Source organism: Secundilactobacillus yichangensis (genome assembly GCF_016861565.1).
Taxonomy (GTDB): domain Bacteria; phylum Bacillota; class Bacilli; order Lactobacillales; family Lactobacillaceae; genus Secundilactobacillus; species Secundilactobacillus yichangensis.
Window position 1 is genome coordinate 1 of sequence record NZ_BOLK01000002.1, and the last position, 57,671, is coordinate 57,671.

At 45.7% G+C, this 57,671-nt stretch carries 51 protein-coding genes and 1 pseudogene (1 of these 52 running past the window's edge); 17 read left to right on the plus strand and 35 right to left on the minus strand.

The features are described 5' to 3' along the window. On the minus strand, positions 1–975 hold a 975-nt coding region (locus JUE95_RS01765; protein WP_235995137.1), incomplete at its 3' end, for an RNA-guided endonuclease InsQ/TnpB family protein. A 403-nt stretch (positions 976–1,378) separates the two neighbouring features. Here JUE95_RS01765 and JUE95_RS01770 point away from each other — a divergent pair. Next, entirely contained in the window at positions 1,379–5,530 is a 4,152-nt protein-coding gene (locus JUE95_RS01770) for a DUF5776 domain-containing protein (RefSeq protein ID WP_203648761.1), read from the plus strand. Between the two features lie 93 nt (positions 5,531–5,623). On the opposite strand, the gene JUE95_RS01775 is transcribed toward JUE95_RS01770, so the two are convergent. From JUE95_RS01775 to JUE95_RS01825, 11 genes are all read right to left on the minus strand, one after another. Beyond that, complete coding sequence (locus tag JUE95_RS01775) at positions 5,624–6,250, minus strand: GNAT family N-acetyltransferase (protein ID WP_203648762.1); 627 nt, start codon at positions 6,248–6,250, stop codon at positions 5,624–5,626. A gap of 20 nt (positions 6,251–6,270) precedes the next feature. Continuing rightward, entirely contained in the window at positions 6,271–7,524 is a 1,254-nt protein-coding gene (gene dltD, locus JUE95_RS01780) for a D-alanyl-lipoteichoic acid biosynthesis protein DltD (RefSeq protein ID WP_203648763.1), read from the minus strand. Then, positions 7,521–7,754, minus strand: a complete 234-nt coding sequence (gene dltC, locus JUE95_RS01785) for a D-alanine--poly(phosphoribitol) ligase subunit DltC (RefSeq protein WP_203648765.1) — start codon at positions 7,752–7,754, stop codon at positions 7,521–7,523. Before dltC ends, dltD begins: the two co-directional genes overlap by 4 nt. 15 nt (positions 7,755–7,769) lie before the next feature. Next, entirely contained in the window at positions 7,770–8,984 is a 1,215-nt protein-coding gene (dltB, locus tag JUE95_RS01790; RefSeq protein ID WP_203648767.1) for a D-alanyl-lipoteichoic acid biosynthesis protein DltB, read from the minus strand. Further along, positions 8,977–10,473, minus strand: a complete 1,497-nt coding sequence (dltA, locus tag JUE95_RS01795) for a D-alanine--poly(phosphoribitol) ligase subunit DltA (protein ID WP_203648768.1) — start codon at positions 10,471–10,473, stop codon at positions 8,977–8,979. Before dltA ends, dltB begins: the two co-directional genes overlap by 8 nt. A gap of 17 nt (positions 10,474–10,490) precedes the next feature. Next, positions 10,491–10,673 (minus strand): teichoic acid D-Ala incorporation-associated protein DltX, encoded by a 183-nt coding sequence (locus tag JUE95_RS01800; RefSeq protein WP_203648769.1) that lies wholly within the window; start codon positions 10,671–10,673, stop codon positions 10,491–10,493. A gap of 99 nt (positions 10,674–10,772) precedes the next feature. Continuing rightward, complete coding sequence (locus tag JUE95_RS01805) at positions 10,773–12,173, minus strand: HAMP domain-containing sensor histidine kinase (RefSeq protein ID WP_203648770.1); 1,401 nt, start codon at positions 12,171–12,173, stop codon at positions 10,773–10,775. Continuing rightward, entirely contained in the window at positions 12,163–12,861 is a 699-nt protein-coding gene (locus JUE95_RS01810; RefSeq protein WP_203648771.1) for a response regulator transcription factor, read from the minus strand. The genes JUE95_RS01805 and JUE95_RS01810 overlap by 11 nt, the downstream gene beginning before the upstream one ends. A 33-nt stretch (positions 12,862–12,894) precedes the next feature. Next, on the minus strand, positions 12,895–14,700 hold the full coding sequence (locus JUE95_RS01815) for an ABC transporter ATP-binding protein (RefSeq protein ID WP_203648772.1): 1,806 nt from the start codon (positions 14,698–14,700) through the stop codon (positions 12,895–12,897). After that, positions 14,700–16,433, minus strand: a complete 1,734-nt coding sequence (locus JUE95_RS01820; protein WP_203648773.1) for an ABC transporter ATP-binding protein — start codon at positions 16,431–16,433, stop codon at positions 14,700–14,702. Before JUE95_RS01820 ends, JUE95_RS01815 begins: the two co-directional genes overlap by 1 nt. Positions 16,434–16,463: 30 nt before the next feature. Continuing rightward, entirely contained in the window at positions 16,464–16,916 is a 453-nt protein-coding gene (locus JUE95_RS01825; protein WP_203648774.1) for a MarR family winged helix-turn-helix transcriptional regulator, read from the minus strand. A gap of 140 nt (positions 16,917–17,056) precedes the next feature. On the opposite strand from JUE95_RS01825, the gene JUE95_RS01830 reads away from it, so the two are divergent. Then, positions 17,057–18,112 (plus strand): AI-2E family transporter, encoded by a 1,056-nt coding sequence (locus JUE95_RS01830; protein ID WP_203648776.1) that lies wholly within the window; start codon positions 17,057–17,059, stop codon positions 18,110–18,112. A 121-nt stretch (positions 18,113–18,233) separates the two neighbouring features. On the opposite strand, the gene JUE95_RS01835 is transcribed toward JUE95_RS01830, so the two are convergent. The 6 genes from JUE95_RS01835 to JUE95_RS01860 are packed head-to-tail and all read right to left on the minus strand — an operon-like array spanning position 18,234 to position 21,793. Beyond that, a complete protein-coding gene (locus JUE95_RS01835) occupies positions 18,234–18,566 on the minus strand; it encodes a metal-sulfur cluster assembly factor (RefSeq protein ID WP_203648778.1) in 333 nt (110 codons plus the stop codon). Between the two features lie 17 nt (positions 18,567–18,583). Further along, positions 18,584–18,883, minus strand: a complete 300-nt coding sequence (locus JUE95_RS01840; protein ID WP_168924189.1) for a cupin domain-containing protein — start codon at positions 18,881–18,883, stop codon at positions 18,584–18,586. Between the two features lie 27 nt (positions 18,884–18,910). After that, positions 18,911–20,104: a nitrate/nitrite transporter gene (locus tag JUE95_RS01845; protein ID WP_203648780.1), complete on the minus strand. Its 1,194-nt coding sequence runs from the start codon at positions 20,102–20,104 to the stop codon at positions 18,911–18,913. A 4-nt stretch (positions 20,105–20,108) separates the two neighbouring features. Beyond that, on the minus strand, positions 20,109–21,107 hold the full coding sequence (gene moaA, locus JUE95_RS01850) for a GTP 3',8-cyclase MoaA (protein WP_203648782.1): 999 nt from the start codon (positions 21,105–21,107) through the stop codon (positions 20,109–20,111). A 36-nt stretch (positions 21,108–21,143) separates the two neighbouring features. Next, entirely contained in the window at positions 21,144–21,389 is a 246-nt protein-coding gene (locus tag JUE95_RS01855; RefSeq protein ID WP_203648783.1) for a MoaD/ThiS family protein, read from the minus strand. A gap of 2 nt (positions 21,390–21,391) precedes the next feature. After that, on the minus strand, positions 21,392–21,793 hold the full coding sequence (locus JUE95_RS01860; protein WP_203648784.1) for a molybdenum cofactor biosynthesis protein MoaE: 402 nt from the start codon (positions 21,791–21,793) through the stop codon (positions 21,392–21,394). Between the two features lie 180 nt (positions 21,794–21,973). Here JUE95_RS01860 and JUE95_RS01865 point away from each other — a divergent pair, with 180 nt between their 5' ends. Both JUE95_RS01865 and JUE95_RS01870 read left to right on the plus strand, forming a co-directional pair. Next, positions 21,974–22,990 (plus strand): FecCD family ABC transporter permease, encoded by a 1,017-nt coding sequence (locus JUE95_RS01865; RefSeq protein WP_203649125.1) that lies wholly within the window; start codon positions 21,974–21,976, stop codon positions 22,988–22,990. Continuing rightward, the gene (locus tag JUE95_RS01870; protein WP_203648785.1) at positions 22,987–23,760 is read left to right on the plus strand and encodes an ABC transporter ATP-binding protein; all 774 of its coding nucleotides are present in this window, start codon (positions 22,987–22,989) and stop codon (positions 23,758–23,760) included. The genes JUE95_RS01865 and JUE95_RS01870 overlap by 4 nt, the downstream gene beginning before the upstream one ends. 54 nt (positions 23,761–23,814) lie before the next feature. On the opposite strand, the gene JUE95_RS01875 is transcribed toward JUE95_RS01870, so the two are convergent. The 5 genes from JUE95_RS01875 to JUE95_RS01895 form a co-directional block, all read right to left on the minus strand. Then, on the minus strand, positions 23,815–24,882 hold the full coding sequence (locus JUE95_RS01875; protein WP_203648786.1) for a lactonase family protein: 1,068 nt from the start codon (positions 24,880–24,882) through the stop codon (positions 23,815–23,817). 30 nt (positions 24,883–24,912) lie between these two features. Then, positions 24,913–26,361: a sodium:solute symporter family protein gene (locus JUE95_RS01880; protein ID WP_203648787.1), complete on the minus strand. Its 1,449-nt coding sequence runs from the start codon at positions 26,359–26,361 to the stop codon at positions 24,913–24,915. A 100-nt stretch (positions 26,362–26,461) separates the two neighbouring features. After that, entirely contained in the window at positions 26,462–27,622 is a 1,161-nt protein-coding gene (locus JUE95_RS01885; RefSeq protein ID WP_203648789.1) for an isocitrate/isopropylmalate family dehydrogenase, read from the minus strand. Further along, on the minus strand, positions 27,615–29,891 hold the full coding sequence (locus tag JUE95_RS01890; RefSeq protein ID WP_203648790.1) for a hydratase: 2,277 nt from the start codon (positions 29,889–29,891) through the stop codon (positions 27,615–27,617). The genes JUE95_RS01885 and JUE95_RS01890 overlap by 8 nt, the downstream gene beginning before the upstream one ends. After that, positions 29,878–31,812 (minus strand): aconitate hydratase, encoded by a 1,935-nt coding sequence (locus JUE95_RS01895; RefSeq protein ID WP_203648791.1) that lies wholly within the window; start codon positions 31,810–31,812, stop codon positions 29,878–29,880. The genes JUE95_RS01890 and JUE95_RS01895 overlap by 14 nt, the downstream gene beginning before the upstream one ends. A 114-nt stretch (positions 31,813–31,926) precedes the next feature. Between JUE95_RS01895 and JUE95_RS01900 the strand changes: the two genes are divergently transcribed. After that, on the plus strand, positions 31,927–32,802 hold the full coding sequence (locus JUE95_RS01900; RefSeq protein WP_203648792.1) for a LysR family transcriptional regulator: 876 nt from the start codon (positions 31,927–31,929) through the stop codon (positions 32,800–32,802). Positions 32,803–33,201: 399 nt separating this feature from the next. On the opposite strand, the gene sufB is transcribed toward JUE95_RS01900, so the two are convergent. Genes sufB through sufC form a run of 5 tightly spaced genes read right to left on the minus strand, consistent with a single transcriptional unit; the run spans position 33,202 to position 38,426 of the window. Beyond that, the gene (gene sufB / locus JUE95_RS01905; protein ID WP_203648793.1) at positions 33,202–34,626 is read right to left on the minus strand and encodes a Fe-S cluster assembly protein SufB; all 1,425 of its coding nucleotides are present in this window, start codon (positions 34,624–34,626) and stop codon (positions 33,202–33,204) included. 3 nt (positions 34,627–34,629) lie between these two features. Then, positions 34,630–35,106 carry a Fe-S cluster assembly sulfur transfer protein SufU gene (sufU, locus tag JUE95_RS01910; RefSeq protein WP_203648794.1) on the minus strand — a complete coding sequence of 159 codons (477 nt, stop codon included), beginning with the start codon at positions 35,104–35,106 and terminating at the stop codon, positions 34,630–34,632. Next, the gene (locus JUE95_RS01915; protein WP_203648795.1) at positions 35,084–36,331 is read right to left on the minus strand and encodes a cysteine desulfurase; all 1,248 of its coding nucleotides are present in this window, start codon (positions 36,329–36,331) and stop codon (positions 35,084–35,086) included. The genes sufU and JUE95_RS01915 overlap by 23 nt, the downstream gene beginning before the upstream one ends. Beyond that, positions 36,312–37,616, minus strand: coding sequence for a Fe-S cluster assembly protein SufD (gene sufD, locus JUE95_RS01920; RefSeq protein WP_203648796.1), 1,305 nt, complete (start codon positions 37,614–37,616; stop codon positions 36,312–36,314). Before sufD ends, JUE95_RS01915 begins: the two co-directional genes overlap by 20 nt. Positions 37,617–37,631: 15 nt before the next feature. Next, positions 37,632–38,426 carry a Fe-S cluster assembly ATPase SufC gene (sufC, locus tag JUE95_RS01925; RefSeq protein ID WP_203648797.1) on the minus strand — a complete coding sequence of 265 codons (795 nt, stop codon included), beginning with the start codon at positions 38,424–38,426 and terminating at the stop codon, positions 37,632–37,634. Between the two features lie 255 nt (positions 38,427–38,681). Here sufC and JUE95_RS01930 point away from each other — a divergent pair, with 255 nt between their 5' ends. The 4 genes from JUE95_RS01930 (at position 38,682) to JUE95_RS01945 (ending at position 42,192) form a co-directional block, all read left to right on the plus strand. Further along, the gene (locus JUE95_RS01930; protein ID WP_203648798.1) at positions 38,682–38,888 is read left to right on the plus strand and encodes a FeoA family protein; all 207 of its coding nucleotides are present in this window, start codon (positions 38,682–38,684) and stop codon (positions 38,886–38,888) included. Next, a complete protein-coding gene (gene feoB / locus JUE95_RS01935; RefSeq protein ID WP_203648799.1) occupies positions 38,885–40,879 on the plus strand; it encodes a ferrous iron transport protein B in 1,995 nt (664 codons plus the stop codon). The genes JUE95_RS01930 and feoB overlap by 4 nt, the downstream gene beginning before the upstream one ends. A 16-nt stretch (positions 40,880–40,895) precedes the next feature. Further along, positions 40,896–41,060, plus strand: coding sequence for a FeoB-associated Cys-rich membrane protein (locus JUE95_RS01940; RefSeq protein ID WP_203648801.1), 165 nt, complete (start codon positions 40,896–40,898; stop codon positions 41,058–41,060). 70 nt (positions 41,061–41,130) lie between these two features. Beyond that, positions 41,131–42,192 (plus strand): ABC transporter substrate-binding protein, encoded by a 1,062-nt coding sequence (locus JUE95_RS01945; protein WP_203648803.1) that lies wholly within the window; start codon positions 41,131–41,133, stop codon positions 42,190–42,192. Positions 42,193–42,273: 81 nt separating this feature from the next. Here the strand turns inward: JUE95_RS01945 and JUE95_RS01950 are convergent, their stop codons facing one another. The 7 genes from JUE95_RS01950 to JUE95_RS01980 form a co-directional block, all read right to left on the minus strand. Next, positions 42,274–42,705 (minus strand): hypothetical protein, encoded by a 432-nt coding sequence (locus JUE95_RS01950; RefSeq protein WP_203648804.1) that lies wholly within the window; start codon positions 42,703–42,705, stop codon positions 42,274–42,276. A gap of 11 nt (positions 42,706–42,716) precedes the next feature. Then, the gene (locus JUE95_RS01955; RefSeq protein ID WP_203648806.1) at positions 42,717–43,682 is read right to left on the minus strand and encodes a hypothetical protein; all 966 of its coding nucleotides are present in this window, start codon (positions 43,680–43,682) and stop codon (positions 42,717–42,719) included. A gap of 216 nt (positions 43,683–43,898) precedes the next feature. Then, entirely contained in the window at positions 43,899–45,653 is a 1,755-nt protein-coding gene (spxB, locus tag JUE95_RS01960; protein WP_203648808.1) for a pyruvate oxidase, read from the minus strand. Positions 45,654–45,920: 267 nt separating this feature from the next. Continuing rightward, positions 45,921–46,610 carry a respiratory nitrate reductase subunit gamma gene (gene narI, locus JUE95_RS01965; RefSeq protein ID WP_203648809.1) on the minus strand — a complete coding sequence of 230 codons (690 nt, stop codon included), beginning with the start codon at positions 46,608–46,610 and terminating at the stop codon, positions 45,921–45,923. Further along, positions 46,607–47,179, minus strand: coding sequence for a nitrate reductase molybdenum cofactor assembly chaperone (gene narJ, locus JUE95_RS01970; RefSeq protein WP_203648810.1), 573 nt, complete (start codon positions 47,177–47,179; stop codon positions 46,607–46,609). The genes narI and narJ overlap by 4 nt, the downstream gene beginning before the upstream one ends. After that, entirely contained in the window at positions 47,172–48,731 is a 1,560-nt protein-coding gene (gene narH / locus JUE95_RS01975) for a nitrate reductase subunit beta (protein ID WP_203648811.1), read from the minus strand. Before narH ends, narJ begins: the two co-directional genes overlap by 8 nt. Beyond that, the gene (locus JUE95_RS01980) at positions 48,721–52,395 is read right to left on the minus strand and encodes a nitrate reductase subunit alpha (RefSeq protein ID WP_203648812.1); all 3,675 of its coding nucleotides are present in this window, start codon (positions 52,393–52,395) and stop codon (positions 48,721–48,723) included. Before JUE95_RS01980 ends, narH begins: the two co-directional genes overlap by 11 nt. A gap of 341 nt (positions 52,396–52,736) precedes the next feature. Between JUE95_RS01980 and JUE95_RS01985 the strand changes: the two genes are divergently transcribed. From JUE95_RS01985 to JUE95_RS02015, 8 genes and pseudogenes are all read left to right on the plus strand, one after another. Next, positions 52,737–53,774 (plus strand): HesA/MoeB/ThiF family protein, encoded by a 1,038-nt coding sequence (locus JUE95_RS01985; protein WP_203648813.1) that lies wholly within the window; start codon positions 52,737–52,739, stop codon positions 53,772–53,774. Further along, complete coding sequence (locus JUE95_RS01990; RefSeq protein ID WP_203648814.1) at positions 53,771–54,238, plus strand: MogA/MoaB family molybdenum cofactor biosynthesis protein; 468 nt, start codon at positions 53,771–53,773, stop codon at positions 54,236–54,238. The genes JUE95_RS01985 and JUE95_RS01990 overlap by 4 nt, the downstream gene beginning before the upstream one ends. An 11-nt stretch (positions 54,239–54,249) precedes the next feature. Further along, positions 54,250–55,470 (plus strand): molybdopterin molybdotransferase MoeA, encoded by a 1,221-nt coding sequence (locus JUE95_RS01995; protein ID WP_203648816.1) that lies wholly within the window; start codon positions 54,250–54,252, stop codon positions 55,468–55,470. Next, positions 55,449–55,784: pseudogene (gene mobB, locus JUE95_RS12725) on the plus strand (molybdopterin-guanine dinucleotide biosynthesis protein B); the annotation flags it as partial. The gene JUE95_RS01995 and the pseudogene mobB, both read left to right, overlap by 22 nt. 147 nt (positions 55,785–55,931) lie before the next feature. Beyond that, positions 55,932–56,411 (plus strand): cyclic pyranopterin monophosphate synthase MoaC, encoded by a 480-nt coding sequence (moaC, locus tag JUE95_RS12730; protein WP_235995146.1) that lies wholly within the window; start codon positions 55,932–55,934, stop codon positions 56,409–56,411. Between the two features lie 16 nt (positions 56,412–56,427). After that, positions 56,428–56,997 carry a molybdenum cofactor guanylyltransferase gene (locus JUE95_RS02005; RefSeq protein ID WP_203648818.1) on the plus strand — a complete coding sequence of 190 codons (570 nt, stop codon included), beginning with the start codon at positions 56,428–56,430 and terminating at the stop codon, positions 56,995–56,997. Next, the gene (locus JUE95_RS02010) at positions 56,987–57,244 is read left to right on the plus strand and encodes a hypothetical protein (RefSeq protein WP_203648819.1); all 258 of its coding nucleotides are present in this window, start codon (positions 56,987–56,989) and stop codon (positions 57,242–57,244) included. The genes JUE95_RS02005 and JUE95_RS02010 overlap by 11 nt, the downstream gene beginning before the upstream one ends. Before the next feature lie 94 nt (positions 57,245–57,338). Beyond that, on the plus strand, positions 57,339–57,671 hold the 5' portion of the coding sequence (locus tag JUE95_RS02015; RefSeq protein ID WP_203648820.1) for a GAF domain-containing protein. 102 nt of this gene lie beyond the right edge of the window; only the first 333 of its 435 coding nucleotides appear in the window; its start codon is at positions 57,339–57,341; its stop codon lies off the right edge, out of view.

Sequence of the window (57,671 nt, forward strand, 5' to 3'; positions counted from 1 at the left end):
GAAACCTTGATAACTGATTACCTTAGCTAAATGCCGATTTTTCATCATACCTTTAACATTCAAATCTTCTATGGCTACCCACTGCGGCTTGGTTCTCACCACAGTGGCAATAATTTTATTTTGATAGTCTGACTGAGTGTTGGTTAATTGTTGATACAAGCGTTGCACTTTCCGCTGAGTTTTGGCTAGGTTTAAATCAGTAGCAGATTTCCCTTCTTTCTGTTTTCTAGCTTCCAGTGCGTGATACTGACGGGACATTTTTCTTTGCAGTCGGCGCAGATGTCTTCTAATGCGTCTTACCCGACTACTTTTATTCTGATTAGGATACAAAATACCATCATTTAAAATGGCAAACTCTTTTAGGCCAAGGTCAATGCCAATCGGATCACCGGTCAGTTCTAACTTTGGTAGTTGAGTCTGTTCCACTAAACAAGTCAAGTAATACCGACCAGCCTTAAATTTGATTCGGCCTTGTTTGATAACGAAGTGTTCTGAGTCTGTAGGAATATAACCAAACTCTTTCAAACGTACCCAGCCAAGTTTTGGTAGTTTGATTCGGTGACGCTGACAAAGAATGATTTGCGTTTTGCTGTTTTTAACAAAGTAGTAACTGCCCTGACCGCGCTTAAACGAACGCCAATGCGGGAAACCGCTCAGTTTCTTAAAGAACCGTTTCACGGCTGCGTCAGCATCAATAAAGGCCTGCTTAACCGATTTGGCATATAAATCTTTGATCCATATGTCATCAGGATTAGCTTCAAAGTACTCATGGTTAAACCACTTACTGAACTCATAAGCGCCCATATAGTGATAACCGCACTCATAACGCTGCCGGTTGATATCCAAAAACAGGTTATAGGCCCAACGACTGCCGCCAATATGACAGTCAATCAGCCAGGCCTGTTTTTCTGTCGGCGTAATTTCGACTTTGCAGGTGAGTAACATCAGTTGTGCCGCCTTATCGAATTTAATCACCAAGGTGAGGTGTCCCTCATATTATACGGGATAAATTTATCCCCAAAAGTCTTTTAATGAAATTCCTATAAATCACTACTTATATGCTATCAGCTAATGTGGAAAATCTAACATTGTTATATCTTTACCAGACTTATCAGAATACGCAATAGTATAGAATCACCACTTTACAAAGACTTGTATCCTTTTACAGCAAAACAGTTACTGTTCACACCTCCTAACATTTCAACGCTTCCATTGTACCAAAAATGTAAACGTTTAACATCCTTTAGTTACGCTATTTTAAACTATGTTGATAGGCCTGTAAGATTGCAAGCCAATTACATGTCATTGTCAAGCTACCGTGCTATTATGTCCATGCATATAGAGATTGTTTGATTCACGAGAGAAAGGGTTGATTCCGATGACAAAATATCGTTTGAAGCATTCATTCAAAAATTTTCCCAGTCATTACTTTTACGTTGTCGCCTTAGTTTCAACGGGCCTCTTTTTTGGTCATAACGTCACCACTGTAAAAGCTGCTTCTCAAACAGCAATACCCACCGCTGGTACTACTAGTACAGCTGATCAACAAACTAACAGCACTGTCTTACGTTCATCTTCAACGGTTGCAGAAAACAATATAAAACAGAAAACTGTTGGTATTGATACGACTGATTCCAGTACGGAAAAATCTGCTGAGCTTGGTCAAACGGAAGAACCGACTACCGTAACCACGATTGAATCATCACCAACAGAATCCAGCGATCTTAACAATCCAAATATAAATGATGATTCTGGCCCATCAACAGGCACTTCAACCGCCGAGGTCACACTCACGCCACCTGACGGAATCATTCCAATAAGTGGCGGCCCCCAGAATCCACCAGATACTGGCTCCACAGCAATCACAACCGGTTCAACAGGAACTTCGCAAACTCCCACAATAACCGTTACTTTGGATCCGCAAAACACGACTCTAGTTACTGCGGACGCCTTGGGAGTTAAGCCCGTCGACAGTATTAAATTAAACGTCCCCGTTCCCACCGATGGTAAAGATGCAATTAAAGCTACCAACAAATATTTTTATAAACTAGGAGATGTTAATTTTCAACTGACTAACTCCCACGGCAGTCTGCGAGATGTCTCGATTACTCCAGGTACCTGGCAAGGCAGTGAATATGCAGCTGCAATTCCCACAAATGCCAAGGGAATTGACCCTAAAACAGGGTACAACTACATTGACGAATGGATGCCTGATCAAAATCTTCAAGATTTACTTTTTTTAGTCAAATATCCGAAAAAATACTCTTCATTTGATGATTTTAGGGATTTATTTTCGAAGTCGAATTTAAGCACATTAACTGATTTCACTGTGACTACTGCTCAACAGCAGACCAGTACAAACAACCTCACGCCCACACCCATTTATTATGCCCTACAGCAGACTCAAACTTTGGAAGGTCTTCAATATGCTAAGAAGTTAAGCACAATTAATTTCACGTTAAATTATAACGTTTCTGAAAAATTATATGGCGGTAATGTGCAAAGTAAATTATGGGACATTAGCGCTCTAGAAAAAATAACCAGTCTAAGAATGGTTCGCTTTTTGTACACCTCTATTCAAGACATTTCTGCATTAAAAACCTATTCGAAATTAACAGACATCGAACTAAGTTTTAATCAAATCAGTGACATCAGTGGCTTTAAAAGTAACTGGACGCATCTCACCAAAGGAAATCCACGTGGAAGTGCACGCTACAGCGGAATCAGCTTACCATTGCTAGTGCTTAAGCCAGGCACAACCAGTGTGGAAGTTAGCTACAACGTCAAGGGTACTGACGGCTCCCTACGCCATATGATTCCATCGGATGGCGCTGATATCAATTCTGACTATCCCGAAACATATGAAGCATTTAAAGCCAGTACAGCTGACGGGGTAAGCGAAGATAACCATACGATTGTCTTCTATAATCTACTGACACCGCCAGATGGTGATGTTGGTTGGCTCTCTGCCGGCCACACCTTTTACATGGATGGTGATGACGGCTCTGCTTTTGACGTTTGGGTATCAATTCCCTACATTATTAGTAACGATTATGGTACGGCAAATGTAAATTACGAGAATTTACTGCCGGATGGTCAGCAGGAAGCAATTGCGACTTCTACTCCTTTAAGCGGCGAAATTAATGCTTCTTATAATATTGCAACCGACCCCAGCACGACCTATCCGCTGGAATGGCTGATGTACAAATACGGTAGCAACTACATCGTCTTAAATGGTACCGGCAACTACTCCGATTACTTAGCAAACAACGGGCTGGCTCAAGCAGTCCCAGTTACCGGAACCTATAGCGCTGAACCCCAAAATTTGACGGTCCTGTTCGCACCTAGCCAGTTAACGGTTCAGCACGGTTATTACCAGTCTGACGGACAGTTCACTTCACTTGCACCAGAAACCCAGGTGGAACAGTCGCTAACCGCCGATTTATCCATTAAAGATCAAGTTACTGACATCCAAAACTTTCATTATATAGGCGCTGAAATTGTGGCAAATGATGGCACCGTGAAAACCATTGATTCAACGACGACAACTTTACCTTATTTATCAACTGATAACATTCTTCGCATCGTCTACGAGCCAAATCAAATTACCATTCCCGTTACTTATATTGATAACCTGAAGAACGTTCTCCGTGCGGCTTCAAACTACATCGGAACAGCTATCGACACGCTTTCATCATCAAGTACGGCCGCACAGTTGCCGATTCCAGACTATACTTTCGACCACTATGAAAAAAGCGACGGGACGCCAATTACCACTGCCGTTTCACTGACGGATCTGCGGGCTGGCTTAAAGCTGATTTATACGGGCAACACACTGCAAATTCCAGTGAATTACATTGATAACTTTGGCAACCCTCTCCAAACTTCGCAAATTCAAGGTGCAATCAATGCACCACTAGCAGACGACTTTACAACTAATCAGCAAATTGATATTCCAGACTATACCTTTGTCAAAATTGAGACAAACGATCACCAGCCGATTCCGGCAAAGGCTACCTATAATACAATTCGAGAAGGTATCCTCGTTGTTTACCAGGGCAATACAATTTCGGTGCCAGTCTATTTTAAAGATACCAATGGTACAAAGATTACGGATAGCGTGACTTTGAGCGCTCCTATCAATACTCAATTTACCCAAGTCACGTTAACTGGCTTGCCCCAGCTCCACTACTATGATTTTGTGGGAGCCCAAGATATGACGGGTAAAGTTCTACCATTGCCGGTGGTCTTAGCAACGATCCGTGATGGCGTTCAGCTGATTTATAGTGAAAAGTACCTTTCTACCACCATCCCCTATATCGATGGTTCTACCGGTCAGCCATTGTTCGGTTCCGCAAACGTTCAAGGTCAAGCTAGCGATAAGGTCACCAATGAGTCGCTCAACATTCCGGAAATACCGGGTTATAACTTCGACCGGTTTAGCGATAATGCCGGTAACCCACTATTGCTACCGATAACCATCGGTGAGATTGCGGACGGCGGCCTGCAAGTGATCTATCGGCCGATTCAAGTTACGGTTCCCGTTTACTACGTTGATACTTACGGTGAAACGATTGCGAATAACCATGAGGTTGCTGGAAATTATCTAGATTCATTTACAGCTGACAGTCTCACCAGCCTTCAGCAAACAATTCCGGGATACACCTTCTCAAGGGTTCAAGCTGCAAGCGGCGCTGCCGTCACATTGCCAAATATACTTGGCCAGCTTCAAAACGGCATTTATCTAGTTTACACGCTGAACAATATCAACATCACCCCACCAGCAACACCGGAAGTGACGCTGCCAGTTGAAAATCCCGGTGATAACAACCACGAGGTCGTTCCCCCGAAAGTAATTTATGCGATGAAACAGTTGAATCTGTACAGTGAAGTTAATTTTACCGCTGACAACATCATCATGACCTACGTAAAGAAACCACGAATCTACCGACCACGCTTTGTGGTAATTGGCACCGCCCGTGACAGTCAAAACCGGCTGCGCTACTTGGTTCGCGACATTAACACGAAAAGCGATACCTTTGGATTGGTCGGCTACGTGACTGCTAATACCGAATTTGTTCGAAGTGCGTACTACCACAGCGTGCCAACAACCATTACAGTCATTAGTCCGAGGGGAATCAACGGCTACGTAGCCGCGGATCTTACAGGTAAATTAACGCATTATCGTCAAGGAACCGTTCTAAAAGTTGCAAGTGTCATTCAGAACCGGACTGCCACCCGATTTGTACTCACCAATGGGCAAATCGTGACAGCTAGCAAACTTTTGGTTAAAATGGGTACCGTTCCACAGCCTAAACGTGCAACTAAAATTAGTGCCATGAACCGTTATAATGACCTCAATTTAACCACCCAGACAGCTCACTTCAAACAATCAGCATCCAAAACGTTTTCTATCTTAAGTTGGGACTACAGCAACGGGAACAACTACCACGTTAAATCACTGAAACGCTATCAGATCAAGGACGGATACATTACCGCTTATAGTAAACTCGTGAAAAGTGAATTTTAAAAATAGGAAGCTGCCACTACTGTTAAAAAGTAATGACAGCTTCCTATTTATATTGATTTCGTTCATACGTGTTAATTTTACTTACTTACTCATTCAGTTATTCAGTTCACCAGTGTACAGAAAAAAGGTCAGCTTGAACTGCTGGTCAAATTTAACCTGAAGTTTGCGCTCTTCCATTAATCCCATCAGCTTATAGAACTGATAATTACAAGCTGTGTCAGCAAACAGATAATAATGCGAAACGGGAACAATCTTCCAGTGATCGGCTACTGATGCTAGTAATTGTCGGCCGATACCAAGGTTTTGGTAGGCTGGATCCACTACCAGTAACACAACTTCCCCGGAATATTCACGCTGATTGAAATTGGTCAGTAACCGTTTATCAATCTCCCGATTCTTTTTTAGCAGCCTTAAACTTTGCCGGCCTTCATGACTGAATGACAGTGGTAACTGGGCTAAACCTAATCTCAAGAAATCACCGATTCGACCTTTTTTCAGGTACTTTGTTTCCGCTAAAATAACGCCAACTACCTCGTCATTCCATAACGCCACCTGCGTAAAATTCTGCCGAACTAAACAGGCCTTTAAAAAAACGTTGGCAAGCCGGTGATTTTCTCTAATGTCACGGTCGCCGCTAAAATCCCAAACCCGTTCAACAATTGTCACTAGTTTCGCAATATCACGCCTTTCTAACGGTCTCATTGTCAGCTTCCGAATCATTTTCTCCTCCTTAATAAGGCTTATTTAACTATCTTTTGCTGCCATTTTTTTGAAAAATACATCTGCTTCATGTGATAGTGCGGTGACTTTTGCTGCCGTTCTATAAATGGCCGCACAACTTGATCAATTGCTAACCAGCCACGCCAGCCCAAATGAATCGTATCTTGCATAAAGTAGTTCACATTCCCAGCTTGGGTTAAATCTAGAACGTTGTTAAAGCCCTGCCTGGTTAACTGCTGCTTAATCTTCCGGTTGGTCTGCTTGAGCATCCGCATTGATAACCCAGTATATTTAGCCCATTTTGCGTTGATTGGCGGCATAATAAATAACACATTAGTGTGGCTTTGGGCAAACTGGTTCAAAATCAATTCAAAATCAGCGTACTCGGGTGAACGCCGATAATCTAACTTCACCTGCTTGTTTTTCATTGCTTTGATACGCTTACCCTTTAATCGGCTTCTATAAAGATAGTTGTCAATCTGAAACGGATTCGATGTGGTACTCCTTCTACCAATTCGGCCTGCTAAATGATCCAAGCGATTAAACGCGTATCGTTTCGGCAGCTTCTTCTTGTCCTTCTTTAACCGGCTTAATTTATTTTGAATTCCTAAGCCAGCAAACAGTTTATCCTCACTATGGAGAGTTCTCAACCGCAATTGCAAATAAACCCGTTGCGCATGCGTGAGATGATGCCCATGAGCGACCGCTTCAATCGCTTGACCCATGATACTTGTGGCAGGTACCGCCTGCATTGTTAATAAACGTTTAGCGGCGTAACGATCCACAAAGTTATTGTGAGCCTTTAAGAGCCATTGGGCGGTAGCTAACGGTGAATAATAAATTGAAAAAGCAGCTTTTAACTGACCGACTTTGGTAAACCACTGGGGTGAAATAATAAAGACGGCCTTTTTATTTCTCAGCTGCTTGGTCATATCCTGCATCGCAAAATAATGTGTGAGTGATTGCGTACCGGCTTTCCCCAATAAGAATGGCTTATATGAACGGTGATATTTTTCAGCCAGCACACTGGGGTGCATTAAGTCCAGCCTTGCCAGCTCAGAAGAACCGAAGAATGGCACGTAACCGTGATCTAAAGCGTGAGTCTTCATTGACTCACCCTTAAAAACATTGGTCGAAAGTGAAATTGACGCCTTCTGCAATTCAACTGAACGGTATGCCGTATGCTTGTGCGGCAATATTAAGAGCAATAGGATGGCCGCAATCGCTACGATCACCGGTCCAACCGTTCCCCACAATGTCCGATGCTGCTTCATTGCAGGCTTTCCACCTTCGCAATAATTTTACTTGGCGTTTCCCATTCTTGACGGTTAAATTCAGAAATCGGAATCGACACCTGGCACTTTTCTTCCAGTTCCATCACTAACTGAACGGTTGCCATGGAATCTAATAACCCACTTTCAAACAGGTTGACATCCATTTTATCGCCTAAATTTGAACCCGTTAACTCTTCTAAAATTGACATGACATTTTTTTTTGTATCCATAGATTATTCCTCCATTTATTTGAACCAAAGTGTATTTAAGAACCCTGAAAAAATTAAGAAACTGAAACAAACCGTGTTGAATGTAATAAAAATACTAATGCTTTCAGTAACGGCATTATGCGAAATGAAATTCGGGTGGGCTTTTTTAAAGCGAAGCCAGTAATCATTTAAAATGATCGCCACGGCATGGAACAACCCGTAAGTGATGTAATACCACGTCACTCCATGCCAAAAACCCATCACTAAGAAGTTAACCAGATAAGCAACTTGCGATATCCTGATCCGGTTCTTGATCAACCTTTTTTTCATGACGTAGAACGTGAATCGCATAAACACAAAGTCCCGAAACCAAAACGATAATGACATGTGCCAGCGATTCCAGAACTCTTTGATATTATGCGCCGCAAACGGCGACCTGAAGTTTTCCGGTGTTTTGATACCCATAAAATGACTGATTCCTACAGCAAATAAACTGTAACCTGCAAAGTCAAAGAACAGATACATACTGTAAACGTACATGTATAAAATCAATGGCACTGACAAGCCAGTACCAAAGAAGGCGTGCCGGCACAGCATTGCTGCGTGCGCTACTTGGGGAAGCAACAACGTGCCAAACAGGTAGCCCAGCATATATTTATATACAAATCCCTTGAAGAGATGATGGATACCAGTCTCGACTAACCCCAGATAGGTCTCTCGGTCAGGGACCTGCTGCTCATCGGTTTGGAAACGTCTGAACCGGTCAATGGGGCCTGACGAAACGGTTGGGAAAAAGAGTAAGAACCGAAGATAATCACGGCTTCTGATCGTTTTAATCGTCCCATCACGCAACTCCATTAAGACTTGCACGGTTTTAAACGTTAAGTAGCTAATGCCTAAAAAGCCAAAGAAAGACAGCTGACTAATTGGCAAAACCGGTGCCAGTTTCACCGCCACCAACGGCACGATACTTAAACTAACCATAGTGACAAAAATACTGGTCTGATTACGGTGCTGTCGGTATCTTTGATAACCATAAACGAGTAACAGTTGGAAGAGAACGTAGCCTATCAGAGCAACACCCTGGTGCCACTTCTCCCCGCCAAAGGTCACTACCAGGAAAACGAAAGTCCAAGCGGCCTCGTATGCTTTAAACCGTTTGCCAAAATACAACCCAATCATTGCCGGCATCAACGTAGCAATCAGCAGGACAAAGTACACAGGGTTAGCGTACGGCTGAAGGTTAATCATGCGCGTTCACCGCCGTTATTAAGGCTTTAATGTCTACTTTACCGTTGGCACTTAGCGGTAATTTTTGATAATACTTAAACCGTTGCGGGATCATGTACGGCATGACCAGCTTGCTTAAAGCCTGCTTTACTCGGTGGGTAGCAGTAAGCTCGTCACCTGCTGACTGTTTTAAAACGACCGTGCCGATCAGCTGTTTGACCTTGCCCTGCTGATCGTATTTAGGGACCGCAACCCCCTGCTTAACAAACGGAATTTCCGATAGATAATGGTTGATCTCTTCTAATTCAATTCGATACCCATTTAATTTGATTTGGAAATCTGAACGGCCCGTATAAAACAGCAGTTTGCCTTCAAAATAGCCTAAATCGCCGCTTCGATAGACCCGAACACCGCTAATATCGAAAAAGGCAGCCTCCGTTTTAGCCTGATTATGCAAGTACCCCTTGGAAACGTTCGGTCCAGCAATCAGTAATTCACCCTTTTTGTTCCGATGCGACTTCACAAAAATCGTAGTCTCCGGTTTGACATACCCAATAGGTAATCGCGCGTACTTTGCTAAAATATCATCGGTGATCTCCACGCTGGTAACGGCTACTGTTGTTTCAGTTGGTCCGTATGTGTTGTAAATATGGGCCGCTGGGAAACGCTGTTTCAGCTTAGATGCTGTGGCGTGTGTTAATTCTTCGCCACAGAATAAGAAAGTGGCTAGTTGCGGATAATTTTGGGGATTGAAATTTTGATCCATTAAACAAATATCAATTAGTGATGGCGTTGAGATCCAAGTATCCAACGCTAATTTCGGCAACACAGAAAACAGCGACATAAAGTTGTCCGTGGTTTCTTTAGGGAGCACTTTTAAGGTCCCGCCGCTAGTGAGCGTCGGGTAAATTGCCATCACCGAAAGATCAAATGAGAATGACGGCTGTAACAGCACGTTCTTCTCTTCAAAATTGAAGTCGTATTTCATCCAGTTCACAAAACTGAGTAAATTACAATGGCTGATTTGAACCCCTTTGGGCTTACCAGTTGTCCCTGAGGTAAAGATAATGTAGAAGTTATCGTTTAAATGTAAGCTATCTTCTCCCTGCTTAATCGGAAAAGAATGATAAACCTCGTGCAGTTCAGTCAAGCTCAGTTGCGGAACAGCCGTTTCGATTGGTAATGGCTCAACGCAAATAATAAAACCGGGCTGAGCTGCTTCGATAATTGTTTGTAACCTTTGCTCGGAGGAATGCACGTCTACTGGAATATAAGCATGCCCGGCCTTAACTGCGCCGAGAAAGGCCACCAGCATATCGAAGGTTTGACCGCCATAGACCATTATTGGCACATCGTGATTTAAATCTAACCGCTGAATCGCACTCGCGACACGGCTAGACCAATCGGCCAGTTCCTGATAAGTGTTTGTTTGGCCTAAGTGATCAAACGCAATCCGATTCGGGTGTGCCTGCGCCTCTTGGTCAATTTGCTTTAAAATATTATCAATCATATTGAACTCCTCACCAACTAAAATTCGTTATAAATAAAGTGGGTGCTGCTAACACCGCTGTAATCATAGAGGTAAACCAAAATCAGCAAAATGACGCTATATATCACTGTTTTTAAAATAAACTTCAGTCCGCCGGCGTGTTTAAGAAACCAGCTGCCTGATTCAAGGTGATTAACCCTCTCATTTTCACTATCAGTCATAAAAAGCCTCCTTTGATTACTTGAGTTCAGTTTACTCAAGGATCAAAGAAGGCTCTATCTATAAAAGAAGAGATTAAAATGAGAAATTCTCAAAATTGATTATTCTGGTCCAGCAACCTTTCTTGGCAAAGTCACTTCAAAAATGGTTCCACGCGGTGCATGATCCATGACGTTGATTGTACCGTGATTAACGTCTACTAACTGCTTCACAATCGACAAACCTAAGCCATTACCACCCGCTGTTTGACCGTTCTTGCCCCGGTAAAATCGGTCAAAAATATGGGCCTTTTGATCGGCTGGGATACCGTTACCTTCATCGATGACTGAAAGTGTGACTTCTTGACCAACCGCTTCCAGTTTAATTTCAATGACGGTATCGGAAGCAGAGTATTTGTGGGCATTATTCAATAAATTAATGATGATCTGCTCAACACTGTCAAAGTTAACCCACGCAACCACATTGCGCTGGACATGAGTCACTAATTGTTGAGGCAGGGCTGCAGCATACCTTTGAGAAATATCTTCAATTAGCTGACTCAGATCCACTGCTTCGGGTGACAATTCTAATTGGTTGGCGTGAGATAATTTCAGCAAGCTTTCAACCAGCCGCTGCATCCGTTCCGACTCTTGGTCAATAAATCCCAATGATGTGGGAATGATCTCAGGATGCTGTTCACCTCGACGTCGAATCAGTGAAATATGACCCCGAATCGTAGCAATCGGTGTTTTAAGCTCGTGGGACGCGTTCGACACAAATTGACGATCAGCACGTGCCCGGGCGTTAAGTGACTGCAATAACTGATTGAAACCCTGACTCAAATCGTGCACTTCTTGGGGTGTCTTCGGCACGGGTAACTGTGTTTGATACTGGTTGTAAATATCATCATTAATTATTTTAGTAGCCTTAGTTAGTTCAACTAAAGGTCGGTTCAGCTTACGGGCTAAAAGATAGATCAGCCAAGTCCCCAAAATCAGAAATCCCAAGACGATAAAAATAATCAACCTGAACAATAACCATAGCAAACCCGTAACACCGCTTAGCTTTGTCCAAACATCATACCGGACGTTTGGCGTCTGCGCTGAAGCTGACGCATCAGAAGCGCTGGCATGGTAATAAAGTCCCAGCTTGTTCGAATAAGCCACATTTTTTGTAATAACAGTAGTTTTCGACAACTGGTTTTGGCTAACAAACCGCTTAGCGTGCGGCGAATAGAGATAATGGGTCTTTTTGTCACTGGGCTGGACTTTGATCCTGACAAAGCTCTTTTTGGTATCCATGGGACTGCCTAACCGCCACCAATACCAGTCATTCCGATTAGCAATAAAGCTGCGTTCCAAACCACCGACGATACCTCGAGTTTGCTGCCGCTGAACTTGAAACTGACGAAAACCAACCACTGTCATGATTACCGCGCACAAAATGAGGGTGATTCCTAAGAGCAATGCCGCATAAACTTTCGTAATTCTGCCCGCACTGGTGTTGAGTAGTTTAAGCTTCATCCTCATTCTCCTTAAGACGATAGCCTACTCCTCGAACGGTTTGAATCAACTGACTGCCAGCTGGCTGTTTTAATTTATTCCGTAAATAGCGGACGTAAACATCAACAATATTAATTTGCCCTTCAAAACTGGTCCCCCAAACTAAATCTAATAAATCGTCTCGGGTTAAGACTTCTCCTTGATGCTGCATAAATGCGAGCAATAAGTCGAATTCTCTTTGCGTTAGTTGAATTTCATTGTCTGCGATAAACACCTGTCTGGTTTTAGTATCCAAAGAGAGGCTGCCTGCCCGGTACTTACGATCACTAATGTTTTTTTGAGTGGCATGTCTGAGAATAACCCGGATTCGGGCAAGTAGTTCCTCAGTTTCAAAGGGTTTGGTGATGTAATCATCCGCACCAGCGTCTAATCCCGATACTTTATCACCAACGTAGTCCCTTGCTGTCATCATCATAATTGGAACATCATAGTGCTTGCGAATCCGTCTAATGACGCCTAAGCCGTCGACTCCGGGCAGCATCCAGTCTAAGATGATCAGCGAAATATCGGTTGGCCGTTGGTTAAAAACCGCCAGAGCATCTTCTCCCGAACTCACTGCAATAACCTCGTAATCTTCAAAAACAAGTTCCGACCTGATGTATGACCTTAAGCCTTCCTCATCCTCTACCAGCAAGATTGTCACTTTCAATCTACCAACTCCTTTGTTTCTAAATAATTAGACCTAGACTCCCGCTGTTTTAACTGCAAACTGACTTCGATAAAGATCCGCATAAAACCCATCCTGGTTTAATAAGTCTTGGTGCGTTCCCTGTTCAATGATGGTGCCTTCATTCATCACTAAAATGAGATCCGCATCTTTGATGGTTGAAAGTCGGTGGGCAATTACAAAGCTAGTTCTGCCCTGCATCAGTTTATCCATTGCTTTTTGAATTTCAATCTCAGTTCTGGTATCAACGCTGGAAGTTGCTTCATCCAAAATCAAAATTTTGGGGTCCGCCAGAATCGTTCTGGCAATCGTCAATAGTTGTTTTTGACCAACGGAAACAGCAGTCTCATCACCGCTTAAAACCGTGTTGTAACCTTGTGACAAAGTATTGATAAAATGATCTACCCGCGCTGCTTTAGCGGCTGCTTTGATTTCTGACAAGGTGGCACCAGGTTTGCCATAAGCGATATTATCAGCAATGGTGCCATTAAATAACCAGGTCTCCTGCAGGACCATCCCAAATAGGCTATGCAATTCACTGCGCTTCATGGTTTTAATATCAACACCATCAATGGTAATTTGACCGCCCTGAAGCTCGTAAAACCGCATTAGTAAATTGATCAAGGTTGTTTTCCCAGCACCAGTTGGCCCTACAATGGCAATTTTGCTGCCAGCCTTTACTTCAAAATTAATATCTTTCATGAGAATCTGGTCGTCTTCATAACCGAAACGGACGTGTTTAAAGGCTACGTCCCCACTTACCGGACGAACTGACACTGGTGCCTTATCGTCTGCTTGTTCTTCCAGCGCGTCCTCTATTTCATACACCCGCTCTGCTGAAGCGACTGCTCCCTGCAAAGCGTTCATCGTATAAGCGAGCTCAGTCACTGGCTCTGATACTTGATTAACGTATTGAAAAACCGCTTGAATATCCCCAATGGTGATCCGGCCACCGATAACTAACAGCGCGCCACGAACGGCAATGACAACGTAACCCAGGGTACTCATGAACCGAATTAACGGATTAATGGCATACGTCACAAACTGCGCTTTAGTCGCAGCTTTTTGCAGACGCTCGTTTAATTCATCGTTAGCACGAATCACTTCAGGCTGTAAATTAAAGGCTTTGATGACTTGATCGCCGGTAAAAGCTTCTTCAATATTGGCGTTTAACTTGCCTAAAGCAGCTTGATTGGCAGCATAATAACCGTTCGTTTTACTTGAAACAATGGTTGCGGCCACGATGCTGACAATAATGGTGAGCAGCGCAATCAACGTTAAACTCGGACTGATCAGCAACATGAGTCCAAAAGCACCGATAATCATAATGATTGAGGTAAATGCTTGTTCAAGCGACTCCTGCAGAGTATCCGCGATCCGTTCTAAGTCATTAGTGACCCGGCTTAAAATATCACCCGTTTGATGATTATCGTAATATTTAAGCGGCAAACGGTTTAGTTTATCACTGATCCGTTTCCGCAGCATCAACGTTAACCGTTGGGCAACACTGGCTAAAATATGCTGTGAAAAATAACTAAATAGCGCACTCAACAAATAAGCAGCCAGCAATGCAAACACAATGGTTCCCAACGTTTTGCCATTGACTGAAAAATGAGCACCCGTTTTAGCGGCCCGTGAAATACCGGTAGCAATCTGGTCAATTCCCTGCCCCATGAGCATTGGACTAGCCAACGTGCACACGGTCGATAGCGTCAAACAGATGACTACGATCAGCAACTGCCATTTTTGCTTCAAAAGATCCTTAAGGAAACGGTGCGTCGTTGCTTTGATCTGACGTGGTTTTGAAATAATCGTTTCCATTAGGCGAGTTCCTCCTCACTGAATTGTGACCGGGCAATCTGCTGATAAACCTGACACGTCTGCATCAACTCGCTATGAGTCCCAATTCCCACGATGCGGCCTTCGTCCAACACAATGATCTGGTCAGCATCAATAATGGTACTGATTCGTTGAGCAATGATCAGCACAGCACTGTCGTGAACTTCAGCTTTCAATGCCGTCCGTAACTTGGCGTCGGTTTTGAAGTCCAGTGCGGAAAAGCTGTCATCAAAGACATAGATTTCAGGGTGTTTGATAATCGCCCGCGCAATCGCCAGCCGTTGCCGCTGCCCACCAGAAAAATTGGTACCGCCCTTATCCACTAACTGATCTAACCCTTTCGGATCTGATTGGATAAAGTCGTCGATCTGTGCCACAGTGGCAGCGTGGTGCATGTCTTCGACACTAGCTTCCGGATTACCATGTTTCAAATTCGAAGCAACCGTCCCGCTGAACAAGAATGCCTTTTGCGGCACAACACCCAGTTTGGCGCGCAAATCTGATAACTCGTAAGACTGCACGTCTTGACCATCAACGAGGATGCGTCCAGATTGAGCATCGTACAACCGCATGAGTAGATGAATAATGGTTGATTTACCAGCGCCAGTACTCCCAATGATGGCAGTGGTCTGGCCCTTCTTCAGGGTAAAATTAATATCCTGCAAAACCGGCTGTTCAGCGCCCTTATAGCTAAAGGTCACGTGGTCAAAACAAACTTCTGCTTGCTTATTGTCTGCCGAAGTCTGCGACTGGCTGGCTTGTTCCGTCAATTCCGGCTGAACGGAAAGAACAGCGTGAATCCGCTTCGCACAAGTTTGCGCCCGTGGAATAAACAAGAATACGGCCACACCCATCAGTAGGTACATTAGCGTCAGCACGGCATATTCGATCATCGCCATAATGTCGCCGATTGCCATGTTGCCGGATACAACTTGCTGGCCACCAAACCAGATGAACAATACCGTTAGCAGATTCATCATCAGCATCACCAAAGGCAGTAAAATTGCAAAGATTTTGTTGGCTTTAATGGCTGTTGATCCGTAAGCCTCAAACGTTTGGTTAGTTTTCTTAGTTTCAGCCTTAGTTTGGTTAAAAGCCCGAATGACTCGCACCCCGATGATGCGTTCACGCACCGTTTGGTTGATCTTATCGAGCTGTTTTTGCAGCCGTTCAAATAACGGCCCAATCTTCTTGGCGACTAACGCCATAGCTACCAGAATCACAATCATGAAACCCAGCAGCATGAAGGCTAACAGCCGGTCTTTTGAAAAAGCCAAAATCAGCCCAGCCACCGTCATAAAGGGTGCTGGCAACAGCATTTGGACGATAATGGAAAACGCCTGCTGAACTTGCGTGACGTCGTTGGTACTTCTAGTAATCAATGAAGCAGCACCAAACCGGTTGAAATCATTGGTGGAAAACGATTGTACCTGTCGAAACAATCGGCTCCGAATATCTTGCCCTAAGCGCGTCGCCACAGTGGTTGACAGGTAGGTTCCCCACACTGCTGCCACAGCAGCAATGAAGGCCACCACTAACATCATGCCGCCGGTCATCCAGACCACGTTCAGCTTACCTTTAATGATGCCGGAGTTAATAATGTCAGCTGTTAAGGTCGGTAAATATAGCGTCCCCAAAGTCTGCGCGAATAGCAGCATCAGCATGACCGTGATTCGCGTACGGTACGGTTTTAAAAACGTGATTAATTTGACCATCGGCATTCTCCTTATCGTGAAATATTCCTATTACTTATCAGCACCCAGCATCCGTTGCTGTTCTTCATCAAAGTGCGTGTTCATCACTTTGAACAGGTCGATAAACTGATCCAGCTTTTCAGAACTGAGACGGGAATAAGCGTGCTGTTCGATCTGGCGAGTGGTGCCGATTGCTTTTTCACAAAGTTCACGGCCAGCCTCAGTAAGATGAATCGCCTTACTTTTGCGAGAATCCGGTAGTAAATCTAAGGTAACCCAGCCCCGCTTGACCATGGTTGAGGTGGACGAGTTCACGGTCTGCTTTGAATAAGACCATTTCTGGCTCAAGTCAGATTGTGTGATCTCCTCTTCACTGCTGTAAATGATGTAAAAGATCCAGAAAATGTTGTCTGATAGATTAAAATGCTGTGCAATATTATGGTAAGTTTGATCAATTTCCCGCGAAAGCTGATTAATCGCGCCTATTTGCTCGTCTAAAGTCATGATTTCGTCTCCTATTTTATCCGTTTTCGGACTATTTTCTTTATTTTAGTCTGATTTCGTACTAAAATCAAGATATTCTTTTCTACCAAGTTGTGTTATCTTTACAGTTATGAAATTTGAGAGATATTAGGGGGAGCTTTATGACTTATAAAAAATTTACTGACAATATCGTTTTACGCCGAACAACCGTTTTAATGGCGTTGATCTTATTGCTTTGGCTGGTCCGCAGCGTCATGAGTACCATTTTGCTGACGTTTATCTTTTCGTTTTTGGTAATCAAGGCGATTCAATTTGTGAGACGCCATTTTTCAGTCAAACCAATCATCGTGGTGGCACCGATCTATATCTTGATTTTCGGGTTGATTGGTTACGGTATCATTCACTTTGTACCGGAAATCGCCAAGCAGTCGATTTCACTAGTTAAATCCGTTACGTCCTTCTACAACAGCAAATCCGTCGCCAGCAATACTGATATCAACTGGCTGATGACCAACCTTAAGCAGATGCACGTCTCCACCCAGATTGAATCAGGCGTCAGCGCCTTATTCACGTACGTCGGCAGCATCACTACCATGGGAATCACCTTCGTGTTGTCGCTGATTCTGAGTTTCTTTTATACCTCGGAATTTGACGATCTGAACGCTTTTGGCCGTAATTTCTTAACTTCACCGCTGGGCTGGCTGTTTAGCGACATTAAGTTTTTCGCCGAAAAGTTCATCAATACTTTTGGGGTCGTCATTGAAGCCCAAATCTTCATTGGCCTAGTCAACACCGCTATCACCAGTGTGACGCTGCTGTTCATGAAGATTCCAAACGTCCCAGGACTGGCAATCATGGTCTTCTTACTTTCCTTGATTCCGGTAGCGGGTGCATTGATCTCCGTTGTTCCGCTATCAATGGTTGCCTATACCGTTGGTGGCTGGCAAAGTGTGATCGCTATTATCATCATGATCATCTGCATCCACATGCTGGAAGCCTATGTGTTGAATCCTCGCTTTATGTCCAGTAAAACCCATCTGCCGGCTTTCTTTACCTTCATCGTGTTACTTGCCAGTGAGAAGTTATTTGGCACTTGGGGATTAATCGTCGGGTTGCCGATTTTCACCTTCTTCTTGGATATCCTGCAGATCAAGACGTTGACGAAAGATAAAACAAGTGATGATCAGGGTAAAACAGAAGTTACAACAACTCATTAAAACCGTTAAAGCCACAAAAAAAGCTTGCTACTATTGCGTTTCTGCAACAGTAGCAAGCTTTTATGTTTCCTATTATCCTCATTTAGGCATCATCATGATTGTCTGAGCCTAATCTTTAATTTTACCCATGAATCCCTAAAGCCACTTTAGCGAACCGGCTCATGCGATCCATGCTCCAAGCTGGCTCCCACACGAGGTTGATGTCGCAGGCGGTGACACCGTCCACTGACAGTACTGCGTCGTTGATCTGGTCAGCCAGCAGGTTGCCTAACGGGCAGCCCATGGTGGTCAGCGTCATGGTAATCACGCACTGACCCTGATCGTCAACGTTAACATCATAGATCAGCCCCAGGTTGACCATGTCGATGCCCAGCTCTGGGTCAATCACGTCTTCCAGTGAGGTCATCACTTTGTTTTCGATGGGTGAAAATTCTGCGCCAACTTCTTCAGCCATATGCGCTTACCTCCTCATTACTGTGCGAGAACGCCATGAACCACCATGACTTCGCCAGCTTCATCAGGCGCTTCCAGCCAATGGAATTCGCCAGGTTGCATCACAACAGCCTTTCCCGGAACCAGTGTGGTAACATCGTCATCCGTATGAAACTGAATCGACCCCTTGATGGCCACCACTGTCACGGTCATCAACGACCGGTGACGTTTAATGGTCTTACCCTTTGGTAAAACTAACCGGACAATCGACAAATGACGTTCTGACAGCATTCGATCCGGTCCTTCTGAAACTGTTGTATCTGGTGTTAAAACCTTCATAACCTAGTGACCTCCAACGACAAAATTTTATTTAACAATGTGCACGTCGCCCTTAATGAAACGGCGACGGAGAACGTACCAGCAAATTAACGCGGTCAATACCAGCAGTGCGATACCTAACTGGTAACTGCCCGTCCAGCCTTTGATCCAGCCAACGACCAGTGGTGGGAAGAACCCGCCCAGGCCACCGACTGCACCAACGAAACCAGTAACGGCACCGGTATTACCCTTTGAAACGTAAGGAACCATTTTAAAGACAACACCATTGCCCCAACCGGCAGCAAGTCCAGTTCCCACAATCCCCGTCACAAACAGGATTTGAGAATCAAATGAGAACATGATGACTAACGAGAAGACCGCAATGAGGATGAAAATCCACTGCAGCATCGACATTGGCCGGAACTTATCCGCAGCGGCACCGCCGATTGGCCGAATGATCGTACATAGAAAAGCAAATAAGGCGGCGTAAAGTCCGGCAGTTACTGCGTTGACCCCAAAAATATCACCCAAAAACATTGGCGTCAAATTAGTGAATGACACAAACAGCCCGAAAGTTAAGAAGTAGAACAATGACAGGTACCACGTACTGCTTTCCTTAGCAACGGAAAGAGCGCCGCTGACAGACTTCGTTTTATCCGTTGGCATTTCCTTACAGAAAATTGCGAATAACACCATAATGATCACGGTTAAGACCATCAAAAAGTGATAAACGCTGTTAAATCCGCTGGAAGCAGAGATTCGTGGTAAGGTCAAAGCTGCTACAGCATTACCCATGTTACCCATGGCAACGATCCCTAACGCGAAGCCCTGCTTTTCTGGCGGGAACCACACCGAAGCGTACGAAACACCCACGGCAAATGACGTACCGGCCATCCCCACTAACAGCGCCGCGAACAGTAACATACCGAACGTATGAACCTGAGTGATCATAAACAGTGGGATGAGAATAAAAATCATTAAAATAATGTATACTTTCTTGCCACCGTATTTATCGCTTAAAATGCCAACCGGAATCCGCATAATCGATCCCAGTAGTACGGGTGTTGCCAGCAACAGCGTTTTTTGACCAACTGATAAATGGAACATCGTTGCCACTTGGGCAGCTAGCGGCGCAAAATTAGACCAAGACATGAAGCAGACAATCATTGCGATAGTTGCTAGGATCAGCGCCATATAAGCATTATAACGTGAACCATGTGCGACATCTTCTTGAGTAGCCATTATATTAACCTCCTATTTGACTCATGTGGCGCCAAGTTGGGGCCTTGTCAATAATTCGATCAGTTTCAGACATTGCCATTTCGTGATTCAGCGGCTTATTATCCAAGGCCTTTTGAATCAATGCCCGGAAGACTTTCTTATCCGGAATAGCTTTGCGAATATCAATTTCTTCATTCCAGTACAGACAAGCTTTCACATAACCATCCGCCGTGATCCGCAAGCGGTTACAGTTTTCACAAAACTTCGAACTGATGGGATGAATCAATCCAAAACTGCCTTCATAACCTTCAATTTGGTAGTTATCAGACGGCCCATTACCCTTTAATTCAATTGGGTGGTAAACCATGCCGGCTTCGTCTGCAGTTTCAAAGACACTCTTTAGGCCAACATACTCCTTCTTCCACGTCCTCATCGAGTTACCAATGGGCATAAACTCAATGAAGCGGACATTCACATCATGGTCCTTAGTATAATGTAAAAAGTCTAGGACTTCATCATCGTTTTGCCCGCGAATCAGGACAATATTCAGTTTAATCTTCTTAAAATGAAGCTTACTGGCAACGGCAATGCCTTCCAGCACCTGATTGATGTTACCGCCACGAGTAATTTTCTTGTAACGGTCGGGTTTGAAAGTGTCCAGACTGATATTTAACCGATCCAGTCCCGCGTCTTTCAAGTCCTTAGCTAACTTAGCCAGAAACAAACCGTTAGTCGTGATAGAAACGTCATTGATGCCATCGATTGCTTTGATACGCCGAACGATTTCAACAACATCCGTACGCAGCAGTGGTTCGCCACCCGTGATCCGGACCTTTGAAACACCCATGTCAGCGAAGTTTTGAATCATCAAAACGATCTCATCTTGAGATAAGACCCGGTCTGTTGGAAAGAACGGCAGGCCTTCCTTTGGCATGCAGTACACGCACCGTAAATTGCAGCGGTCAGTGATCGAAAGCCGGACATAATCATGCAGCCGATCATATTTATCGTAAAGTTTATCCATTATTATTCCTCCTAAACATCAGCTGAAAAATTCATCCTAGCCGCCACTTACCGGTGGAATCAAAGCAATTTCATCGTTTGAACCAACTTCTAACGGTCCGCTAGTGGTGAATTCCTGATTAACTGCTAACCTTGCCGTACCAATCAATTGACGCAAATTGGGTGACGCATCCGCAACGGCTTGTTTAATTTGATCGGCAGTCGGCTGCTCCTGCACAGAGACGGTGATGACATCACCTAATTGTTCTTGGAGCATTGCGAATAATTTCACGTGAAGCTGCATACTCAGTCCCCCCATCTCACGGCATCAGTGTCCGTTTCTTTCTTCCAGATCGGTACCTCTTTCTTCAAGGTGTCGATTAAGTACTCACACCAGCGAAAAGCATCGCCGCGGTGAGCAGCTGCCACCCCAACAAACACCGCCTCGTCGGTTAATTCTAGGTGGCCGGTTCGATGAGCGATGACGACCCGCGCACCCTTAGCTTCAATCGGCGCTGCCAATTTTTCCAGCTGTCTTTCAGCCATAGGATGGTACGCCGAGTAATCAATAAAGCGCGTCTCGATATTACCCGTCCACTGTCGCACCGTGCCGATAAAGGTCACGATGCCGCCATACTGCGGATCTTTCAATTTTTGATACAGCGCATTCACATCAATCGGTGAATCGCTGATACTGAGGTAATACATACTGATCACCCGTTTTCATAATGTTGATTACAACTCCTATTATTTCAGAAGAATATTCCTGATTGAATTAGTCAATTCCCTAATTCATTCCAAAAATAGCAAAATGCTATACTAAGCGCTAGAAGGAAGGCCAAAAATGGCCACGGTTCATAAGTAAATCTTTAATGAAGGGAGCTGAAAATTATCTCACGGTCAAGACGTCAATACCGAATTCTCTGGCTTGCAGGTATCAGTCTAGTTTTGTTAGCACTTGTGTCGCTGTGCTTTGGTAATTATCAGATTCCGCTCTCTCACTTGTATGATGCAATTATTGGTGAAATCACCCACCACACGCTAGTCAGCCCAATTGAAACCAACATCATTTTTAGCTTGCGAGTTCCCCGTATGCTGGCGGCAGTGGGCATCGGCGCAGCGTTGGCAATTTCTGGGACAGCCTATCAAAGTATCTTTCAAAACCCCTTAGTTTCACCAGACCTGCTGGGGGTCTCTAACGGTGCGGCCGTTGGGGCGGCATTAGCCATATTGCTTAACTTACATAGTTTTGGTACACAAGTGCTGGCACTACTTTTTGGCTTGGTCGCCGTTATCCTTAGTGTCACTATCCCGCGGTTAATGGGGCGCTCCACTAACCTAACCTTAGTGCTGGCCGGCGTCGTTGTTAGCGGACTGATGCAGGCCATCCTAGGACTCTTGAAGTACTTAGCGGATCCGGATTCGCAGCTGCAAAGCATTGTTTATTGGCAGCTTGGCAGCCTGTCAAAAGTAACGGTGGGTAATCTAATCTCAGTCCTGCCGATGATGATTTTAGGGTTGGTTGTGCTGTTCATCATGCGCTGGCGGCTTACCGTGCTGGGCCTTGGTGACGCTGCTGCTCAAAGTATGGGTGTCAACGTGGCGTTCGAGCGGCGAATCGTCGTCTTCTGTGCCACGCTGCTGACCGCCGCCTCAGTTTGTTTGAGCGGTCCCATTGGCTGGATTGGACTGGTAGTACCTCACATGGCGCGCATGCTGATTGGACCAAATACCCGCTACTCGTTGCCGCTATCTGGCTTGATTGGTGCAATCTTTCTGCTGCTGGTAGATACACTGGCACGAACCCTCTCAGCTGGTGAAATCCCGTTAAGCATTCTCACCGGCTTTATTGGCACACCGATCTTCATCTACATTCTGGCAACTAGGAAGGTGACTTTACGATGAGCTTATTACAAATCAACCAGTTAAGTTTCCATTATTCTGGTCAGTCCAACTTGTTTAATAACCTTAGTTGCAGCTTACAAGATGGCGAAATATTGACGATTCTGGGTCCCAACGGGATTGGCAAATCAACCCTATTAAAATGCCTTGTGGGCTTGCTGAAGCCAACCTCCGGAACGGTCAAAATCGAAGATCAGCCGCTGACTCAGTTATCGCCGAAACAATTAGCTCAAATTGTCGCCTACGTTCCGCAGCACGTTCCTGATCCGGGCAGTTTAACGGTCAGTGACTATCTCGTCACCGGTCGGACGCCTTATCTGGGATTTGCGCAAACCCCTGGCGATGATGACTATCAACGTGTTAAAAACACGCTGGCTAAACTCAGTTTGTCCGACCTGAAAAATCAGCCAGTTAATACTTTGAGCGGCGGCCAACTTCAAATGGTCGCCATTGCAAAAGCCCTCGTTCAAGACCCTAAATTAGTAATTTTAGATGAACCCACTGCTGCCCTGGACTTCGGCCGGCAAAAACAGGTTATCCAGTTAATTCAGTCGTTAGCTGCTGATCATTTTGCAGTCTTGCATACTACACATAACCCAAATCACGCGTTTATGCTAGGTCATCAGGTGGGGTTGTTTTCCCATGAGGGTTATTTCGAAACTGGTCAAGCTGATCAGCTCTTAACCGAAGAACGGCTTAAGCGGACTTATGGGACAGATTTGAAGTTGCTTTATGAGCCGAAGTTAGGACGCTATGTATGCGAGTTAGTTTAGAAAATTCTAGACAATAAAAAATATCCTTCGTATTGAAGGATATTTTTTATATGCTTATTTTGCGTTCCACGAGAAAGCAATACACGTTGGGCTGCCGGTTTTAGCCATCAGTCTTGGCTGGCTTAACTGCCCATTAGCCTCTACGTTGTAACGATAAATCGTATGCGTGTTTTTATTTGCTATATACAAATGTTTGGAAGCAGGACCTAAAGCAATGAAACGAGGGTGACGTCCCAGGCAGCTGACGTTACCTAATAAGGTTAGATACCCCGTTCTTTGGTCAACTGCGTACCAGGTAACCGAATTATGTGAGCGGTTTGAGACGTAGATATAACGACCGTCATTATCCATTGCAACGCCACTTGCCCAGCAATCATCCGTCTCTGTATCAGGCAGCGTGCTTAAAATCTGCATGGGGATCATCGTCCCGTTGAGTTCATCATACACGTAAAAGGTAATCGTACTGTCACGCTCACTAACCAAATAAGCGAATTTACCATTGGGATGCATAGCAACGTGGCGAGCTTCAGCATTCAACCGTGTCTGACGTTCAAAAATCTGTTTCAAAGCACCCGTGTGATCGTCGAAGTCAAACACGACCACTTTACTGATCCCCGCTTCGCGACCCTGACAGGGAACGAGTATTCTTTGACGGGTTTGGTCAAAACAAATCATGTGGGGATGGGAAACCTCGCTGGCGGTCTTGCCAGCTACAATTTGATTAGAAGCTATTTTGACCAGTTCCCCGGTCTTTTCATCCCGTTCAATCGTCACGACGTTACCAGTCTTCAAAAACGGCACGATGAGATACTTGTTATTGTCTGAAACAATAATGTGAACCGGATTTTGAGCATTGTTCACACTAATCGTATTCAACGCTTTTAATTTACCATCCGTTAAAACTTTAAACGCCATGATTTCACTAAAATCACCTGAAACGGCGTACAGGAATCGTTTTGTTTTATCCAGTGTCAGAAATGATGGGTTAACTAACCCCTTGGTAATATCGACTAGGTCCCAGCCACCATCATCATTTAACCCATAAACCGAGATTCCTTCACCAATGGCATGACGTTCCTTGGTCGTCCGGCAACCCACATAAGCATACTTTTGATAAGCCATAATTATCACCCTTACCTTCACTCAAAGTTACTAAACCAAATGTTCATTCTTAATATTAACCGCTTCCTCTGAAGTGGTTACGCTTTCATTTTTTGACACCTTTACTTTTTTACCAAATTTTGCAAATGGCCGGTACAGCGTCATGATGATCAGTGGTGTCAGCAGTGCGACGTACACATCATTAATCCCAAACGGATCACCTAAGACAAACCACGCTGTAGCAATAATGGCAGTCCCAATCAGTGAAATATTCGCCCCTCTAGTATCAGTGAAATGCGGTAAGTAGAAAGCAACCACGGCAACAATGGCAATGGAAACCCGAACCGCCTTTGTGAAGAACGACATTGACAGCACTTGTGGTGTAATCGAGGCAAAAACGATTGGTAACAAACCAACAACCACTGAAATGATCCGGGTAGTCCGTAACTGCCGCTTCGGTTCTGGATGCCAATGAGGCACGTAGAAATCTTCCACGATCAGTGAAACGGCACCCAGCGATAGCGCGCTGACAGCAATAAAAACGGCAGCTAATAAGCCGGTAGCAACGATAGCTGCCACAGCCACGTTCATTTTACTTAAGAAGGATGGCAATGCGTATAAACTATTGAGATGAGGGAATAAATAACGGGCACAGACCCCGATCAGTGCTAAAACAATTCCCAGTGGCAGTGTAATTGCAGCTGCTAAGAAAGTTGACTTTTGAGCGCTTTTCGCATTTTTGGAGGAAGAAATCGATTGCAGAATATACTGGGTTGAAAAGATTGAACCCGTTGAGGTGATCACCCAGCCAATAATCGTACTCCAGCCTAATTTACCGGCCCCGGAGAAGTAATAGTGCGGTAATCCGTGCATCACGGGTCCCAGTCCGTGAGTGAGCATTAAGGCCACGATCAATGTGACAACCACACCCAAGTATTTCACAAAAGTATGAATCATTGTGACGTAAGCCATACTCTTCATACCACCGATACAGAAGTAAAAGGTCCCAACGACGCCAACCACAATCATCGCGACCTGTAAATTCAGGCCCAGGATCGTCGAAAGAATACTGGCACCGCTAATGTAATTGGCAACATTGGTTAAAAATAACGCGTAGATCATAATAATTGACACAATGTACTTCGTTGACGGACCAAATTTATCTTGTAAGATCCCTGAGATGGTGAAGCCGCCGGTACCGTATAACTTTTTAACGATAAATAGGCCGTAAATGATAAAGCCAATCGTTGCCGCAATAATTGACCACATGGCAGCAACCCCACTGGTAAAAGCCGTCTGTGACGTTCCGACCAGTGTCACTGCCCCAATAAATTGGGACATCAGCAGCACACCCACAACAAACGTTGGCATTCCCCGGCTACCAGTCATAAAATCTTCGTTAGTTTTACCGCACCACCGAACGCTGAGATAGCCAGTTAAAATAATATAAGCTACGACAACACCGAGAATAATGATGATTGAAGTTGAGTCCAGCTTCATTGTTTTCGCCTCCATATACCTGCTAATGAAATGTTTCACAATTGTAACCATAAGAATAAGAATCATTATTGTATGAACAATTAATTCTCATTCCTAATGTCTACCGCTTCACTGTTGCGTATTTTTTGCTCAGCAGTGTCAACAGCTGTGAAACGTAGTCTGCCGTCGTAAACTGCCTATCTGCGTTTGGTAAATCAGACTTATTACTCATTGCATTCAACGATTGCGTTAGCTTCTCTGCCTGCTCCACATAACCAATATGATCCAGCATCATTGAAACCGCCCGCAGTAAGCTTCGTGGATCGGCATAGTCTTCTAGATGGTGTTCAAACAGCCATGGTGCAGTTCCGTGAATGGCTTCGAAAATGGCATAGTGGTCACCGATATTAGCTGAACCAGCTGACCCTAAACCACCGGTTAACTGAGCAGCAATGTCAGTAATAATGTCCCCGTATAGATTAGGTAAAACAACCACTTGAAGAGCCTTATTAAAGTCGTCGTTGTGCAAGTTTGCAGCCATTGCATCAACAAAATATGGGGTGACAGTGATACCCGGATAATCCTTACCGACTTCTTGACAAACCTTCAAGAAATTACCATCGGTTAACTTAACGATATTGGCTTTGGTGACCACCGCAACGTCGGTTTTCCCGTGGCTTTTAGCGTATTCAAACGCCCGGTGAGCTAATCTGCGAACTTCACTTTGCGTCTGAACAACCATGTCGACGGCCAGCTCATCATCAACTTGAATTCCCTTACTGCCGAATAAATACGGTCCCTCAATATTTTCTCTAAAGAACGTCCAATCCTGTTCTTCTGAGAGTGACATTGGCCGGATGGCAGCGTATAAATCGAGGTTGCGACGTAGAAAGGCATTGGCGCTTTCTACGTTTTTAACCCCACTGACTGCCGATTTCGGTGTCATCATCGGTCCCTTTAACAATACGGAGTACTGTCTAATACGGGGCATCACCTCTTTGGGAACAGCTTCGCCAGTAGCCATCCGGTCGGCAATCGTACAGCCTTCAATTTCTTCAAATTTAAAACTGCCGTTCTCGATTTCCGGCGCCATTAGTTCGGATAAAACCCTTTCCGCTTGCTTGATCAATCGCGGACCAATCCCGTCTCCAGGCAAAATCCCGATGGTATTTTGCCTTTGCTCTGAAAGCCGTTGATTTTTCAACTGCTGTTCGCGGTTCTTTTCGTCACTGATTAACTTGGAAAAACTTGCCGTTGCCTTGGTTAAAGTTTGATTATCCATGAATTCTCGCCAGCATTTCTTTGTGATCTAGATTGATTAAACAACCTGAAAGTAAAATTTTGCGTTCATCTTCAGTTAATTCACCAATATCAAACGTCTCAACTTTCCACACGCCATCATGATAGAGATAACCCGTTAGACTATCACTGTCCTGCTCCAAAAATTCATGAATACCAGTCAAGTAGAGGTAATCACCAGTCTGAGCATCAAAATTCTGATTGAGTAGTGGCAGGATTCCCCAGTTGATCAAGTTTGAACGGTAACGTTTCGTCGCGTATTCACGAGCCACATTAACCATCCCGCCAAGCACTTTCTGGCAGGAAGCGGCTTGTTCTCGAGCCGATCCATCACCTGGACGATTGGCGTAAATCATGGTACCAAGCATCACGTTCTTCGGATCAGTATCAGGAAATTCTGACTGCATGGCTCCATAAATAGCTGCTAAGGTTGTATCAACTTCAGTTGGGTCACCATTATCCTTTCGAACTTGTTCTGCCTGTCTCATCGTCTTAGCTCGACCCACGTATTCGGGAACTTTTCTGGAAAGTGCGAAGCCGGCTAATCGTTCAGGATTGGAACGGTAACTTGAAGTATCACCGGAAGGAATCAATTCATCCGTAGTCGTTACGGGGTCAGTTAAGAAGGCTGCAATCTTCACCAGCAGCTGATCCGGCATCTCATCGAACTTAGGCCAATCCTTAATGTTTGGACCAAAAGCTAATTGTTCGTTACCATCAGCGTGACCTTCACCATGGAAAATCAAGTTTTGATAAATTTTCGGGTTAAATTGATAGATCGGTTTTGCCGGCTCTTCATAGTCTAAATCAGTAGCAGCCGTAATCGCCCCGCCATTTAGAGCTGAGGCGGCAATGGAACGGGCGTCCATCAACGCAACTGATGACAGCTGACCTTCTTGCGGTTTAGAACCTTCACGATGAATGAAGTTCCGGGTAGTGTGACGAATAGCCAAGGCATTATTCGCTGGTGTTTCGCCGCCACCGAAGCAAGGGCCGCAAAAGGCTGTCTTGAAAATTGCGCCAGCCGTCATCATGGAAGAAGCCTCGCCAGTATCAACTAACCGCTGGTAGATCGGCATACTTGACGGATAAATTGACAACGGGAAGTCCTTGCTGACAACGGCATTACCATCAAGAATATGAGCTGCAGCCCGAATATTACCAAAGGTACCGCCCGCACATCCTGCAATGGATCCCTCTTGTGCATACAGACGACCATCATGAACTTTGTCACGTAAGTTTAACTTGAGATTGGTGCCATCCAACTGCTTTTGACCGTTTGCTTCAACCTCGGCCAAAATATCGTCCAAGTTGTCGTTTAATTCATGAATGCTAAACGCATTGCTTGGGTGAAACGGCAACGCAATCATTGATTCAATCTGACTTAAATCAATATCAATGCACCGGTCATAGTAGGCCCCTTCACTTGGAGCAAGCTGCTTATAATCAGCCTCACGGCCATGGATTGCCAACCAGTTTTTGACCGTGTCATCGGTTTCCCAAATTGAAGACAAACAGGTGGTTTCCGTTGTCATGACGTCGATACCATTTCTAAAGTCCTGATCTAATTCGTGGATGCCTGGTCCGATAAATTCCAAGATTCGGTTCTTAACAAAGCGTTTATTGAAAACTTCACTCACCAAACTCAGCGCAACGTCTTGCGGGCCAATCCCCGGACGCGGTTTCCCAGTAAGGCGAATGGCAACCACCTCTGGGTAACCCACATCATAGGTCTTCCCCATCAGCTGCTTAACTAGTTCGCCGCCACCTTCGCCAATCGCCATAGTCCCCAAAGCACCATAGCGCGTGTGGCTGTCTGAACCAAGAATCATTTTGCCACCGCCGGCCATCATTTCACGCATATACTGATGAATAACCGCCACGTGAGGCGGTACAAAGATACCGCCATACTTCTTCGCAGCTGATAAACCAAACCGGTGATCATCAGCGTTGATAGTACCCCCAACAGCACACAGACTGTTGTGGCAATTGGTCAGCACGTACGGCATATCGAAATGCTTAATGCCAGACGCCTTAGCCGTCTGAATAATACTGACGTAGGTAATATCGTGTGAACAAATGGCGTCAAATTTTAATCGTAAATCTTTCATCGACTGACTCGTGTTGTGCGCTTTAATAATCTGGTACGCCATTGTCTTGGCACGTCCAGCTTCAATACTCGCTTCATCAGCGCCATCGGCAGCAATGAGCTGACCATTCTTATAAAAGTGCCCGTTTTCATGCAATAACATGTGCATCACTCCTATTCCGCATTTGGTTGAGCCGTCCGCCCCATTTAACCGTTTCAACATCTTCTGGACTTATTGGTGTCGTAACCTTAAAGTCCTTTTTTTGTGTTTCATTAGTCACCGTGGTTTCACCGTCAGCTGTCATTTCATTAAGGTGAACCGTCAGGACATCACCCTGCTTAATAGTTTGATAATCGGCATCGTTTTCAAAGGTCAGTGGCACTACGCCCCAGTTCACTAAGTTTGCTAGGTGCAATCGGGCAAAGTCTTTGGCAATGATTGCCTTAATGCCCAGGTAACGTGGAATAATCGCGGCTTGTTCCCGACTGGAACCCTGACCGTAATTTTCACCAGCAACTAAGATACCGCCATTGGCCTTCTTAGCACGGTCTGGGAAAGTTTCATCGATCGTCATAAACGAATGTTTGGAAATTTCTGGAATATTTGACCGAATTGGCAGGTATAAAGCACCAGCGGGGCAAATATGATCCGTAGTAATGTTATCCGGTAATTTCAGTAAGACTTCTCCGGACTCAATTTCTTCATGTTTATCAAAGTGAGGAATTGGTTTCAGATTTGGCCCGTAATGAACTTCATCAACCTTCATTGGTTTGTAAAAGAGGTTGGCTGGTTCATCGAATGAGTCGGGCAGATCATAGTGGAAACTTGGAAAATCAAGGTCCCGTGGATCTGTAATAACCCCGGTGATTGCTGAAGCTGCTGCTGTTTCTGGTGCGGATAAGTAAACTTGGTCGTCCTTAGTACCGCTTCGGCCTGGGAAGTTCCGGGGTGTTGTTCGAACTGATACACCGTGTGTTTGTGGCGCAAAGCCACAGCCGTTGCAGCCACCGCACATTGGTTCAAAGATCCGGACGCCGGCATTAACTAATGGACCAAATGCCCCGCGTTTAATGCTTTCGGTAATCACCGTTCGAGTTGAAGGGTACAGGGCTGCATCCACCGAATCACTGACCGTCCGTCCTTCAAAGATATTGGCTAACGACAGCACGTCATTCAGCGCGGTATTTGTACAGCTTCCAAGCATTACCTGATCAATTTTGGTTCCAGCAACTTCGCGTACCGGAACAACTTTACCGGGCGACGACGGCAGCGCAATTAATGGCTCAAGCTTGCTGAGGTCAATCTCAATCACATCGTCATAATGAGCATCTTCATCGGCGCTCAATGGAATCCAGTCCTCTTCGCGATGATAGGCATGCATCCAAGCCTTAGTGTTTTCATCACTAGGGAAGATCGATGTTGTTGCTCCGGTTTCAGCACCCATATTCGTAATCGTGGACCGTTCTGCAACGTTTAAGGTTGCCACACCAGGACCGGCGTATTCCAGCACCTTTCCAACGCCGCCTTTAACGTCGATTCTGCGAAGCACTTCAAGAACGATATTTTTAGCGGATACTTTTTCTGGTAAGTGGCCCGTCAAATGAACCTTGGTAATGAATGGCATTTTAATAAACAGGGGTTCACCAGCCATTGCCATTGCGGCATCAAAACCACCAACACCAACCGCAAACATACCTAAACCACCTTGGGCTGGCGTATGAGAGTCGCCACCGATCAATACTTTTCCAGGGACTCCAAAGTGTTCAAGGTGTAACTGGTGGCAAATACCGCTGCCTGGTCTGGCGCAAACAACGCCATACTTGGAAGTCATTTCCTGTAGGAAACGATGATCGTCAGCATTTTTGTAATCCGCCTGAATCATATTATGATCGATATACTGCACCGATAGCTCAGTTTTCACATGATCAATACCAAGTTGATCCAAAGCTAAAAATGTCATAATCGCATTTAAATCATGACCCAGTGTTTGATGGGCTTTAATACCTATCCGACTTCCTCTTTGATACATATCACCTGCTACTAATGCGTTTTGAATACACTTTTCTGCCACAGTCAAACCCATGGTGGTCACCCCTTTGTGATTTAATTTACAAGTTTAGTATACGGTAGCGCTTTCATAATGTAAAATATGGTATTATTATGTTATCCATACAAATTAATTATGGAGGTGCAGAATTTGGACTTCAAAGATGTTAATATCTGGTTGATGCTGGCCAGTGATAAAAATATCACGAAAACGGCTGAACACCTCTACCTTTCTCAGCCAGCACTAACTAACCGAATTAAAAAAATGGAAGCAGAGTTTAATACTCCCCTCCTGATTCGCAGCCACAGCGGTGTCCAATTTACCCCTGCTGGTCAAAAAATGATTCGTCACTGTCAAATTCTAAAAAATGATTACGCGACAATGCAGTCCGATTTATTTAGTAACGTGGATGAATTACACGGTTCGTTAACCATTGGCGTTACGTCCATCTTTGCGCGCTATCGATTGCCGGAAATTCTTAAAAGCTATCTGGCACAGAATCCCCAAGTTAAAATCAGCGTCCGAACTGGTAGAAGCTGGGATGTTTATCCACTGCTGAAAAACCAGGAAACTCCCGTGGCAATTTTACGTGAAGGCTATGCTTGGAACGACGGCAAACAGCTGCTCACTGATGAACCGCTCTGTATCGCTAGTCGGAAAGACCTGGATTTCGATGATTTAACCCACAGTGATTATGTACAATACAAAACTGACCCCTACTTAAATGATCAAATTTCCCATTGGTACAACGAACGCTTTTCGACTTTACCTTCTATTCGAATGACTGCCAGTAACATTGATACTGCCTTAGCTTTTGTTAAAGCTGGCCTTGGGTGGTCAATCTTTCCGCAAATTGTTTTAGATCATTTTGACGGCTACGTCCGCCCGCTAACTTGGCTCAGTGGCCGTCCTTTTAACCGCTCCACTTGGTTATGCTACTACAAGGAAAGTTTACTCTCACCGGTGATTTCTAGTTTTGTGAATTACGTTGAGCAAGCTTATCAGACTGATGATAAAGAGAAGTGAATTCACTTTTATATTGCCTAATCAGGCTACAAGAAGGCAGCGACCTGCACACAAAGGACTCCCACCCAAAACCCAAGTTCGGGGATTGTTCACTTTTCTATTGCCTAATCGGGCTACAAGAAGGCAGCGACCTGCACACAAAAGGCTCCCACCCAAAACCCAAGTTCGGGGATTGTTCACTTTTCTATTGCCTAATCGGGCTACAGAAGGCAGTGACCTGCACACAAGAAGCTCTCAACAGAAACACCCCAAGTTCGGGACTGTTCACTTTTCTATTGCCTAATCAGGCTACAAGAAGGCAACGACCTGCATACAACAAGCTCCCACCAGAAACCCAAGTTCGGGGTTCCCGGTGGGAGCTTGTTGTATTACGGTCGCTTAACGCCTTCCTTGCGCACCTTAACCTATTGACCCCTCCATCTCAAAACTAATCAACCGGTTCAGCTCAACCGCATATTCCATTGGTAACTGCTTCGTAAATGGTTCCACGAAGCCCATAATAATCATTTCAGTAGCCTTTGATTCCGAGATTCCTCGAGACATCAAATAATACAACTGTTCCTCAGAAATCTTGGAGACCTTCGCTTCATGTTCCATGGCCACGTTGCCATTATAGATTTCGTTATACGGAATCGTGTTTGACGACGACTGATCATCCATGATAATTGTGTCACATTCCACGTGGGCCTTTGAGCCGTCGGATTTTTTAGTAAAGCGCACCGTTCCACGATAGTCGGTAGAACCGCCCGTTTTAGCAATTGATTTCGAAACAATTGAACTCGACGTGTTTGGCGCGTTATGAATCATCCGCGCACCAGAATCTTGGTGAATGCCGTTAGAGGCCACCGCAATGGAGAGCATGGTTCCACGCGCGTTAGCGCCGTCCAAGTAGACGCTTGGATACTTCATCGTGACCTTTGAACCCAGGTTACCGTCGACCCATTCCATCGTGGCGTTTTCCTGAGCAGCAGCCCGTTTGGTTTCCAAACTATACACGTTGTTTGACCAGTTTTGAATGGTGGTGTACCGGCAGTAGGCATCCTTTTGAACGTTAACTTCAACCACCGCTGCGTGCAAACTATCCGATGAATAGTTCGGCGCGGTACAGCCTTCCACGTAATCCACCCGGGCGCCTTCGTCCACAATGATCAGCGTCCGTTCAAATTGACCGGAGTTTTCAGCGTTCAACCGGAAATAAGATTGAATTGGTGTCTTGGTTTGAACACCCTTTGGTACGTAAATGAACGACCCACCGGACCAAACGGCACCGTTCAATGCGGCGAATTTATTGTCAGTCGGCTTTACCAACTTGCCAAACCACTTCTTGAACAGTTCTGGGTATTCCCGCAATGCCGTATCGGTATCGGTAAAAATAATCCCCAGCTTTTCAAAGTCGTTTCGCATATTGTGGTAAACCACTTCGGATTCATACTGTGCTGATGAACCCGCTAAGTAACTCCGTTCCGCTTCAGGAACCCCTAAACGATCAAAGGTTTTTTTCAAATCTTCAGGCACATCATTCCAATCCCGGTATTTCTTATCGGTCATTTTTTGATAGTACAACATGTTCTTTAAATCAAGTTCGCTTAAATCCGGACCGTAATCCGGCATTGGCAGCTTTTTATATGCTTCATAAGACTTTAAACGGTAGTCCAACATCCACTTTGGCTCATGCTTTTCAGCCGAAATTTTACGGACCGTTTCTTCCGTTAAGCCACGGCCCGTTGAGTAAGCTGGCTTAATGTCGTCGTGAAATCCGTATTCATAATCCTTATCGTTGGCGACGATGTCTGGGACACCCTCTGCGCCTGTTCCTTTTGCCATCTGCTAGTCCTCCTTCTCGGAATCGTCAATACTGCCATCTGGTTGTTTTAACAATGCTCGCTGTAATGCCCACCAAGAAAGTGTCGCGCACTTAATACGGGCCGGAAACGTCATGACGTTGCTTAAAATAGCGGCATCTTGGAGTTCATCTAAATCCGCCTGGGGATGTTTTTTACCCATTACCATGTCAGAAAAGGTTTTAGCCATGTGCAAGGCTTCTTCCTTAGACTTCCCCATGACGGCATCCGTCATCATGCTGGCGCTGGATTGACTGATGGTACAGCCCTCCCCGGTAAAGCCAATGTCTTTGATATTATCTTTATCATCCAGTTCAATATCCAAATTAATCACGTCACCGCAGGTTGGATTCTTCAGCGTGATTTTATGGGTGGCATCCGGTAACGCGTGCTTGTGATGCGGATGATCTGAGTGATCCAAAATCACTTCTCGATATAAATTATTTAGTTTCTCTAGACCCATGATTGAAGAACTCCTTTGTTTCTTGAAGTGCCACGAGCAGGCGATCCGCATCTGCTTGGGTGTTATACAAGTACAGACTAGCACGGGCGGTAGCTGTTAGTCCAAGATATTCCATCAACGGCTGTGCGCAGTGATGACCGGCACGAACCGCCACACCCTCCATGTCCAACGCGGTGGCCACATCGTGAGGGTGCAGATTTTCAAGGTTAAACGCGATCACACCCGTATGCTTAGCTGGATCCTGCGGTCCGTATACCTGCACGCCATCAATGGCCTCCATCTTCGGTAGTAAGTAGTTCACTAATTCTTGTTCGTGTGCTTGAACCGCTGACATCCCAATCTTAGTGAGATAGTCAACCGCGGCACCTAATCCAACCGCACCGGCAATGTTTTGAGTACCGGCTTCAAACTTATAGGGCAATTCAGCCCAGGTTGATTTCTGTTGATGAACGAAGCCAATCATTTCACCACCATACTGGTAAGGCGGCATGGCTTCCAGCAGCTTTCGCTTGCCGTATAAAATGCCGATGCCAGTGGGTCCCATCATTTTATGACCCGAAAAGGCGTAGAAATCAACGTCTAAGTCGGCTACATCCACCGGCATGTGCGGCACTGATTGAGCACCGTCACCAACAAATATGGCGCCGTGCTGATGCGCTATTTTAGCCAGTTGCTTGATTGGGTTAACGGTTCCCAGCACGTTTGAGGCATGGGCTACCGCGACGATTTTCGTTTTATCGGTAATTAACTGCTTTGCTTCGTCTAAGTCAAGTTCCCCATCAGCCGTTAAATGAATGTATTTTAACGTCGCGCCCTTACGAATTGCCAGCTGCTGCCACGGAATTAAATTACTGTGATGTTCCATGATTGAAATGACGATTTCGTCACCAGCAGACACGTTGGCTTCCCCATAAGTACTGGCAACTAGGTTCAGTCCATCCGTACAGCCCTTAGTGAAGATCACTTCTTCTGGTTCCGGAGCATTAATAAACTGTTGCACTTTCCGGCGGGCTGCCTCGTAATCAGCAGTTGCCCGTTCAGCTAAGGTGTGCACCCCACGGTGAACGTTAGCGTTATCCGTTTGATAAAAGTGCGTTAAGGCTGCAATTACTTGGTTGGGGCGTTGTGCTGTGGCGGCGTTGTCCAAATACACTAGGCGTTCGTCGTTGACCTTTTGATCTAAAATCGGAAAATCACTCATTATTTTACTTAAAGTGCTGTCCATCTTCTAGCTTCCTTTCAATCACGTCAATCATTTCTTGACGAACCTCTGGCAACGGAATCTCTTCCAGCACGGCCCCTAAGAATCCTCGAATAACCAACCGCTGTGCCAATTCTTTATCGATCCCGCGGCTCATCAGATAGTACAGCTGATTTTGATCAACTTGACCAACACTGGCCGCGTGCCCAGCGATAACGTCGTCTTCATCGATTAACAGGATTGGGTTAGCGTCACCATGCGCTTGATCTGACATCATGAGTACCCGGTTTTCCTGCTCCGCGTTGGCACCGGAAGCACCGTGGATAATGTCACCGATTCCGTTAAAAATCAGTTCGGATTTTTCTAGCAGCACACCACGTTGTGAAATGTTAGCGGTCGTGTGCTTTCCACGGTTCACTACCCGGTTATTGATCCCGTTGGATTGATTACCGGTAGTGATGGCAATCACTTTGGATTCAGAATGAGCACCCTCACCGATTAATTCACTGGTGATGTCACCCAGGGTGTTTTGATCATTAACGATCCCAATGGCCCAGTCAAAGCGGGCATCGCGACTGAGGTTAGCACGCCGGTGTAAAACGGAATACGTGTTTTTACCCAATTCGTCCACGCTGGAAAAGTGGACGTGACTATTGGCACGACTCAGAACCTCCACCATGCAGTGTGCTGCGTTAGTTTCGTCACCTTTGGTGTTCAAATGCTGAATGAAGGAGAACTGACTGTTCTCTTCAGCAATGATCAAAACGTGTGAAACCATGGCTTGTTTAACCGTACTATCCTGAATTAAATAAGCTTCAATTGGTTGCTTGATTTCAACGCCCTTGGGAACGTATAAGAAAACTCCGGAATTCAAAAAAGCTTGTTGGTAGGCGGTCAATTTATTTTCGTTATATTTGGTGACTTTATCCATAAAGTACTTTTCAGTCAATCGTGGATGTTCGCGAAAAGCACTGAAAATATCGGTTAAAATGACACCCTGATCCGCCAGTTCGTCTGGTAAATTCACGGCAACGGTGGTTTGCCCCACCTGAACAAACCGAATCTGGTTATCCACCTGAGGTAAATCATCAGCAAGGTGCTTGTCGCTGCGCCTGAACTTCAACTCCATATCGTCCATTAACGGCCAGCGGTGAAAATCGTAACGCTGCATCTCAGGCAAAGCCAAGTCCTGCATGGCATCAATCGCTGCGAGGCGACGTTCCACGAACCAGTGTGGCTCGCCGTGCTCGTTAGCAGCACTTTCCACTGCGGTTTTTATTGCTTCATAATCTTGAACGGCACTTTTCAAAACGACCCTTCCTCTCTAACGATTGTCGTCAACCAAGTTAACTTTTAATCCTAATTCATCACGCAAACCGGCGTAACCTTCACTTTCAAGTTTCTTAGCCAATTCCGCGTCACCGCTTTTTACGATTCGGCCGTCCATCATCACGTGGACAACATCTGGCACAATGTAGTTCAAAAGGCGTTGATAGTGGGTAATAATCAGTGATCCAAAGTCATCACCGCGCATTGAATTAACACCCTTAGCAACCACTTGCAAGGCATCAATATCAAGGCCGGAATCAATTTCATCCAGCAAGGCAAAGGATGGTTTAATCATTAATAATTGTAAAATTTCGTTCCGCTTTTTTTCACCGCCAGAGAAGTCTTCATTCAGGTAGCGTTCAGTCATTTCTTTACTCATATCCAGTAAGTCCAAGTTCTTATCCAGTTCCTTTAAGAAGGCCATGACGGAAATCTTGTCATCTTCTGGCCGACGGGCGTTGATTGCTGCCCGCAGGAACTCGGCGTTGGTCACACCCTTGATTTCAGCCGGATATTGCATGCCTAAGAACAGGCCCTTACGTGCCCGTTCGTCAACCGGCATGTCCAAAATACTTTCACCGTTTAAAATAATATCGCCCTGGGTCACGTGATAAGTGCTGTTACCCATAATGGTCTGGGCCAACGTTGATTTACCCGTTCCGTTAGGCCCCATAATGGCATGGATCTCACCGGTGTTCATCGTTAAATTAACACCCTTTAAAATTTCTCGGGTTTGACCCTTATCTTCTTTGACCGTAACGTGCAGATCTTTTATTTCAAGTGTCGCCATATCAATCATCCTCCACAGATTATTATCGCCGGAATATGACCTGAACCGATACGACCAATTATTCCAGTGCGAATATTGTTCACTACATCTCAGATTATAGTATTTTTCTCATGCTATTCAAAGTAGGCATTTCCCTTATACATGAAAATTTCATATTATGTGATATTATAGGTGACAAGATATTCTTTATTGAATAAGTATTTTCAACTGATATCTGAATATGATCAAAGCAACTTGAAGGGGCGGTCGATAAACATGCAGCATTTTCTAATTAAGCAGTTTAATGGCCTTGATGACGCAACTGTACAGCGCCTGCACAGTTTGGGGTTACAGGTAGGCAGCGACGTTATGGCCGTGCGCTTTTACCCCTTTCATGGTCCGGTCATTATTCAGGTTGATCACCAAAAGATCGGTATTCGATACCGCGTCTTTAAAAAACTCACGGGAGGTGAATCATCTTGACAACTGTTGCCCTGCTTGGAAACCCGAATACCGGTAAAACGACCCTCTTTAACGAGCTGACCGATAAGTACGCTTACGTGGGAAACTGGACCGGTGTCACCGTTGAAAAAAAGGTTGGTCAAATTCGCCACTCCCAGACCAAAGTCATTGATTTACCAGGGGTTTATTCCCTAAATCCCATCACTAAAGATGAATCGGTGGTCACTAATTATTTGCTGCAAAACTCCCCTGACTTGATTCTAAACGTGACTAATGCCAGCCAGTTAAAACGTAATCTGCTGCTTTCTGTAGAGGTACTGGAGCTAGGTGTTCCCGTGATCATTACACTGAATATGATTGATGATTTAAAACGCAGCGGCCACTACTACAACCTTAAAACCCTGTCAAACGAACTGGGCTGCAGGGTTAGAACGAGCAACGCCCGAAATAAAGAAGGCTTGTCGCAAATCAAAGCTGATCTAGTCTGTGACCAAAGTGAAATCAAACCGAATTCACCGTTAAAATTAAACTATCCAATGATGGTTAAACAAGCGATTCGGCAGGCTGGCACTTCATTAACAAACGATTATAAAATTGACAGCAAGTTTGCTCACTGGCTTGCAATCCAGTACATTAATGACAATAAAGTTGTTCGAAAGTACGCCCTCAAACATCACTTGAAACCGCTTTTATCACAAAAAGCGTATTATGATGCCCAAAAGTTTGCCGATCAGATTTTTGAAACCCGGCTGTCCTTTATCGAAGCTACCTTGGCAGCAGCTACTGAAACATTACAGTCAACTAAGCACGTGGCAATGACTTCTAAAATCGATAAAATCGTGACTCACCCTATTTTAGGACTGCCAATCTTCGTGGGAATTTTTTTCTTGATGTTCAAGCTGTCCTTTGACTGGGTTGGCACCCCTGTTTCAGCCCAACTAGATAAGCTCTTGTCAGGACCCATTTCTACCTGGGCGAACCAGTTTCTGACCCAGGTTGGCGCCTTGCCGATGCTGCGCTCACTGATTGTTAATGGCTTAATCGCTGGTGTTGGCGGCGTACTGGTCTTTATCCCCCAGATTTTCGTGCTGTTCGCCTGTATTTCAATTTTGGAAGACTCCGGCTACATGGCAAGAGCAGCGCTGGTAACCGACCGCATTATGGAAATGATTGGCTTGAACGGCAAAGCGTTCATTCCGTTGATCATCGGTTTTGGCTGCAACGTCACTGGTATCATGGCCGCGCGAACCATTGAACAGCCAAAAGAACGCCTGATCACCACGCTGATCTCGCCGTTTATGAGCTGTTCAGCGCGGCTTCCCATTTACAGTCTGTTCGTGGCTGCGCTGTTTCCCCGTCATCAGGCACTAATCGTACTCTCCCTTTATTTTTTGGGCATCATCGTGGCCCTGCTGATGGCAAAGTTTTATCACATCCTCTTCAAAGCAAAGGAACATTCCGTCTTTATTGTGGAATTACCGCAGTATCACATTCCGCGGCTGGACATTGTCTGGCACGGGACCTGGGATAAGGGTAAGGGCTTCATCAAAAAAGCCGGCACCATTATCTTTGCCGGCACCGTCCTGATTTGGCTACTTTCAAACTTCGGCATTCACGGTTACGTCACTCAAATCGATCAGAGCTTTGCGGCTAATCTAGGACAAATCTTGTTACCCGTCTTTAAGCCCATTGGAATTGCAACTTGGCAGCCCATCAGTGCCCTATTGACAGGTGTTTTGGCGAAAGAAGTGATCAGTTCCAGTATGATGGTCCTGTTCCACACCAGTAATCAGGGTGCGCTGATCGCTATGATTGGTGGCAGTTTTACCACCCTGTCCGCCTATGCTTTGTTAGTTTTTATCTTGCTATATATTCCTTGTTTCGCTACAATTGGGACGATCAAATCCGAAACGGGCTCAGTAAAGTGGGCTGCGTATGCCGTTGTTTCCGGTCTATTTATTAGTTACAGTCTGGCCTTCCTGATTTTCCAAATTGGGTCGCTGCTAGTATAAAAGGAGGTCATAAATTATGGGACTACTAATTAATATCATTATCTTTGCCGCTATTTTCGGTTTTGCCGGCTATCAGATCTACCGGGCTGTAAAACGATCGAAGCAGGGTAAATGCGCTGCTTGCGACTACGATTGCGAAGCTAAAAAATTATTAAATAAATCAAAAAAACGCGCAATATAACGTAAAGTGCCCTGAACTTTTTTGTAAAAGTTCAAGGCACTCTTTGTGACCACACAGGAGGAAATCCGTTATGAAACACAGAACAGCCGTACTTGCAGGAGTATTAGGATTATTGTCAATTGGGTTGCTGATTGCTGGTTGCAGCCATTCGCAAAACACCCATAAATCAGCGTCCGTGGCTACCCGAACCGTTATCGATATGGATGGTACCAAGGTTAAAATCCCTAAAAAAGTGAACCGTGTTGCTGACTTATGGCACGCTAATAACCAAGTCGTCATGTTATTAGGCGGTCAAAATAAGCTGGTCGCCACCACTCAGATGATCAAAACCCAACCCTGGTTTAAGACCGTGTATCCCAGTATTCGAAAGGTGAAATCACCCTTTTCCGGTGACACCATGCAAATGGAAGCATTGCTGAAAACCAAACCGGACGTGGTGATTTCCTCTGATCCGGGCCAAATTAAACAAGCACGTAACGCTAAGGTACCGACTGTCAATGCAATGTACCAAAACTTTGCCGGACTAAGGCGCTCTGTCAATTTAACGGCTGACATCCTTGGTGGCAGTGCTCCCAGCATTGCTAAATCATACCAGCGGGACCACACACGTAACTTGGCTGAAGTAAAAAACCAGTTAAAGGGTGTCTCATCACGACCTAAAGTCCTTCACATTGTTAATTCAGCAAACTTAAACGTTGTTGACGGTAAACACACCATCGTAGACGAATGGATCAAAGCAGCTGGCGGTCAAAATGCCCTCGCACAAAACGGCAACATGATCTCGGTCACCACCGAAAAACTGGCCAAGTCCAATCCAGATGTGATCATCGTGGGCAGCACCACTTCCGGTCAAGCGTTGAAGGCGCTGAAGCAAGATCCCGTTTTAAGCAAACTCCCGGCAGTTAAGCAAGGACACGTGTATGGCAATCCCCAAGGGACCTTTCCGTGGGACCGTTACAGCGCTGAAGAGGCTCTGCAAGTCCTCTGGGCGGCACAGAAATTGCATCCCACTCAGTTTAAGAACCTGAACATGACGAAAAAGACTCAGGAATTTTACCAAAAGTATTATCATTATCATTTAACGGCAAAACAAGCCAATTCGATTTTAGCTGGATCAACAGCCACTAAGTAAATTAATAGCATTACTCACCGAACGAATCAGGTTTGATGAGTAATGCTATTTTTAACGGTTGCAGCCCACCACCGACTTTAGTTAGCGTACCCGCTGCCACAAGTTCTCGTCAAAATGGCCAAGTCCATTGGCAGCCAGCGTTTTAAAGTACGCCAATAACTCAATAGCACCACTCTTGCTGATGGATGCAATGGCATTCATGCCAGTTCCTGTCGGTACCACGTTGCTCATATGCGTAATTTCATTACCGTTGACGATTTCAACTTGAGCGCAAGTAATCGTCCACTTGTCCAAAACGTTTGGTGCAAAAATCAAAAAGATATTATAGTCGTCTGATAGGTAACCTGGAATCGCCCAAGCCACATCGTCCAGTGGTTCCGGGTAAAGGTTGCCCTGCATGGCGAATTCTTCAATGTTTTTTTGCGTGGGCACCTTATCTAATACGAATAGTGTATTTTCAAATTCTGGCGTTCCTAATTTGGCCTCTGGTCCGCTCACTGGTTCCTGATTCATCATGGTTCCTCCTAGACAAAGTTTGCCCGGTAATACTGATACTTATTCTTGATTTCCTGCAGTGGCTGATCCATGACGTGCTCTTTCCCGTCGGCATCCAGTTTAAAATGATCGGCAATTTTAGCTGCAAACTGAATTTGTAAGCCTGGCCGCTGGGCAATCAACGGTCGTAAATCAGTAGACATAATTTCAAAGGCTGGCACGATTTCAGGTACTAGGATCTGAGTGAAGTCCTGGAAATTATCGGCCAGCACTTCCGAATAAATATGGTCAGCATATTTTAGCTCGATCTGCTCTAACCGACCAAAATAGTCCAGTTGCGACAAACCCTTTTGGTTTTTGACAATGTGCTGTTCATCGTATTCGTGCGTCAGATAAGCATCCCAATCGCGGTAGGCATACGTTGTCATGCGAACTACCAAATGCCTTCCATCCTTAGTCACATTTGCCGGTACCATACCACCCTTGGGATCGATCAAATACGGTTTAACCAGCTGCTGAGTCACGTAATCATAATAAGTTCCCGGGATCAGTTCTTGATCCTGATCAGCATTATAGAGCTTACCTTCACCATCTAATTCGGGCAGGCCAATTAAGCTCAGCCGGGTCTGATTGACAGCATAGATCATATCCTCTAATTCTTCATCAATATCATCCGTTCTGCTGATCACTTGCAAAACGTGGGTAAACAGCCGCACCAGCTCATTGCGCTCACCTTTCTGGTTAGCGTAAACGCCTAATTGGCGTCCGTATTTACGAGTCTCTCGTTCTAGCTGTTCTTCTAAACGAGTGGTCATCCGCTCAACTTTAACTGGCAAGACGGGCCGATCAAAGGCTTCTCGAGCAACCGTCCGAACGGCTTCACGTAATTTAGGCCGCATTTCAATAAAATCCGGAAATTCAAACACGTTCTGAAAATCATAGTGACCATGAGCATCCACCCGAGATGCATTCAGATTAAAGTTAAATTTATCCAAAAGCGGCTCCTCCATTCTTTCACTTTTGCTTATAAGTGTACTGTTCTCCCCGTAAAAAAACTATTAGGGAAAGGGCGCACTTCTGGTAAATTCAAACTGACAGCTATCATTTGCATGACCAAAAAGGCACATCGAAGAAGAAGTACTTAGCTTCTTTGATGTGCCTATATTTGTATATTGCAAGAGTTAGTTAATGGACCTGTTTGTTATATGAAATTACTGAATATTATACTGTTTAAGATACGTGCTTAACGGTTCCAAATCTTCACCATAGTACCGTTTCTTAAACGCTTCAATCGTAGCTGCATCGAATTTATCTGGATCTAAGGTCAGCTTTTCAACCGGAATTGGCCGCTCGTTAGTCATGCGAACATCGATCAATACCGGCTTACCTGACCGGGAAATCTTTAACGCTTGGTCAAAGGCGTTCGGTACTTCACTGATTTCAGTCACCGTGATGCCAGTCAAACCTTGGGCCTCCGCAATCTGGGCAAAATCAGTTTTCGGCAGGCTGATACCGAACCATTCTTGCCCATCATCTTCCTGCTCATCTTCAATGTAGCCTAATGCCAGATTAGTAAAGACCACGTTAATTACTGGTAATCCGTACGTCACTTCTGTAGCAAGGTCTTGCATTACCATGGCGGCAGCGCCATCACCGGTCAGGTTAAAGACTTGCCGCTGCGGGTAATCCAGTTGTGCCGCGATTGCGCCAGGCAGACCGACGCCCATCGTCGCATACAGGCCAGAGGTGATCCACGGCTGCTTACCGTTAACCTTTAATAACCGCACCGCATTTTGAGTGACATCACCGACATCGATTGAAAAAATAGCATCATCCGTGGCAATACGGTTGATTTCCTTAAAGACTGGTTCAAATCTAAGATCCCCACTGGTGCGATTCATCATGTCGTCATTATACTGATGCCAGTTCGTCACATTATCAACATTAGCAGCATACCACGGTGACGTCGGTGCATCTTCGCCCAATTCTATTAATCGCTGCAAAGTCTGCTTTGCGTCCGCCAAGATTGCCACGTCGGTGTGGTGCCGTTTACCTAGAATTTGCGGGTTGGTATCCACCTGAACAAATTTAATGTCAGGTTTGAACATCGATTCCGCGAACGGATAATTCGACCCTACAAAGAGGATTAGATCCGTCTCTTTCAGCGCTTCGTTGGCCGGTTTCGTTGCCACCCGGCCAGCTGATCCCAGTAAGGCTTCAAAATCATACGGAATGATTTCTTTGCCTAGTGCCGTAGTAATGATTGGCACTTGAAACTTTTGCGCGAAGGTCATCACTTCTGACGCAGCGTTAATCGTTCCCTGTCCAACGTAGATCAGCGGTTTTTGTGCCTGCTGCATCAGCTCTAAGACTTGCTTGATCTGATCATCATCCGGTGCAGCTAATTGTGGCCGTGCAAAGTTGGCAGCTGCGCTGTAATAACCGTCAGCTGGAATCGGCTTATTGGCCAAATCATTGGGAATCGTCACGAAGGCCGGTCCGTGCTGGGCGAACGCTCGCCGGATGGCTTCATCAATCACGTGCGGCAAACTTTCAGCCGTCGTGACGGTTCGAGCGTAAACACCTGGATCATTAAACCACGGATCTTCATCAAATTCCTGGAAGAAGTCCTGATTCATAAGCCCTTGCGGATTTTGGCCGATTAAAAATAGAACGGGCACTTTATCCGCCATCGCGTCATACGCACCTTGATACAAATGCGTCGCACCCGGCCCTGCTGAACCAAACGCCACCCCAATATGCCCCGTTAACTTCGTATCAGCCACCGCCGCCAAAGCCCCCACTTCTTCATGGCGAACGTGGATGTACTTGATCCGTTCCTGCTCCTTGTCTAATGCATACATCAAATTGTTGATCGTCCCACCGGGAATGCCGTAGATGTGATCAACGTGCCAGCTTTCCAACGTCTTAAGGGCTGCAACACCCGAATTAACGGTCTCTGCCATCGCTGTTTCCTCCTCCAAAGAAAGAATAGTAACATCATTTTTCGCTTAACATTTTAAGCGCCATCATCATAAATCGTCGGTGAATGAATATCAATTAACTTGACTTGGTTAAGCTAATTGATGTACCTTTAGCTGGTAAATTGCGACACACTGGGATTCTAGTTAGATTTTAAAGGTTTTACATTGTAAATATACACGACTCAATTTCAGGCAAAATAAAAACACGTCCCCCCTCAAAAGGAGACGTATTTTTATTCTATCCGTCGGTTAATACCGTGGTTTCCTGCGGTAAACAATGTAACGGCGGAAAATGTATTGCCAAGGCAATGTCAGTGCGTGAATCAAACGAGTATACGGGAAGAAACCAAAAATTGCGAAGCCACAGATAACGTGAATCTTATAGATCCACGGCACACTGGCCATGAGCTGCCACTTTGGTTGCAAGTAAAACAGCGACCGCGCCCAGACAGATAAGGTTGATCGGTAATCAAAGTCTGGTAAAAACGGACTGGATAACGTCGATGCCAACCCTAAGATGATGGTGATCAGTAAGGCGACGTTCACTATCAGATCACTCCATGAGCTAGTCACAAATACCCGGACGTTAGTAAAACGGCGGTACGTCAGAATAGTCATTCCAGCTAACGCCAGTAAACCGGCCCCGGTCCCCATCATTAGAGAACCAAACAAGTGATACATTTCATCCGAAATCCCGAAAAAAGCGGTCCACGTTTTGGGAATCAAGATTCCCAGGATGTGCCCGAAGAAGGCTAAAATAATCCCCACGTGGAAGAGCAGACTTCCCACCATCAGCTTACGTTTTTCCAGCATTTCACTGGAAACAGCAGTGATTCCCGCTCTAAACCAGCCAAACCGAATGATCGTCCCGAACACGAACGACAACAGCATCACGTATGGGTAGATCACCCACAACAGGATCGAGCCAAAATTACTCATTTGGAGGCCACCTCCATCTCGACACAGCTGCGCAATTCTTCACGAATCACTTGAATCATCCGGAAGTACGGATCTTCAATATCGCCAGCCGCGTTTTTCAATAATTCATAGGTGCCGTCTTCAATCACTTGAAAAGCCAGCTTCAAATCCTGGCGGCGCTCATCGCCGTCAAAGCTGCCAAAGGCTAGAAATTCCAGCAGCATCGGCAGAAAATCAGCCAACTCGTTACCATCAATGGTCACACCGAACATCTCGTAGAGCATCTTGAGCTTTGCTAAAATTGTGCCGCGTTCCCGGGAATCGGTCATCTTGTAATAGCTCATGTATAAGGTGTAACGCTTATTCATTTCGAATAAATTCGAATAGTGAGCCTGTTGCTGCAGCAAATCTTCTCGCCGCATTTCGTCCACGGCTGCCAACAGTTTTTGCTTCTGCGCGGTTTCCGGATAGTTCTTGACGAAGTCTGCGTAGGCCTCATCACCGAAAGTCTCTTCGCTGGGATAATCGATAAAGCGGGAAAGATCCACGAAGGCATCGGAAAGCGCACGTAATTGTTTAAAATTAATCACGCCAAATCCCCCCATAGAAACTTTCTGCGTAAATCTGGTTGGTCGATTCGCCAGCTTCCGCCTTCTTGAACATCGAACCGTGCTGAGGTGCTAATGAGCAGCCTTCGCATTCGTCGTAGCCTAGGCCACCCTGTTCGCTTTGAACGTCTTCGAACTGCTCCTTGTGACTCTTGGGAATCACGAAGCGGTCTTCGTACTTGGCAATGGCCAGTAAACGATAAAGACTGGTAGCCGTGTTTTCAGTCAACCCAACTCGTTCAAGCTTAGTCGTATCGAAGTCTTTGCCGCTAGTTTGCGCGCGCATGTATAAGCGCATCATGGCCAATTTGTATAATGCACATTTAATGGCATCCACGTTACCGCCAGTCAATAGGCTGGCCAAGTAATCAACGGGAACCCGCATTTCATCAATACCAGGGAAAATCATGTCGGGGTTCTTAATGGAATCACGGCCTTCAAAGTAGCTCATGATCGGTGATAGCGGTGGGATGTACCAAACCATTGGCATGGTCCGGTATTCGGGGTGCAGTGGGAAAGCAATCTTCTCCTCCACGGCCATCCGGTAAATTGGTGATTTCTGAGCGGCATCGATCATTTCTTCGGTGATGCCATCCGCTAACGCCTGTTCAACCACTTCTGGATCGTTCGGATCAAGGAAAAGGCCTAATTGGGCTTCATAGAGTTTACTTTCATCCTCGGTTTCCGCAGCTGCTTCTACCTTATCTGCATCGTACAACATGGCACCAATGTAACGAATTCGGCCCACACACGTTTCGGAGCAGACAGTGGGTTCGCCTTCTTCGATCCGTGGATAACAGAACGTGCATTTTTCGGCTTTGTTGGTCTTCCAGTTAAAGTAGACCTTCTTGTAAGGGCAGCCGGTCATGCAGAAACGCCAGCCGCGGCAGCGTTCTTGATCAACCAAAACGATACCGTCTTCATCACGCTTGTACATCGCACCGGATGGGCATGACGCCACACATGGCGCGTTCAGGCAATGTTCGCACAGCCGTGGCAGATACATCATGAAGGCCGATTCAAAGTTAGCCTTGATGTCCGTTTCAATCTTATCCATGTTGGGGTCCTGCTTGAAGTATTCAGGCGAACCGGCCAAGTCATCGTCCCAGTTAGGACCCGTTTTCAGATTCATGTTCAGGCCGGTGATCTGTGACTTCGCCCGGGCAACTGGCTGGTGTTTGCGTTCCTTGCCAAACAGGGTTTGGTAATCGTAAGTCCAAGGCTCGTAGTAGTCATCCAGTTCCGGCATGTCAGGATTCCAGAAAATCTTGCCGAGGCCGACCTTGTTGATCTTGTTGCCGGCTTTTAGCTGCAGTTTCCCCTTACTGTTTAATTCCCAGCCACCTTTGTAGTGGCCTTCGTCTTCCCAGCGCTTGGGATAACCCACGCCAGGCTTGGTTTCAACGTTGTTAAACCACATATATTCAGCACCTGGACGATTCGTCCAAGTATTTTTACAGGTTACGGAACAGGTGTGGCACCCGATACATTTATCCAGGTTTAACACCATTCCGATTTGGGCTTTAATCTTCATTCCAGTTCACCTTCTTTAACTTGCGAACGTTCACGTATAGATCCCGCTGGTTTCCGATCGGGCCGTAGTAGTTGAAGCCGTAACTTAGTTGCGCGTAGCCACCGACCATTTGAGTCGGCTTAATGTGGATCTGAGTTGGCGCGTTGTGCGAGCCCCCACGGTTACCCGTAATGTTTGAGAGCGGTTCTTGAATTTCCATATCCTGGGCGTGATACATGTACATAGACCCTTCAGGCATCCGGTGAGAAACAACCGCCCGGCAGGTCACGACTCCGTTTCGGTTATAGATTTCCAGCCAATCGTTATCCTTGATGCCGATCTTATCCGCATCCTTAGGACTGAGCCAGACGTTAGGCCCACCACGGAATAGCGTCAGCATTTCCAGGTTGTCGTAGTACATGGTGTGAATATTCCACTTCCCATGAGGCGTCATGTAGCGTAGCGTCAGTTCCTGACCGTCTTCAGCCGGAGCAATCTTGGTATCGGCTGGCCCCATGACTTGCGGCGGCAAGGTTGGCTTGTAGCTAGCTAGTGACTCGCCGTATTCCTGGAAGATTTCATGATCTAAGAAGAACTGCTGACGGCCGGTCAAGGTTCTAAATGGTACCAGACGTTCGATGTTCACCGTGAATGGTGAGTAGCGGTCGCCGTCATGTTTAGATGACGTGAAGATCGGCGTTGGAATGGCTTCAGCGGGCTGAACCGTAATACTCTTGAAGGTCATCTGCTTTTCAGCTTGCCCTGCTGGAATGTCACTGAGCTTTTGGCCGGTAACTTCTTCAGCATTCTGCCATGCCTTCACGGCCACGTGACCGTTAGACGTACTTGAAAGGTGCAAAATGGCTTCACAGACCTTCTTGTCTTCATCCAGCCGTGGGCAACCTGCATTAGTCCCTTGGTCAAAGGTGCCGTTCATATCTTTAAGTTCATCATATTCAGGTGAAACGTCATAGGAATAACCTAAACCGCCGACCTTGCCCCGAGCGTTAGGGCCTAAGGCAACGTACTTGTCATAAACCGCGGTGTAGTCCCGTTTGATCAACGACAGAGAAGGCATGGTCTTGCCTGGAATCGGTTCAACCTCACCCTTCTTCCAGTCTTTGATAACCCCCATCGGCTGGGTGATTTCACCCTTGGAATCGTGGCCTAGAGGCTGAGTCTTCAAGTCATATTGCGGTTCGGCGTAGTACTTCTTGGCCATGTTGGAGAAGGTCTTCGCTAACGTCTTGAACTGCTGCCAGTCACTCTTTGATTCCCACATTGGACTAATAGCCGCGTTAAATGGGTGAATGAAGGGGTGCATATCAGTTGAAGACAGATCTTCTTTTTCGTACCAGGTAGCAGCTGGCAAAATCACGTCGGAATACATTGGCGTTGCCACCATCCGGAAGTCCATGTCGATGACCAGGTCTAATTTACCGGTAATCGTATCGTCGTTCCAAACCATTTCTTCTGGCTTATTGCGTTCGTTAGTCTTCGCCAGTAAGCCGTTTTCGGTGCCCAGCAAGTGCTTCATGAAGTATTCTTGTCCCTTCCCTGATGAGGTGAAGAGGTTTGACCGCCAGATGAATAAACTCTTCGGTGAGTTCTGCTTAGCGTCGGGATTTTCAGCGGCAAAATGCAGTGTTCCCGCTTTCAGTTCTTCAACGACTTTCTTAGCAATTTCAGTCACATCGGTGGTGCCGTACTGTTCACTAAAGGACAGGTTGCTACGGTCGAATTGCGGGTATGATGGCAGCCAGCCCAGCCGAATGGCCAGCTCGTTGTAATCAGCCGTGTGATCGTAGCTGTGTGACGACTTAGCAACCGGTGACTTCAAAGCTTTGTTATCCAGTTCATCGTACTTCCATTGATCCGAAGCAAAGTAGAAGAAGGAGGTTCCGTTTTGTTGACGGGCGCCACCCTTTTGCCAGTCATTAGCAAAGGCAATGGTTGCCCAGCCCTCTTGCGGCCGCAGTTTTTCTTGACCAACATAGTGGGCCCAGCCACCACCCTGAACCCCTTCGCAGCCGCACAGCATCAGGTTGTTAATAATGGCGCGGTAGGTCATATCGGAGTTGAACCAGTGATTGATTCCGGCACCCATTATGACCATGGTTTTACCGCCGGATTCAAGGGCGTTTTGAGCAAATTCACGGGCGATCTGAATCACCAGGCTTTGCTTAACACCGGTGACTTTTTCTTGCCAGGCCGGGGTGTAGAAGCTGTCGGCATCGTCGTAACCCTTGGCGGCCAGTTCGTCATTGTCATCCCGTTTGATGCCGTACTGACTCATCATCAGGTCAAAAACGGTGGTGACGAGATGTTCACTGCCATCCGCGAAGGTTAACTTCTTAGCATTGATGTGGCGCTTCAGCACACCGTTCCCCTGGTTATTAAAAGTTGGGAAATCAACGGTGACCTGCTGTTCGGCATCGATAGATAATTGCGGATCAATGTCGTTACCATCGGCATCTTTCAGCGTTAAGTTCCACTGTTTGCCGGCTTCCCAACGCTGACCCATAGTCCCATTTGGCACCACGATCTTTTGCTGGTTAGCATCGTAGACAACCGGTTTCCACTCGCCGTTTTCGATGACGTCAGCCGTTAAGTCGGAGATCCGCACGAAACGGTCTGAGGTGTAATCCTCACTGTTGGCAGCGCTTGGCTGTAACGTGATCAAAAATGGTAAATCAGTGTATTGCTTCACATAATTGCGGAATTCTGGCACGTCTTTTTCCTGATAGTATTCGTTGAGGATCACGTGAGTCATTCCCTGAGCTAAAGCGGCATCAGTACCAGGATTTGGTGCTAACCAGTTATCAGCAAATTTCACGTTTTCAGCATAATCTGGACTAACGGCGACTATTTTAGCGCCGTGATAACGCGCTTCGGTCATGAAATGAGCATCAGGCGTCCGGGTCAATGGCACGTTTGAGCCCCACATCATGATGTACTGGCTGTTGTACCAGTCGGCTGATTCCGGCACGTCGGTTTGTTCACCCCAGATTTGCGGTGATGCAGGCGGCAAGTCAGCATACCAGTCGTAAAAACTGAGCATTTCGCCACCCAGCAATGAAATGAACCGAGCACCAGACGCATAGCTCATCATGGACATGGCTGGAATTGGCGTAAAACCAGCAATCCGGTCAGGACCATATTTTTTAATGGTGTACAGCAATTGTGCCGAAACCAACTCTAAGGCTTCTGGTCGGTGTACCCGAACCATGCCGCCATGGCCACGAGCAGTTTTGTATGCCGTACTCTTCTCGGGGTCTTCAACAATGCTACCCCAAGCATCAATGGGATTATCATGCTGCTTTTTAGCCTCAACCCATAACCGCCATAATTTACCACGCACATACGGATATTTAATACGAACCGGGCTATATTCATACCACGAAAAACTAGCCCCTCTAGGACACCCACGAGGTTCATAACCGGGCATGTTGGCGCCGCACTCAGGATAATCAGTCGCCTGATGTTCCCAGGTGATGACCCCTTGCTTTACGTACACATTCCAGCTACAAGAACCAGTACAGTTTACACCGTGAGTCGTCCGAACAACTTTATCATGAGCCCAGCGTTGGCGGTACAGCTTCTCCCAGCGGCGATTGTGCTCTTCCAGCTGAGTGAAGGTCCCGTTGAATTTCTCAACGCGGTTAAAAAAGCGGGATTTTTTCACTTTTTACTACCTCCTTGTGTTCGAATTCAATGGTGCATTACTTTCGCGAGAACTGGTGAATTTAAAAGTAAGCCATTTCCCTAATACCAACATTAGCATGTGAATTGTTATACTTCGACTAGGGAAAGTCCTATATTTCGGAGCGTGAGTCCGGGCGTTAAGAGACTGGAGTATAGGGTGCTTCTCCCGTAATACCGCGGCTTTGGCGGTGTTGCGGGAGAAGTCCCCTATATGCAAGTCTCTGCTTGGACGAACGCGTTTAGGCTATGTTATCTAAAAAAGGGTAACCACGTTCCTGCTATAAAAAGTCAAACCAATCCCCCCAGAAAGGAGTCCCCCACATGAACCGTTACGACCGCCAAGAACGCGTCAAAGTCATCGGCAAAGCCGGCCAGCAAAAGCTCACCGCTGCCACCGTCCTCATCGCCGGCGTCGGTGCTTTAGGTAGCTATACTGCCAGCCAGCTTCTGCGTGCCGGTGTTAAACACCTCATTTTGATTGATCCCGACGTGGTTTCTACGACCAACTTGCAGCGCCAAGCACTTTTTACCGAACATGACGTGGCCGATGAACTGTTTAAAGTGGATGCTGCTAAGACTCACTTGCTGGCAATCGACCATACAGCAATCATTGACGTCTATCCGGAGCCACTAAGCCAGTCACATTTGACTGATCTGAAATTTGATCTTGTACTAGATTGTTTAGATAACTTTCGCACCCGTGATTTATTAAACAAAGTTGCTTTGAAACAACAATTTGATTACATCTTTGCCAGCTGTGCCGGTACTTTTGGCAGCGTGATGGCGATATCGCCAACTAATCACCCCTGTTTGAATTGTCTGTACCCAAACTTGGATGAACTGAAGCAAACCGACTGTGACCTGATTGGCGTGAACACGGCATTAATTCCCCTTGTTTCCGGTCTGCAGGTATCATTAGCGCTCCACTATTTGGTTGATAAGATCAGCGTTAATTTTGGCCAGCTCATCACCATCGATAACTGGCAGCTGACTTTTCAAAATTTCAAGATTAAAAAGGATTCGTACTGTCCAATCTGCGGTCAGCAAAATTGGACCATGCCTACTGAACAAAGCAGCGACCAAGTCACCATGCTGTGTGGGACTCAGACCTATTCTGTTAGGATGAGCCGTTCGCCACGTTTAATACAGCTTAATCAGTGGCTGACCGACCAGGAGATTTCGTATCGACAGTTCAAAAGTTTCTCCACATTTCACTGGCAGGGCTATTCAGTCAGTCTGTTTAAAACCGGTAAATTGCTGTTATACGGCGTACCAACCTTGAATGAAGCAATTTCAATCTATCAAAATCTAAAACGGGCCATGCAGTCCGCCATTATTCAGGAGGCGACTTCAAGATGACGACAGCAATGATTTTAACCGTCAGTGACACCCGTGACCTAGCAACTGACAAATCAGGACAGTACTTAGAGGCTACCCTCAAAGCCCACGGTGTCACCGTTTCCGATCGACAGGTTGTTATCGATGACATCGTCGATATTCAGTCGCAATTTCTACAATTTGAACAGCAATCACCCGATTTGATCATCACTAACGGCGGTACAGGAATCGCTCAACGAGACGTCACGATTCCTGCCCTGACACCGTTACTGTCAACCATCGTTGAGGGCTTTGGCGAGGCCTTTCGGCAAATATCATTTAATGAAGTTGGCACCCACGCCCTTGCCTCTCGTGCCTTGGCGGGTTTTAACCAGCGCAATCAGCTTGTTTACTGCTTACCAGGTTCAACCAACGCTTGTCAAACGGCAATGAAAGAACTGATCTTGCCAGAGTTTGAACACCTGGTCTTTGAACGACACAAGTAAAGGAGAACATTATGTTAACTAAAAGATATCCAATTTCAATTAATGAAGCACAGGAAAAAGTCAATCAAATCAAATTACCCATTAAAACGGAAACCATTCCCGTAAAACAGGCAAATCACCGAGTCTTAGCGAAAACAGTCACTTCACCCTACGCCTACCCGCATTTTCGCCGTTCAGGCGTCGATGGTTTTGCGATTCGTGCTGAAGACGACCATGATTTTCCAAAGGTTTTTAAAGTTGTAGGAAACATTCCAGCCGGTGCCACTTTCGACGGTCCACTGGGTGAAAACGAAACGGCGCGGATCATGACTGGTGCTTTCGTTCCCGAAAATGCTGCTAAAGTCATCATGCTGGAAAAAACTAGTGAGATTGCCAACGATCCTGACCACGTAAAAATGCAAAACACCGAAAAGCACAGCAATATTTCGGAAATTGGCACTGAATTTGCTGAGGGCGATGAACTGATTGCCGCTGACAGTGAGCTTAATCCCGGTGGACTGGCTATCCTGGCCGCTTTTGGCATTCGTGAAGTTACCGTCTATAAACGGCCTACCGTAGCCATTATTACCACCGGTTCTGAATTGATGCAGCCGGACGAACCCTTGCAGGCCGGTAAGATTTATAACAGCAATGGTCCTATGATCAAGAACTTAGTTGCCGAGAGTGGCGGTCAAGTTACCAGTTATGAACAGCTAATCGATGATTCTGGTCTGTTGAAAAAATCATTGCAAAAAGCCATCGCCGAAAACGACATTGTCATCACGGACGGCGCCGTGTCAGTTGGCGACTTCGATTTCGTTGGTGACGCGGCCCGCAGTGCAGATGAGCTACTTTTCAATAAAATTAAAATGCGGCCCGGCAGTGTGACCACGGCCTTTGTCGAAAATCACACGCTGGTAATGGCGTTGTCCGGGAACCCAGGGGCCTGCTTCACGGGTTTCTACCTCTACGTGGAACCCGTTTTGCGACGATTTGTCCATCAAAAAACCCGGGTTCGACAGACCAAAGCCGTGTTAGTAGCCCCTTATCACAAAACCAACAATTTCGACCGGGTCCTTCGTAGTCAGTTTCAAATTACCGCTGCTGGCCTGAAAGTCTTTCCCAATGGCTCTGACCAATCCGGAGCTTTAGGCAACCTGCAGACAACAACGTGTCTAGTCAAAATTCCGCACTCAACGGAACCCATCGCGCTAAATACCGAGGTGACAACATGGCTGCTACCCTTCAAATAATTGGCTATAAAAAAAGCGGCAAGACTGCCGTAACTGAAGCGCTGATCAAAGTCCTAAGTCCAAACTACCGGGTGGCTGCCATCAAACACGATGCTCACCAAGCTGCTATGGATAAAGCCGGCACCGATTCCGATCGCTTTGCACGGGCCGGTGCACACAGTGTGATCTTACAGTCCGATAATGGCCTGTTCTTCCACCAAACAGCTGATGCACCAGCATCCGCAGCCGACCTTGCAGCCTGGCTGCCTGATCAAACCGATATTTTACTGATTGAGGGCTTTAAACCCGACCCATTTCCTAAAATTGCGATGTTACGGGCTGTTGATTCACAAGCTGATTTCAAAAAATACCAGCAGATTCAAGTTTTTGCCAGTTTAGCTCCGCACCCTGAAGCCACCCTCGTTGGTTTACCAGCAATCATTGACTGGGTGAAAACCAATATTTTGAAAGGAACTGATCATATGACAGATGAATTGACCCACTTTAACGATCAAAATCGGGCAAAAATGGTGGACGTGACTGACAAACAGGTGACCCACCGAACTGCCGTTGCTACTGGACAGATCACCATGCATCCCGAGACCTTAGACCGTATTCATCAAGGACAGATCAAAAAAGGCGACGTGCTGGCAGTGGCACAAGTAGCCGGCATCATGGCCGCTAAACAAACCAGTAACCTGATCCCCATGTGCCACCTGATTCCACTGACTGGGGTGGACATCCACTTTGAAGACAATGACGCAGATACTATCACCGTCAACGCGCAGGTCAAAACCAAACACGTCACGGGGGTTGAAATTGAGGCACTGCTGGCAGTTCAAACCACCCTGCTGACCATTTACGATATGTGTAAAGCAATTGACCGTGGCATGCTCATTTCAAACGTCCATCTGGTTGAAAAAGATGGCGGTAAAAGCGGCCACTTTATTTATCAATCCTAAAAAGGAGGGTGGGCTTATGATCGGCGTAGTGTTAGCTGGCGGCGAATCACGCCGTTTCGGGCAAGATAAAGCGTTATATCAGCTGCCTAATCAAAACGTAAATAACGCACAGCTGGCGGTCGATAAGCTCAGTCCGTTATGTGACTGCGTTTTAGTCAGCGCCAATGTTCAAAATGAACCGGCCCTGATAAAACAGTTTGCCGGATCAGCCAACGTCCAAGTGATCACGGATCAGCCCCCCTTTGAGAAACGCGGTCCGCTCAGTGGTATCTACGCGGCAACTTGCCAGTTCGATTTACCGGTCGAGCTGCTGATTTTAGCGGTGGACTACCCTTATGTATCAGTGGATGTCCTTTCAGTTCTAGCCAACCATGTTAATTGCTATGCCCAAACGCCGGATGCCGATCACTACACTCTGGCCCACTTTACGACCACTCGAGAAGTGCTGCACGACTTCTTAATGCTAGACGACTACCGTTTACGTTATTTCATCACTGAAGTTCAGCAGTGTGCCCCAATTTCATTTGCCAACGCTGAACTGTTCGTTAATTACAACACACCGGAGGCTGACCATCATGCTCACTAAAAACCAAATGTCAGATTCAGATTTTCAAAAATTACTGCAGGTTGCCCTGACTGATTTAACCATCCGAAGGACTTTAGCCGAAAATACCACGGCTGAAGTAAACGAGGAAATGCGCTCACTGGAAAAAGATGATCGATTGGATAAACTGGACATGCAAATTCAAGCCATTGCCCAGGATTACGATCATTACAAGCAATTTGTCGATCCCAATTTCAGTATTGATATCGATCAGGAATATTCTGAATAGCCAAATTATTCTATTTTTATGTGAATAATATGAATTTTATGAGGCAAAGCGCTTTCATTCGGGTTTAAAAATGTTATTATAGGAGGTAATAAAATTGAATCTGGAAAACGTTGATACACAGCGCGATTACCAATGCTTGGTTAATCACATTTATCAGGCTGAAGATTTTGACTTCGTTGGCGTTGCCCTTTATGCAGCTGACAATTCAACCATCAAATGGTATTTCGTTGCTGGAAACCAGAACGAGCAATTTCGAAAAATCGTACTTCGAAGTGGTATTGGTATTGCCGGTTTAGTTGTTAGAACAGGCAAACCATTTTGGAAGAACGGCCTCCAAGATTACGAGTATACCGATAAGATGTATACCCCCATCGCCCGAGTGGAGTCACTGCAAAACGCAGCCGCTGTTCCAATATATCCGTCTGCG

Excerpts from the sequence above, each read along its gene's own strand:
- JUE95_RS01770 (WP_203648761.1), top strand. The coding sequence starts at position 1,379 with ATGACAAAATATCGTTTGAAGCATTCATTCAAAAATTTTCCCAGTCAT.
- JUE95_RS01775 (WP_203648762.1), bottom strand. The coding sequence starts at position 6,250 with ATGATTCGGAAGCTGACAATGAGACCGTTAGAAAGGCGTGATATTGCG.
- dltD (WP_203648763.1), bottom strand. The coding sequence starts at position 7,524 with ATGAAGCAGCATCGGACATTGTGGGGAACGGTTGGACCGGTGATCGTA.
- dltC (WP_203648765.1), bottom strand. The coding sequence starts at position 7,754 with ATGGATACAAAAAAAAATGTCATGTCAATTTTAGAAGAGTTAACGGGT.
- dltB (WP_203648767.1), bottom strand. The coding sequence starts at position 8,984 with ATGATTAACCTTCAGCCGTACGCTAACCCTGTGTACTTTGTCCTGCTG.
- dltA (WP_203648768.1), bottom strand. The coding sequence starts at position 10,473 with ATGATTGATAATATTTTAAAGCAAATTGACCAAGAGGCGCAGGCACAC.
- JUE95_RS01800 (WP_203648769.1), bottom strand. The coding sequence starts at position 10,673 with ATGACTGATAGTGAAAATGAGAGGGTTAATCACCTTGAATCAGGCAGC.
- JUE95_RS01805 (WP_203648770.1), bottom strand. The coding sequence starts at position 12,173 with ATGAAGCTTAAACTACTCAACACCAGTGCGGGCAGAATTACGAAAGTT.
- JUE95_RS01815 (WP_203648772.1), bottom strand. The coding sequence starts at position 14,700 with ATGGAAACGATTATTTCAAAACCACGTCAGATCAAAGCAACGACGCAC.
- JUE95_RS01820 (WP_203648773.1), bottom strand. The coding sequence starts at position 16,433 with ATGGTCAAATTAATCACGTTTTTAAAACCGTACCGTACGCGAATCACG.
- JUE95_RS01825 (WP_203648774.1), bottom strand. The coding sequence starts at position 16,916 with ATGACTTTAGACGAGCAAATAGGCGCGATTAATCAGCTTTCGCGGGAA.
- JUE95_RS01830 (WP_203648776.1), top strand. The coding sequence starts at position 17,057 with ATGACTTATAAAAAATTTACTGACAATATCGTTTTACGCCGAACAACC.
- JUE95_RS01835 (WP_203648778.1), bottom strand. The coding sequence starts at position 18,566 with ATGGCTGAAGAAGTTGGCGCAGAATTTTCACCCATCGAAAACAAAGTG.
- JUE95_RS01840 (WP_168924189.1), bottom strand. The coding sequence starts at position 18,883 with ATGAAGGTTTTAACACCAGATACAACAGTTTCAGAAGGACCGGATCGA.
- JUE95_RS01845 (WP_203648780.1), bottom strand. The coding sequence starts at position 20,104 with ATGGCTACTCAAGAAGATGTCGCACATGGTTCACGTTATAATGCTTAT.
- moaA (WP_203648782.1), bottom strand. The coding sequence starts at position 21,107 with ATGGATAAACTTTACGATAAATATGATCGGCTGCATGATTATGTCCGG.
- JUE95_RS01855 (WP_203648783.1), bottom strand. The coding sequence starts at position 21,389 with ATGCAGCTTCACGTGAAATTATTCGCAATGCTCCAAGAACAATTAGGT.
- JUE95_RS01860 (WP_203648784.1), bottom strand. The coding sequence starts at position 21,793 with ATGTATTACCTCAGTATCAGCGATTCACCGATTGATGTGAATGCGCTG.
- JUE95_RS01870 (WP_203648785.1), top strand. The coding sequence starts at position 22,987 with ATGAGCTTATTACAAATCAACCAGTTAAGTTTCCATTATTCTGGTCAG.
- JUE95_RS01875 (WP_203648786.1), bottom strand. The coding sequence starts at position 24,882 with ATGGCTTATCAAAAGTATGCTTATGTGGGTTGCCGGACGACCAAGGAA.
- JUE95_RS01880 (WP_203648787.1), bottom strand. The coding sequence starts at position 26,361 with ATGAAGCTGGACTCAACTTCAATCATCATTATTCTCGGTGTTGTCGTA.
- JUE95_RS01885 (WP_203648789.1), bottom strand. The coding sequence starts at position 27,622 with ATGGATAATCAAACTTTAACCAAGGCAACGGCAAGTTTTTCCAAGTTA.
- JUE95_RS01890 (WP_203648790.1), bottom strand. The coding sequence starts at position 29,891 with ATGTTATTGCATGAAAACGGGCACTTTTATAAGAATGGTCAGCTCATT.
- JUE95_RS01895 (WP_203648791.1), bottom strand. The coding sequence starts at position 31,812 with ATGGGTTTGACTGTGGCAGAAAAGTGTATTCAAAACGCATTAGTAGCA.
- sufB (WP_203648793.1), bottom strand. The coding sequence starts at position 34,626 with ATGGCAAAAGGAACAGGCGCAGAGGGTGTCCCAGACATCGTCGCCAAC.
- sufU (WP_203648794.1), bottom strand. The coding sequence starts at position 35,106 with ATGGGTCTAGAGAAACTAAATAATTTATATCGAGAAGTGATTTTGGAT.
- JUE95_RS01915 (WP_203648795.1), bottom strand. The coding sequence starts at position 36,331 with ATGGACAGCACTTTAAGTAAAATAATGAGTGATTTTCCGATTTTAGAT.
- sufC (WP_203648797.1), bottom strand. The coding sequence starts at position 38,426 with ATGGCGACACTTGAAATAAAAGATCTGCACGTTACGGTCAAAGAAGAT.
- JUE95_RS01930 (WP_203648798.1), top strand. The coding sequence starts at position 38,682 with ATGCAGCATTTTCTAATTAAGCAGTTTAATGGCCTTGATGACGCAACT.
- JUE95_RS01940 (WP_203648801.1), top strand. The coding sequence starts at position 40,896 with ATGGGACTACTAATTAATATCATTATCTTTGCCGCTATTTTCGGTTTT.
- JUE95_RS01945 (WP_203648803.1), top strand. The coding sequence starts at position 41,131 with ATGAAACACAGAACAGCCGTACTTGCAGGAGTATTAGGATTATTGTCA.
- JUE95_RS01950 (WP_203648804.1), bottom strand. The coding sequence starts at position 42,705 with ATGAATCAGGAACCAGTGAGCGGACCAGAGGCCAAATTAGGAACGCCA.
- spxB (WP_203648808.1), bottom strand. The coding sequence starts at position 45,653 with ATGGCAGAGACCGTTAATTCGGGTGTTGCAGCCCTTAAGACGTTGGAA.
- narI (WP_203648809.1), bottom strand. The coding sequence starts at position 46,610 with ATGAGTAATTTTGGCTCGATCCTGTTGTGGGTGATCTACCCATACGTG.
- narH (WP_203648811.1), bottom strand. The coding sequence starts at position 48,731 with ATGAAGATTAAAGCCCAAATCGGAATGGTGTTAAACCTGGATAAATGT.
- JUE95_RS01985 (WP_203648813.1), top strand. The coding sequence starts at position 52,737 with ATGAACCGTTACGACCGCCAAGAACGCGTCAAAGTCATCGGCAAAGCC.
- JUE95_RS01990 (WP_203648814.1), top strand. The coding sequence starts at position 53,771 with ATGACGACAGCAATGATTTTAACCGTCAGTGACACCCGTGACCTAGCA.
- JUE95_RS01995 (WP_203648816.1), top strand. The coding sequence starts at position 54,250 with ATGTTAACTAAAAGATATCCAATTTCAATTAATGAAGCACAGGAAAAA.
- moaC (WP_235995146.1), top strand. The coding sequence starts at position 55,932 with ATGACAGATGAATTGACCCACTTTAACGATCAAAATCGGGCAAAAATG.
- JUE95_RS02005 (WP_203648818.1), top strand. The coding sequence starts at position 56,428 with ATGATCGGCGTAGTGTTAGCTGGCGGCGAATCACGCCGTTTCGGGCAA.
- JUE95_RS02010 (WP_203648819.1), top strand. The coding sequence starts at position 56,987 with ATGCTCACTAAAAACCAAATGTCAGATTCAGATTTTCAAAAATTACTG.